The organism is Streptomyces sp. NPDC049541 (genome assembly GCF_044465725.1).
Classification (GTDB): domain Bacteria; phylum Actinomycetota; class Actinomycetes; order Streptomycetales; family Streptomycetaceae; genus Streptomyces.
The window spans coordinates 647,032-693,478 of sequence record NZ_JBITLY010000005.1 but is presented as its reverse complement, the minus strand read 5'-3'; the positions used below and the strand labels follow the sequence as shown (position 1 = coordinate 693,478).

Sequence of the window (46,447 nt, the reverse complement as noted above, 5' to 3'; positions counted from 1 at the left end):
GGCCGTGGCCGTCAGGCCGTGGCCGTCAGGCCGTGGCCGTCAGGCCGTGGCCGTCAGGCCGTGGCCGTCAGGCCGTGGCCGTCAGGCCGTGGCCGTCAGGCCGTGGCCGTGCGGTACCAGCGGCGGATCATCGGCCAGGTCGCGATGCCTATGGCCAGGGAGATCAGATGGCCCCAGTTGCTGAGCGGGTCGGTGAACTCGATCAGGTCTTCGACCAGCATGCCGCCGAACAGGACCAGCATCGGCCAGCGCAGCCAGGGCGTGAGCAGCCCGGCCAAGGCGCCCACGCTGGCGGCGACGCCGAAGCTGATGCCGTAGTCGAAGCGGTGCAGTGAGCTGTCGGGAAGGTGGCCGACGAGCACGGCCAGGCCGACGGGGACCTCGGTCGCGAGGGTGGCCAGGACATGGCCGAGCAGGAAGACGACGGCCGTGCGCGCGCCGCCTATCCGCCGCTCCAGTGCCGTCAGGACGAGCAGGAAGCAGACCACGTACGGCGACGCGACCCCGCCCGCGATCCACAGCCCGCTGGCGAGCAGCACCAGCACGGGCGTCTGCACGAGGTGCGCGACGTCTGTGCTGGAGGCCTGGAGCAGGGTGTCGACGAGGGACGGGGCGGCGTAGGTGGCGATCAGTGTGGTGATTGCCAGGACCGTCGCGTAGGCGAAGGTGAACGGCGTACCGGTGGGGGTCGGCAGCAGGCGCCAGGGGCGCAGGGCGCGGGCCGCGGGGTGCGGCGCCTGCCCGGTCGGTACGGCGACGGTGGCCGCGCCGCGCTGCCGCGGCATACCGTCGAGGAGTTCGGACACGTCGGGAAGGGGCACGACCGAGGGTTCGTTGTCGGCCGTCGCGATGGGTTCCACGTTGCGGCGCTCCTTCCGTTGCGCCCCACCCTTCGCAACCACAGGGGTCCCTGTCTGTGACCGACGCCACGCGAGAGGCGATTCACAGCAACCTCTCATGCTTTTCATGCGTCAGAGGGCAACCCTGCTTGCTGTTTTGGTCCTGCTACGGCCTCAGCAGGTCGACCTCCTTGGCGTGCGCCGCGCGTGTCGCGGGGTCCCAGTCGCCGGTGCAGTAGATGGACGCCTCGCTGATGGCGCCGTCGCGGAGGTCGGCGCGCATCAGCTCCCTGCAGTACCAGGTGCCGCCCTGCTCGTCCTGCCACTGCTCCTCGAACTCCAGGACGAGTCCGGTGGGCGTGGCGTCGACGCGGTGGCGCGGCACGGTACCGAGGAAGGGGTGACTGCGGCGGCGCGTGGCGACGAGCTCGTCGCGGCCGGCGGTCTGCAGCCGCCACTGGGGAACGGTCAGGTCGAGGAAGACGTCGTCCGTGAACAGCCCGTCCGGAGCGGTGTTGGTCTCCAGGAACCGGACGAAGAGACCGGCGAGTTCCTTCACGCGGGTGCTGGTGTCGGGGTCGGTGTCAGTGGTCATGACTGTGCTCCCGCGAGGTTGCGCCCGACGATCTCCATCGTGCGGTTCAGTTCCGCGGTGGGGCTGAACTCGACGATCTCGGTGCCGGCGAAGAGCAGGGGGAGGTGGCCGGGCGCGCCGTAATAGGCGTCTCCGGCGTGGAAGACCTCGTCGTGGTCGGCGTACCGGAACACGATCCGGCCGGAGACGACCTGGCCCCAGTGCGGGCACTGGCAGCGGTCGTCGGGCAGGCCCCGGAAGAGCGGGGCGGGGTCCATGTCCTGCTTCATCGACTCGTACGCGACGGTGTACGGGCCGAGCTGGGCGTAGCGCCCCTCGATGACGGGCTCGTCGACCTTGAGTTCGGCCTCGGCCTTGGCGGTGCGTGGCATGGTGTCCTGCCTTCCCTGGGTGTTCTGGCTCGGGTGCTTCATCCAGGGGGCGTGAGATCGGACATCACGGTGTGGGGCGGGGCCTCACAGCCGCCACTCGGGCGGGTGTTCCGGCTGGTAGACGCAGAGGGTGCCGGTGTGCAGGGAGCTTTCGAGGTGCCGGCCCAGTTCAGGGTGGGCGGCGGCGATCCGTCGTACGGCGGCCCGGATGCGGGCGGTGACGGTGGTGCGGGCGCGCTCGGCGTCCGATCCGGTACGGCGCACCCGGCCGCCGATGCCGTAGGCGGCCGCGAGCTGTCCGACCAGGGCGTCCCGCTCGACGGCGATCCGCTCCGAACGCCCGGCGTCCCCGGCCTCGTCGGCCTCCCGGGCCTCCTCCTCCAACTCCCGCAGCCTGCGCCGGTACGCGGTGCGCGCGGTGGCGTCGACGACCTCCCCGGTGTCGCCCTGCGGGTGCAGGCCCTCGACGGGCTCTCCCCTGCCGCCCGGTGCCGCCAGCTCGACCGCGGGCACGGGCGTGCCGGGACGCGCCAGCAGGACGGCGATGTCGTGCAGGCCCTTGCTGTCGGGGAGACGGGTGTCGTGACCGGCGTAGCGCAGGTGCCAGAGGGGGCCTTCCCGCCGGAAGAGCGGGGAGCCGGGGGTGTCGGCCTGCGCCCCGCTGTCCGGCCGCCTGCCGTTCGTCTCGCCCGCCATGCGTTCCGTCAGTGCGACCGCGCCCGCCGCAGCGGCCGCCCGCAGTGCCCTCTCGCGGTGCTCGCGGGTGCGGTCCGCATCGCCCATGGCCGCCGCCAGCAGCGCCAGATGGCGGTCGACCGGGCCGCGTACCGCCGCGCCGATGCCTTCCACGGCGAACAGGCCGGCGTACGGGGTGAGGAGGTCGTAGAGGGCGGGTGCGCAGGGGTGGGAGCCCACGGCGGCGACCGTCTCCGCGGCCTGTGCCAGCATCGGCAGCCACTCGCTGTCCCTGGGCGCACCGCCCAGCCGGGGTGCGACGGCCGACAGGCGGCGGGCGGCCTCGTCGAGCCGGCCGCGCTGCGCCGCAAGGAGGGCGAGGGTGACGCGGGGCCAGAGCATCGGGGAGCGCTCCAGCAGGGCCGCCTCCCCGTGCACCCGCCGCAGCCCGGCCGCGTCGCCCGTCTCGGCGTACAGGCACCAGCGCTGGGTGATTGCGAGGAGGGCGGCGTTGGCGCTGCCGGCCCTGCGGCCCAGGTCCTCGACCTCGTCGAGCGCGGCGGCGCAGTCCTCGTACCGGCCCTCCATCAGGGCCCGCGCGCCGCGCCACAGGGGCACGTACCAGGCGTACAGGGGCCGCCGCAGCGGTCGTACGGCCGTCTCGTACGCGAGCGCCTCCGCGTCGGCCCCGGTGAAGTCGCCGGTCTCCATCAGCGCGACCAACCGGAGCCGCCGGCCGAGCAGTTCGAGCACGGGGTCGCGCAGGTCGCGGGCGGTCGTCACGATCTGCGTGGACCAGTCGAGCCGGTCCCGGCAGTGGTCGGGTCCGGGCCGAGCGTCGCACAGCGCGGCCAGGGCCGGGCCGAGGGTCGCCGGATCGCCGGCCTCACGTGCGGTGCCGACAGCCTCCTCGGCGAGGGCGAGGCGGTACTTCTCCGGTTCTACCAGCCCGGCGGCGAGCGAGAGCCGTGCGGTGACGGCGGCGCGCAGGGCCGCGTGCCCGGGTTCGGCGGCGAGCGCGGTGCGGGCCTCGGTCAGCAGGTCGAGCTGCTCACGGTCCTCGAGGTCGACCTCGAACCCGACGGGCCCGGTCCCGAGCCCCAGCGCGGCCCGCGCCAGCAGATCCGCCCGCCCGGCCTCCCGCGCCAGCCCGGCGGCCCTGAGCAGCGCGGCCCGCGCACCCTCCCGCTCCCCGGCCCCGAGCCGAGCGGAGCCCAGCCCGAGAAGGGCTTCCACGAGCTCGACGCGATGGGGCAAGGAAGCCACCCCCGGGCCGGGGTCGCGTTCCTGGTCATCACCGCCGCCGCGGCCCGCGACCCCGACTCCCCCGTCATCGCCGCCAACCCTGCGACCACTCCCACCACCGCGCCCCGCGACCCCACCGGCCCCCACCACACCCCCACCCAAAGCCCCGCCCGACGCACCGCCAGCACCCGGAACCCCGGCCCCCCTGGCACCGCCGCCAGCCCTGCGACCACCCCCACCACCGCGCCCCGCGACCCCACCGGCCCCCACCACACCCCCACCCAAAGCCTCAGCCGTCGCACCGCCGGCACCCGAGGCCCCGACTCCCCCGTCATCGCCGCCAGCCCTGCGACCACTCCCACCACCGCGCCCCGCGACCCCACCGGCCCCCACCACACCCCCACCCAAAGCCTCAGCCGTCGCACCGCCGGCACCCGGAACCCCGGCCCCCCTGTCATCGCCGCCGGCCCCGACCGCGCCCCCGTCCCACACCTCCACCGCGCGCTCGTACCACCGGGCCGCGTCCTCGAACGCGAACAGTGCCTCCGCGCGGACCGCCGCCTCGTGGGCGTACCTCGCGGCCTCCCGTGCCTGCTCGGGGCCGGACAGGAGCAGGTGGTGGGCCACTTCCGCCGGGCCGGTGTCGCGGCCGCGGCGGGCGTAGCCGGCGAGGACCTCGGCGGCCGTCCGGTGGAGGTCGGCGCGTTCGGCGGGGGCGAGGGTGTCGTGGACCGCGTCCCGGAGCAGGTCGTGCCGGAAGGCGCCCCGGTCGGCCCCGGCCTCGGCCAGCAGCCCCGCCCCGGCGGCCTCCCCCAGCAGCGTGCGCAGCTCGGCCAGCGGCACCTCCGCGGCCTCGGCGAGCACGTCGAGCCGGAACCGGGTACCGAGGACGGCGGCCACCTCCAGCACACGCGCGGCCCTCGGGGTCAGGTCGTCCATCCGGTCCCGTACGGCGGCCCGGACGGCGACCGAAGGAACACCGGGGCCGCCCCCGTCCCCGGGCGGCGCCGCACCCCAACTCCCGGCCCGCAGCAGCTCGGTGACGAAGAACGCGTCACCGCCCGTACGCCGTACCAGCGCACGCAGCGCAGCCGCCTCCGGAGCGACCCCCGTCACCGCCTCGACCAACACCGCGACGTCCCGCTCCTGCAACGGCCCCAGCCCCAACGCCCGCCCCCTCCGCAGCAGTTGGGCCCGAGCCCACCCGTCGTCCCCCCAGGCCGCATCCTCGTCGCGAGCCGTCGCCAGCAGCAGGACGGGGCAGGTGCGGGCAGCGTCCGCGGTCTCCAGCAGCAGCCGCAGCGAGGAGGCGTCGGCGGCGTGCACGTCGTCCAGCACCAGGAGCAGCGGGCGGCGGCGCGCGGCCGTGGCCAGCAGCTCGGAGACATCGCCTGCGAGCCGCAGCCGAGCGGTCTCCGGGTCGGCACCCCGCAGGGCTCCGGCCGCCGCCCCCGAGACCAGCGCCCGAAGCGGCGGCGACGTGGTCACCAGCCGCCCGCAGGCCACATCCTCCGCGACCAGCTCCCGCAGCAGCCGCGACCAGGGCCGGAAGGCCCGCCCGGCGGTCTCCGGCGGACACCAGGCCCACAGGACGCGAAAGGCACCGGCGTGCGCCGTGACCTCCTCGGCGGTACGGGTCTTGCCCGCACCGGCGGGCCCGGTGAGGGTGACGAGCCCTCCCCGGCCGGACGCTGCGCGCTCCAAGGCCCCCCGAAGCTCACCGAGCACGTCCTCGCGTCCCACGAACGGGTACTTCGCGGCCATGCAGCCACCCCGCACTTCTCGCAGGCCCCGGCTTCACCAGCGCCGGCCACAACGAACCCGCGGACGATCCACGCCCCGTCGCGGAGCGCTCTGCTTCGAGCGTAGGCCCGCCCCGCGGCGGGCGCGAGGCGCGCGACGCCCCGCGGCGCCCCCGGTAATTCCCCTGGCCGCGCACCCGAGTTCGTGGAGGATGGGGCCATGACCGCCACCTACGACACCCCTGTGGTCCTGGACCGTCGCGAGGGCCCGTACGGCGAGGTCGTGCTCCGCCGGCACGGCGAGCTGCTGCAGATCATCGCCAACGGCTGCTTTCTGATGGACACCTCGGACGGCCGCTCGGAGCGGCTCCTGGTGGACGCCGCGCTCGCCGCCGTGGGCCCCCGCAAGGCGCCGGACGTGCTGATCGGAGGCCTCGGCGTGGGCTTCTCGCTCGCACACGCGGCGGCGGACCCGCGCTGGGGCGCGATCACGGTCGTGGAGCGCGAGCGCGCGATCATCGACTGGCACCTGAACGGCCCCCTCGCCGCCCTCTCCGCCCAGGCCGTCGCCGATCCCCGTACGCGGATCCTGGAGACCGATCTGATCGAGCACGTCCATGAGACATCCGCCACTTATGACGCCCTGTGCCTGGACATCGACAACGGCCCCGACTGGACCGTCACCGAGGGCAACGACGATCTCTACTCACCCACCGGACTGACAAGCTGCGCAAGGGTGTTGAAGCCGGGCGGGGTGCTGGTGGTGTGGTCCGCGCAGCCCTCTCCGGATTTCGAAGAAACCTTGCGGAATGCCGGGTTCCAACAGGTGCGTACCGAAGAGATCCCGGTTGCCCGTGGCGTTCCCGACGTCGTGCACATCGCCGTCCGACCTGGATAGCCGTGGGACGGCGACTCCCCGTACTCTGCTTCTCTGGCGCAGGTCATTCAAGCGTCAATCGCAAGCATGCGCAGGCATGAGCCAGGTAACGGATCACCCCACGGATTCCGGAAAGCAACTCAGGGGCGGGCGATGGAGCAGACCCACACATCCCACAACGGCACGACGGCGACCCCGGGCGCGCAGCGCAGGGTCCTGGTGGTCGAGGACGACGCGACCATCGTCGACGCCATCGCGGCCCGCCTGCGCGCAGAGGGTTTCCTCGTGCAGACCGCGGGTGACGGCCCGGCGGCCGTCGACACCGCCGAGGCCTGGCAGCCCGATCTGCTGATCCTCGACATCATGCTGCCGGGCTTCGACGGCCTGGAGGTCTGCCGCCGGGTGCAGGCCCAGCGCCCGGTGCCGGTGCTGATGCTGACCGCGCGCGACGACGAGACCGACATGCTGGTCGGGCTCGGCGTCGGCGCCGACGACTACATGACCAAGCCGTTCTCCATGCGGGAGCTGGCGGCCCGCGTGCATGTGCTGCTGCGCCGGGTGGAGCGGGCCGCGCTGGCCGCCACGACGCCCAGAAGCGGCATCCTGCGCCTGGGCGAGCTGGAGATCGACCACGCCCAGCGGCGGGTACGTGTGCACTCCGAGGACGTGCATCTGACGCCCACCGAGTTCGACCTGCTGGTGTGCCTGGCGAACACCCCGCGCGCGGTGCTCTCCCGTGAGCAGCTCCTCGCCGAGGTGTGGGACTGGGCGGACGCCTCCGGCACCCGTACGGTCGACAGCCACATCAAGGCGCTGCGCCGGAAGATCGGCGCCGAGCGGATCCGCACGGTGCACGGTGTGGGCTACGCGCTGGAGACCCCGACGCCATGAGCGGCGGTCCGGCCGGCCGGAGAAGCCCCGGGGAGCCCTGGGGCGGTGTGAGCCCGTTCTCGATCAAGACCAAGCTGGGCGCGCTCGTCGTCATCGCGGTCCTGATCACCACCGGGCTGATGATGATCGCCATGCGCACGGCGACGGAGCTGCGCTTCATCACGGTCTTCTCGATGATCGCCACCCTGCTGATCACGCAGTTCGTTGCCCATTCGCTGACCGCGCCGCTGGACGACATGAACGCGGTGGCCAGGGCCATCTCGCACGGCGACTACACCCGCAGGGTGCGCGAGAACCGCCGTGACGAGCTGGGCGACCTGGCGCAGACGATCAACCGCATGGCGGACGACCTGGAGGCCCAGGACCGCCAGCGCAAGGAGCTGGTGGCGAACGTCTCGCACGAGCTGCGCACGCCCATCGCGGGCCTGAGGGCGGTGCTGGAGAACATCGTCGACGGTGTCTCCCCGGCCGACCCGGAGACCATGCGTACGGCCCTGAAGCAGACCGAGCGGCTCGGCCGGCTGGTGGAGACGCTGCTGGACCTGTCCCGGCTGGACAACGGGGTCGTACCGCTGCGCCGGCGGCGCTTCGAGGTCTGGCCGTACCTCTCGGGCGTGCTGAAGGAGGCCAACATGGCCGTGCCCGCGCGCGCGGGCATCGCCTCCGGCTCCGGCAGCCACACCCGCACGGATGTGCATCTGCACCTCGACGTGTCCCCGCCGGAGCTGACGGCGCACGCGGACCCCGAGCGGATCCACCAGGTAGTGGCAAATCTCATCGACAACGCGGTCAAGCACAGCCCGCCGCACGGCCGTGTGACCGTGAAGGCGCGACGCGGCGCGCTGCCGGAGTCGCTGGAGCTGGAGGTGCTGGACGAGGGCCCCGGCATTCCACGCTCGGAGTGGCACCGGGTCTTCGAGCGGTTCAACCGGGGCGGCGCGGGCGCGTCCAACGGCCAGGGCGGCGACGGCGGTACGGGGCTGGGCCTCGCGATCGCCCGCTGGGCCGTCGACCTGCACGGTGGCGGGATCGGAGTGGCCGAATCCGAGCGGGGTTGCCGGATTCTCGTCACCCTCCCGGGAGAGACATCCGTTCAAAGTTGACGTAAAGTCCGAACCGGAGCCTCAAGATCCACCGGGGTCCGCACTGACGGACACGTGTGATCAGGCACACGCCCGCACGCTGAGCGTGCAGGGCCTGGTTCGGCGTTTCCCGTCACCCTCCTCCCGTACCGGAACCGCGTTTGTTTCCCGCCATTTCCAGGCCCGAAACGCGGTTTCCGATGTGACTTACACGACGATGAACCGGCCCGGCCTGACCTTCCGGGTCTTGGGGGCGTAGCCTTTATTCCCGCTGTCCATCACCTTGTGAAGCGGAAGAGGGCGGTTGCCGCCGTGTCGCCACAGTCCCCCAGTAACTCGAGCATCTCGACCGACGCAGACCAAGCGGGCAAGAACCCCGCTGCGGCGTTCGGCCCCAACGAGTGGCTCGTCGACGAGATCTATCAGCAGTACCTCCAGGACCCGAATTCGGTAGACCGAGCCTGGTGGGACTTCTTCGCCGACTACAAGCCCGGGGCCCCCGCCGCCCCGGCTCCGGCGGGTACTGCGGCCGCGGGGGCCGCAGAGACCACCACCCCGGCACCCGCGGCGCCCGCCGCCCCGGCTGCGCAGGCCCCGGCCGCCCCCGCGGCGCCCGTTCCCGCGCCGGCCCCCGAGGCCCAGAAGCCCGCGGCCGCCGCTCCGGCGCCCGCCCCCGCGAAGCCGGCCGCCGCGGCCCCCGCTCCGGCGAAGCCCGCTGCCAAGGCCGCCCCCGCGACCGAGGCCGCCGACGGCCCCGAGCTGGTGACCCTGCGCGGTCCCGCCGCCGCCGTCGCGAAGAACATGAACGCCTCCCTGGAGCTGCCCACGGCCACGTCCGTGCGCGCGGTCCCGGTGAAGCTGCTGTTCGACAACCGCATCGTCATCAACAACCACCTCAAGCGCGCCCGGGGCGGGAAGATCTCCTTCACGCACCTGATCGGCTACGCGATGGTGCAGGCCATCAAGACGATGCCGTCGATGAACTGGCACTACGCGGAGAAGGACGGGAAGCCCACCCTCGTCAAGCCGCCGCACGTCAACTTCGGCCTCGCCATCGACCTGGTGAAGCCCAACGGCGACCGCCAGCTGGTCGTCGCGGGCATCAAGAAGGCCGAGACGCTGAACTTCTTCGAGTTCTGGCAGGCCTACGAGGACATCGTCCGCCGCGCCCGTGACGGCAAGCTGACGATGGACGACTTCACCGGTGTCACGGTCTCCCTGACCAACCCCGGCGGCCTCGGCACCGTCCACTCGGTCCCGCGTCTGATGCCCGGTCAGTCGGTCATCATGGGCGTCGGCTCCATGGACTACCCGGCGGAGTTCCAGGGCACCAGCCAGGACACCCTGAACAAGCTCGGCATCTCGAAGGTCATGACGCTCACGTCGACCTACGACCACCGGGTCATCCAGGGCGCCGCCTCCGGCGAGTTCCTGCGGATCGTCGCCAACCTCCTGCTCGGCGAGAACGGCTTCTACGACGAGATCTTCGAGGCCCTGCGCATCCCCTACGAGCCGGTCCGCTGGCTCAAGGACATCGACGCCAGCCACGACGACGACGTCACCAAGGCCGCCCGCGTCTTCGAGCTGATCCACTCCTACCGGGTCCGCGGCCATGTCATGGCCGACACCGACCCGCTGGAGTACCGCCAGCGCAAGCACCCCGACCTGGACATCACCGAGCACGGGCTCACCCTGTGGGACCTGGAGCGCGAGTTCGCCGTCGGCGGCTTCGCCGGCAAGTCGATGATGAAGCTGCGCGACATCCTCGGCGTGCTGCGCGACTCGTACTGCCGCACCACCGGCATCGAGTTCATGCACATCCAGGACCCCAAGCAGCGCAAGTGGATCCAGGACCGGGTGGAGCGCCCGCACTCCAAGCCGGAGCGCGAGGAGCAGCTGCGCATCCTGCGCCGGCTGAACGCGGCGGAGGCCTTCGAGACCTTCCTGCAGACGAAGTACGTCGGCCAGAAGCGCTTCTCCCTGGAGGGCGGCGAGTCCGTCATCCCGCTGCTCGACGCGGTCATCGACTCCGCCGCCGAGTCCCGCCTGGACGAGGTCGTCATCGGCATGGCCCACCGCGGCCGCCTGAACGTGCTGGCCAACATCGTCGGCAAGTCGTACGCGCAGATCTTCCGCGAGTTCGAGGGCAACCTCGACCCGAAGTCGATGCACGGCTCCGGCGACGTGAAGTACCACCTGGGCGCCCAGGGCACCTTCACCGGCCTGGACGGCGAGCAGATCACGGTCTCGCTGGCCGCGAACCCCTCCCACCTGGAGACGGTCGACCCGGTCATCGAGGGCATCACCCGCGCCAAGCAGGACATCATCAACAAGGGCGGCACGGACTTCACCGTCCTGCCGGTGGCCCTGCACGGCGACGCGGCCTTCGCGGGCCAGGGCGTGGTGGCCGAGACCCTGAACATGTCGCAGCTGCGCGGCTACCGCACCGGCGGCACGGTCCACATCGTCATCAACAACCAGGTCGGCTTCACCGCCGCCCCGGAGTCCTCCCGCTCGTCGATGTACGCGACGGACGTGGCGAGGATGATCGAGGCCCCGATCTTCCACGTGAACGGCGACGACCCTGAGGCCGTGGTCCGCGTCGCGCGGCTCGCCTTCGAGTTCCGCCAGGCGTTCAACAAGGACGTGGTGATCGACCTCATCTGCTACCGCCGCCGCGGTCACAACGAGTCGGACAACCCGGCCTTCACCCAGCCGCTGATGTACGACCTGATCGACAAGAAGCGCTCGGTGCGGAAGCTCTACACCGAGTCCCTGATCGGTCGCGGTGACATCACCCTGGAAGAGGCCGAGCAGGCCCTGCAGGACTACCAGGGCCAGCTGGAGAAGGTCTTCACGGAGGTCCGCGAGGCCACCTCGCAGCCGGGCGCCGCCCCGGTCTCGGACCCGCAGGCCGAGTTCCCGGTCCCGGTGAACACCGCGATCACCACGGAGGTCGTGAAGCGGATCGCCGAGTCCCAGGTCAACATCCCCGACCACTTCCACGTCCACCCGCGTCTGCTGCCGCAGCTGCAGCGCCGGGCGACGATGGTCGAGGACGGCACGATCGACTGGGGCATGGGCGAGACGCTGGCCGTCGGCTCCCTGCTCCTGGAGGGCACCCCGGTGCGCCTCTCCGGCCAGGACTCCCAGCGCGGCACCTTCGGCCAGCGCCACGCGGTCCTCATCGACCGCGAGACGGGCGAGGAGCACACCCCGCTCCAGTACCTCGCCGAGGACCAGGCCCGCTACAACGTCTACAACTCGCTGCTCTCCGAGTACGCGGTCATGGGCTTCGAGTACGGCTACTCGCTGGCCCGCCCCGACGCGCTCGTGATGTGGGAGGCGCAGTTCGGCGACTTCGTCAACGGCGCGCAGACGGTCGTCGACGAGTACATCTCGGCGGCGGAGCAGAAGTGGGGCCAGACGAGCGGTGTCGTGCTGCTGCTCCCCCACGGCTACGAGGGCCAGGGCCCGGACCACTCCTCGGCCCGCGTCGAGCGCTTCCTCCAGCTGTGCGCGCAGAACAACATGACCGTCGCGATGCCGACCCTCCCGTCGAACTACTTCCACCTCCTGCGGTGGCAGGTGCACAACCCGCACCACAAGCCGCTGGTGGTCTTCACCCCGAAGTCGATGCTGCGCCTGAAGGCCGCCGCGTCGAAGACGGAGGAGTTCACCTCGGGTCAGTTCCGCCCGGTCATCGGCGACTCCACGGTCGACCCGGCCGCGGTCCGCAAGGTCGTGTTCGTCGCGGGCAAGCTGTACTACGACCTGGAGGCCGAGCGCACCAAGCGAGGCGCCACGGACATCGCGATCGTCCGTGTCGAGCGGCTGTACCCGCTGCCGGGTGCCGAGCTCCAGGCGGAGATCGCCAAGTACCCGAACGTCGAGAAGTACCTGTGGGCCCAGGAGGAGCCGGCGAACCAGGGCGCCTGGCCGTTCATCGCCCTCAACCTGATCGACCACCTCGACCTGGCGGTCGGCGCGGACGTGCCGCACGGCGAGCGCCTGCGGCGGATCTCCCGCCCGCACAGCTCGTCCCCGGCCGTCGGTTCCGCGAAGCGACACCAGGCGGAGCAGGAGCAGCTGGTGCGTGAGGTGTTCGAGGCGTAGGTCTCGACACAGCGGTGCGGAAGGGTCCGGTCCCCTCGGGGGCCGGACCCTTCGGCGTTGCGGCGCGGTCAGATCGGCTGGGGTTCGAAGTCCCAGTAGGGGTTGTGCCGTCTGAGGATGTCGTCGGCGTGCGGATGGTCGGCGCCGAGCAGGGCGGTGAGCCGGTTCTCCGCCTCCGTGCGCAGGTTCTCGGCCTCCTCGCGCTCCCCGAGCTGCGCGAGATCCAGCGCCAGCCCTGCCCTGAGGCTGATCGTCAGGATGTGCGAGTCGCCCAGGACGCGGGCGGACCGGTCGGCGGCCTCCCGCCCCAGGGCGGCCGCGGCATCGGTGTCGCCGACGGTGGCCAGCGCGGCGATCCCGTTCTTGGCGCAGCCTATGGCCCAGGGGTGGTCCTGGCCGACCGCCTGCTCCATCTGGTGCGTGGTGTGCCGGGAAAGTTCCAGTGCCGCCCGCTTCTCGCCCATGTCCCGCATGACGATGGCCACGTTGTCGCGGGCTCCGATCGCATACGGATGGCCGTCACCGAGCTGGGAGGCGTATTGCGCGGCGGTGGACTCGGCGAGCTCCCGGGCCTCCGTGCCCAGCCCCATCTGGCGCAGCAGCATGGCGTAGTCGCAGGAGACCATGAGCGTCTCCGGATGCAGCATGCCCCATCGGCGCAGCAGCTTCTCCCGGACCCCGCGCATCATGGCGTGGGCGAACTGCAGGTCCCCCACGCGCCGGGAGCACAGGGCCAGATTGTGCTCGGCGCGGACGGTCTGGCTGTGGTTGCGGTCGAGGATCTGGCTGTGGACACGGGAGTTGTGACCCTGGATCTGCAGTGCCTCGCGGTACTGGCCGAGCAGCCTCAGCATCCAGGCGGTGTGCAGGGCCGAGTTGAGCGTGGCCGCGTTCTTGCCGCCGAGGAGTTCGACCCGGGCCTCGAAGATCCTCCGGTGCAGGGCGAGCGACTCGGTGTAGCGGCCCTGCAGGCCGATGGCGACGGCGAGGTTGCTGCGGATCGTGAGGGTGCGCGGCACGTTCTCGCCGCCCAGCTCGGCGGCTGCGCTCGCGGCGGCCTCCTCGAACAGGGTGCGTGCCTCGGTGTACCGGCCGAGCGCCATGAGCGTTCCGCCGAGTCCGTCCTTGGCGCGGATCAGCTCGATGGGCCGGGTGTCACCGGCTTCGATCAGCCGCCTCAGGTTCTCCCGGCCGACCTCCTCCGCCTCTCTGTAGCGGCCGGTCCTGCGCAGCATGTTGGCGAGCTGGTGGACGGCGACGAGCACCGAGCGGTCGGTGTCGCCGAAGGCCTCGCGCCAGTTCTGCACGACCTGCCGGCTCAGCGACCAGCCCTCGTGGTACTCGCCGCGCATCCGCAGGTACTCGATGCAGTTGAGGACGAGTTCGCGGACGTCGTCGTCGGCCGAGCGCAGCGCCCCGGAGGGCTCCAGGTGCGGTATGAGCTCGGCATACCGGGACCAGTTGCCCGCCGAGGAGGAGTCGCGCGGGTCGGCGGAGACCAGGACCTTGCGGGCCGCGGCCGAGTAGTACGCGATGTCGTCGGGTGACTGGATGGAGCGTACGAAACGGTGGAAGAGCCGGTGCATACGGAGCGTGCTGACGGTCTGGGTGTCCAGGCGCGGGCTCTGCTCGTACTCGATCCGCATGGAGGTGATCTCGGACAGCTTGCGCAGCGCGCTGTTCCAGCTGCTGGGCTCCGCGACCAACTCGGCCAGGTCGGGCGGCAGATCGCCGTGGCGGGCGGTCTGCAGCAGCCGTACCGGCACCACGTCGGGCGAGAAGCACGCGAGCAGGTTGAGCAGCTTCCAGGCGGGCTCGAAACCCTCGCGCAGCGTGTTGACGAGCTTCGCCCAGGCCACCTCGAAGCGCGGGTATCCGCCGGAGTGCACCACTCCGAACCGGTCCGGCCTGCCCTCGCCGATGTCACGTATGTAGTCGCCCACGGAGGCGGTCGGGGTCTGGTCCAGCCAGGCGGCCATCTGGTCGAGCAGCAGCGGCATGTCCTCGACGGCCTCCGCGAGCCGTTCCGCCTCGTCGTCGGTGAGGCGATCGGCCCGGCGCCGGACGAACGCGACGCTCTCCCGGCGTTCGAAGGCCGGCACGGTGATCGTCTCGGTGTGGGCTCCCCACTCCGTGCGGTGGGTGGTGACGAGGACGTGCCCGTGCCCCTCCGGCACGATGTCGAGCAGTCGCTCGGGCTCGCCGGTCGCTCCGTCCAGGACGAGCAGCCAGGGGCGTGCGGTGCTGTCGAGTTCGCGCCGTACGGCCTTGATCGTCGCCGACAGGTCGCCGCCGTCCGGCACGCCGAGCCGCGGGGCGAGTTCGGCGAACTGCTGGCGGGCGGTGATGCGTTGGGCTGCGGTGACCCACCAGACGATGTCGTACTCGCCGGCGAAGCGGTGCACGTACTCCAGTGCCAGCTGGGTCTTGCCGAACCCCCCGGGGCCGAGCAGGGCCACGGCGGCGCCGTCCCGGCCGGCCGCGGAGAAGGTGCCGTAGACCTTCTCCAGGAGTTCGGCACGGCCGATGAAGCGGCGGTTGCGGCGCGGTGCCTGCCACACCTCGGGCGGGTCGTCGGGGAAGCGGGGGCCGCGGGAGAGGGCGACGAGGGTGCCGGGGGCCGGGATGCCCGCACACTCCAGGACGCGGCTGCGGGCCACCTCCGGCCTGAGGCCGCGCAGTTCGACGGGGGCCAGGGCGATGACGGCCTCCGGCATGGGCTGTGCGGTGATGCTCACCGCGGCGATCCGGTCCCGGTGCGCCGGCAGCACCTGCCGCAGGACGTCGGCCCAGGCCTCGAACCTGCCGTGCCCGAGCCGTTCGTACCAGTCGTCGATGACGAGGAGGATGCGGCCGGGCGCGCTCAGCAGGTCGGTCAGCGAATCGGGGGTCGGTGGACGGCGCAGCGGATTCCAGCGCACCAGCGTGGTGGCGCGCCCGGCGGCCCGGATCTGGTGGTCGATCCATTTGGCCCAGGACTCGCTCTGTCCGGCGAAGACCACCGTGACGTGGCCGAGCTCTGCCGCCATCTCTCAGTTCCCCTCGACCGACCCTGGCCACAACTGTGCACAGGCTATTCGATTGTGCGTCAAAAAGGTTCCGGGGATGAAGAGTTGAGGCCCGCCTTGTCTCATGCGGATCCTCGAGCGGTCCGGTTCAGCCGGTGCGCGACATGGCGGATGAGCCGTTCCAGGTCCGCGCAGTACACGCTGGGGTGCAGAAACCCGCTGCCGGGTGCGTAGCGGTGCACATAGTTGCCACCGCCGCACACCCTGCCCACCGGGCACCCACGGCACTCGTCCGCCAGTCCCCGCTCGCCCAGCTGCCGGGCGGCGACTCCGGGATGACGCAGCGCCTCGTCGAAGCTGTGCCGGAAGACGTCGAGGCCCGTCCGCGAAGCGCCCGCGTACGCCGACCGCAGCGAGTCCACCTGGTCGATGGAGCCGTCGGTCTCCACGACGACGGCGGCCAGCGGGGACAGCCCCACCGCCTCGGCCCCGCTCGGCGCCCCCAGCAGCAGGGCGGCGATCTCCTGGAAGAGCCGCACCCGCGTACGCAGCCGGTTCTCGTCCCACCAGGCGTCGAAGACGGCCGCGAGCCAGTCACCGTAGGGCGTGGCGCGCGGGCGGTGCCGGCCGGGCGAGACCGGGGCGAGGCCCGGTGGCGGGTGGGCCCAGTTGGCGTGCGGGAGCAGGAAGTCGACGCCGGGCGGCCCCAGTTCGAGCAGCGAGCGGTACACGTCGAGCGGGTCCGCCCCGAGGTCGATCGTGCAGAGGATTCCGGCGTACGTCTCCGGGCGCGCCGTCAGTCGCTGCGCCGCTGCTCTGGCAGCCGGCCAGGCGGGACGGCCGGCGCGGTCCACACGACGGGCGTTGTGACCGGCACGCCCGCCGTCGAGGCTGAGCCCGACCCGGATGCCCGCGGCGGCCAGCCGTTCCAGGGCGGCGGCGGTGAGGCGGGTGCCGTTGGACTGGACGGTGGCGGTGACGTCGCAGTCCGCGGGGACGGCCTGCCGTACCGCGCGGGCGTAGGCGAGGACGGGGTCCGGGCCGGTGAGCAGCGGTTCACCGCCGTGGAGTTCGATGCGGATGCGGTCAAGGCGGTGGGCGCGTACGTGTTCGGCGATGCGGTGCGCGGTGCGCAGCATCGTGGTGTCGGGGGTACGGGCCGGGCGGTCGCGCCAACTGTGGTCGGGGCCCTGGTACAGGTAGCAGTACGAGCAGTCGAGGTTGCAGCGGCCGTGGACCTTCAGCACGAACTGGTGGAAGGGGGTGGGCCGATGGGCCGCCGTGTCGAGTTCGTCGTAGGGCCAGCGCGGGTGTGTGGTCATGGGGCGTCTTCGTAACGGGCGACGACGACGGGTTCCGCTTCCCTGGCGCGGAGTTCGGCGAGGATGGCGGCGAGAACCGGGTGGTCGGTGTGGTCCGGGCGGGGGATGTCGGGCAGGGGTACGGGGGTGTCCTGGGGCGGTGCGGTCACTCGGGGGCCGTTTCGGGGTTCAGGCGGGCGAGGGCGGCCCTGACGTCCCTGGAGAGCTCGGGATCGGTGGTGTGCCGGAGGGCCTCGGCATAGTCGCTCACGGCCTCCCGGGGAGAGCCGAGCAACTCCCGTGCGCCGCCACGATTCATCAGCGCGCGGGCCATCAGCTCGCCCTCGCCGGCTTCCCGGGCCTCGTCGACGCCCTGTGCGTAGTGGTTGGCCGCCTTGTAGAGGTCACCGACCTCGCCCGTACGGTCGTGCAGGGCCGAGCACACGTTGCCCCGCTCCAGCCAGCACAGTGCGAGGAAGCCATGTGCCTCCGGATCGGCACCGCGCACGGCCTCACCCAGTATCCAGTCCGCTTCGTAGAGATCGGACAAGACCCCGTAACGCAGGTAACGCCTCCAGTGGGCGAGCGCCAACTGCCGCTGCCTCGACGGCAGCCGGGGATCGCCGGACGTCGTCTCCTCGACGGCGGTGCGCAGCAGGTGCACGGCCCGGTTCACGTCCTCGGCGGATCCCGTGGACTCGCCCCGTCTGAGCAGGTCCACGCCGAAGTCCGTCAGTACCTCGTGGCGCCGCGCATCGTCCTCGCCGAGCAGTAGCTCGGCCGCCGTCCACTCCTCGACGACACGGTCCAGATGGGCGGGGTCCCCGGTCCGCTCGAAGCGGTCCCGGTAGACCCGCGCGGCCCACAGATGGCAGTCGAGCAGCAGTTCCTCGTCGTCACCGGCGGCCTCCAGGGCCTGGTCCACGGCCGACTGGACCAGCCGGCGCTCCCGGTGGTCGTCGCGCGGCGGCTGGAGGATCTCGGCGGCCGACGCCACGGTCAGCCAGATGCGACAGCGTTCGGCGGAGGGCAGCACGGTCTGGTCACGGACCGCGACCAGCAGGTCCTCCACCGCGTGCTCGGCAGCGGCCGATGCGCGCTTGGGGCGGGGCCGTACGGTGATCGGGCCCGCCCCCGCGTGCTGCTGTGCCACTTCGAACCACAAGGCGCCCCGCAGTGCGTAGGCGCCCTCCGGCTGTGGGAACCGGATGCGGGTCCCGGCCGCCTCGATGGCCCGGTTCAGATGCGCGAGGTACCACTGCTGGGGATCCGGCACCGGGAGGGAGCCATCCTGGTCCTCCGTCCGCGGCACGGAGCCCGCGACGGCCCGCCGGACGTGCACCAGCGCCTCGGCGGCGATCCGCCTGCGGTCGAGCGCGGCCGGGGTGGGCTCCGCGTCGTCCAGGACCGCGGTGAGGTCCCGGTCGGCCAGGTAGAGCAGGACGGCCTGCGCCCGCTCCGTACCGTGCCGCGCACGTCCGGCCCACTCGCGCAGGCTGTCGGGGATCCCGGAGAACCCGAGACCCACCCGGGTCGTCTCGCGCCACTGCAACCAGCAGACCGTCCCCCGGATGAGATGCGCCCGCATGGTCACCGGCCCGTCACCGACCGCCTCCCACGCGTCCCGCAGGTCGTCCCCCACCCCTCGCACCCGCCACCGGGCCAGGAGCGCGTTGGCCAGCTCCTCGGCCGCCGATGTCCACTCCCTTTCCGTTCGTGCGGCCGCCAGCGCCTGCCGCAGGTACTCGACCGCGGCGTCGAGTTCCCGGGTGAACCCCTGTGTCTCGTACCGCCCGATCGCCTCCCTCCCCTTGCTGAGCAGTTCCCGGGCGTTCGGGGCGAGCGGCGTCGACACCGGCACCGGCACCGCCGGGATGCGCGCGCCGAGGTCGCGGAGCACGTCGGCCGACACCTCCGCGAACGCCCGCAGCCCGGCCGGCTCGTGCGCGTCCGTGCGGGGGTCCGCCACGGGTGCCAGGCCCGGTTCGACGGCCCCGCGCAGGAATGCGCCCGCCAGTGCGGGGAAGTTGCGCACGCTGCGGCCGAACTTCCGCTCCACATAGTCGGAGAGGTGCTTGAACAGCAGCTCGGCCTCGTCGACCGCCAGCCGTTCCCGCAGCCGGGGCGCCACCCCCGGCAGGAATTCGTAGCGCACCGCCTGCGGGTCGTCCGCGTCGTCACGGCGCCGTACCAGACCGCCGAGCAGCACCTCGGAGAGCACCTCGGGGCCGGTTCCGGCGAGCATCGCGTGCTGCACCAGCTGCATCACGGGCAGGTACAGCGGCACCGCGGACAGGTGCACGGCCAGCCTGCGGGCCTCCCGGGACGCGTTGCGCCAGAACGCCCGGACGCGTTCCTCGGCGCTCAGGTCCTGGGCCGCCCGCACCGGCGCGGTGGACGCCGCGTGATCGGCGCGCACCCAGCCCGCGGCGGCCGTCAGGGACTGCCCGCGGGCCCCCGCCAGCAGCCGGGCCCAGCCCTCCACGGAGCCGCGCCGCAGGGCCAGCACGGGGATCGGTGTCGCGGCCCGGTCGACATGCCCCTTGTCGGGCGTGAACTCCAGCGTCCCGGCGGGCCCTTCGCGCCGGTGCAGCACCCCGCGCCGGGCCGGCAGATGGGTGCGCAGCCACATGCGCTGCGGCAGCGGCTGTACGACGGCCACCGGCGCGGTCGCGGCCCAGCGGTGCAGCAGCCGCTGCATCCGCCCGCTGCGCCACATGGGGCCCGCGCAGTCGCTGAGCACCAGGGTCAACCGGCGACCGGTCGGGTCGCTGAGCTGCTCCGGGGCGTGCAGCGGACCGGTGCGCTCGGGGCCGACGGCGAGCCCGGGCAGGCCTGCGTCCGTCTCGTGGAGGTACTGCGTCTGGACCTCACGGAAGGCGCCGGCGCGCTCGCAGACCTGGCGCAGCTCGTCGAGCACCTGCTGCCACACCGCCATGGAGGTCGACACGTCCATCACGAGCAGCAGACGTGCCTCACGGCGGCGATCGGCCCGCAGCACGGGCAGCACGAGCCCGGACTCGGCGGCCCGTTCGGCGGTGGCCCGCTCGTCCAGCTCCCTCGGTACGGGGCGTACGGGTGCGCGGTACCGCTGCAGGGGGCGTAACGCCCGTTGCAGTGCGAGGGGTTCGGGCAGCGCGGGGGCGGCGGGCACCCGGACCGGCGTCATACGGACCGCCGCCCCCTCGTCTCCCGCTCCCGGCGCGAACAGCGCCGCCCTGTCCTGCTGCCCGCTCTCGGCGGGGGGCGCGACGGCCTCGGAAGGCGCTACCGAGATGCCGGTGGTGTCGGGCGGCCCCCCTTCGGGCGCGGTCGTCAAGTCCGGTGTTCCGCCGGTGGCTCGAGGGGCGGCTCCGCTCGGCCCGGGCAGCCAGCGGGCCAGCCACAGGGCGTCGGCGAGCTCCTCGACCCCGGGTGGGATGCCCGCCTCGCGCAGCCGCGCGACCAGCGCCGTGAGCTCGGGGCTCACCTCGCCGGGCGACGGATCCGGGGCTCGGGCCGGCATCGCTACCTGGGCCCCTGGTCCAGGGGCCGCATCAGCAACTGCGAGATCTCCTCGCGGCCGATCGCGTCCCGGGCCGCGTGCTGGGTGAGGAAGATGGCGTTGAGCAGCTGATCGGTGGGGCGCATCGCCCCGTCCGCCTCCGCCTCGGTGAACTGCTCGACGATGTCGCGGTTGTCGTCGTACGCGCTCTGCCCGAAGTGGGCCTGGACGAGCGCGGCGAGGCGCTGGTCGCGGGGTGCCCTCAGGTCGAGGGGAATGCACCGGCGCAGCAGCGGGGCGGGGAAGTCGCGCTCGCGGTTGCTGGTCATGACGACGAACGGGAAGGCCCGGCACCGCACCTGACCGCCCGTCACCTCGACCCGGCGCCCGTCGTCGGTGAGCACCTTCACCACCGGTGTCCGGTCGGAGATCCGCTCCAGCTCGGGGATGGGGAACTTCCCCTCCTCCAGGACGTTGAGGAGGTCGTTCGGCAGGTCGATGTCGCTCTTGTCCAGCTCGTCGATGAGCAGCACCCGGGGCCGTTCGGCGGCGAGCAGCGCGGTGCCGAGGGGACCGAGCCTGATGTAGCGGCCGATGTCCTCGGAGACCGGCGCACCCGTGTCGGAGGTGCGCTCGAGCTGTGCGTCCTGCAGCCGGCCGATGGCGTCGTACGTGTAGAGCCCGTCCCTCAGTTCACTGCGGCTGACGATCGGCCACTCCAGGACCCGGCCGAGGCCGAGTTCGTGCGCGACGGAGTGCGCGAGCGTGGACTTGCCGACGCCCGGCTCACCGGTGACGAGGAGGGGTCGCCTCAGGTACAGGGCCGCGTTGACGAGTTCCAGGGTCTCGGTGTCCTGGATGGGCAGCAGAACGGTGCGCTCGCCGAGCCTGCGGCGCGTCGAGGAGTCGAGGTCCGGGACCTCGTACGGGACGGGCGGGGCGTCGAACGCCCGCCACGGCGGTGGGACCGGCAGCCGGCCGATCTTGTCCGGATCCTGCTCCCCGGTGCCCTCGTAGACGAACCACTGGCTCATGGTGTGCTCCTCGCCGACGGTCGGTGGTGTTCCACGGCCTGGCCGGCGGGGGCATGGGGCGCCCACAACGGGCCCCTGGAAATGTACCCAGCCCAGCGCTGTGACACCGCCGGTTTCGGCCAGCCGTCGTATGTGCACCGGATGCCGTTCACAGCGGGGCGTCCAGTGGTCCGGAATCCTCGGCGGGCAGTGGCCGCCGGGGGTCGTCGTAGAGCAGCGCCAGCGGTTCCGCCCAGCGGCTCTCGGCGTGCTGCTCGCTGATCTCCTGCCGTAGCGACCTGAGCCGGTCGGGGAGTTCGGCGAGGGAGCGGAGGGTGCCGAGCAGGGCCCCGGCCCGGACGTGCAGCGTGTCGCACTCGTCCGAGCAGGTGTGGGCGGCCTGGCCGCCGACGCGCCACAGGGCGACGCCGTGGCCGTTCTCCAGAGCGAGCCTCATCGCGTTCCGCCCGGCGCCGCGCCCGGCAGGGCGGCACATGACGGGCACCAGGCCGTGAGCGGCGTTGTGGTAGTCGCGGGGGTTCTGGACGACGCCCCGCACGGGAATGCGCCAGCCTCGGAAACGGGGCTCGGCGGTCATGGCCTGCCAGCGGTCGGTCCAGAGTTTGTCCGGTTCTCCACGGCGCTCGAGGGAGCGCAGTACGACGCCCCGGCGTGCGCCCAGAGCTCCGGGATCGTCCAGTTCGGCGATGTCCTCCAGCCGCCAGCGATGCACCGCGGTGTCGAAGAGGCCCGCCGGCAGGGCGACTTCGAGCGGCACCGGCCGGCCCGCCCGGTCCTTGCGGCGCAGCAGGTCGTTCAGGGGGGCACGCAGTGCCTGCACGAGGTCACAGGGCAGGACCCCGTCCGCCGAGTCGTCCGCCTCGACCAGCTCGGGTTCGCTTCCGGGAGTGCCTTCGTCGAACCAGATCTGCCAGAAGAAGCGGCTGGGATCATCGATCACGGGATCGAGCAGGACGGCGACGGTGGGGCCCTCCCCGGGGCCGGGATAGGGGATCACGATGCGTTCCGGCGCCTTTGCGGGCGAGGGCAGCAGTGCCTGCGGGAGGCTGGCCTCCCGGACGAAGTCGTGCATGGGCCGGTACGGGTGCCTGCGCAGCCGCTTCTCGATCCACTTGCTCAGCTCTTCGCAGTCACCGCCTCGGGAGCGCGTGTACTCCGCCGCGAACCTCAGGTACCGCAGGAATGCGAGCGAGTCGAGCGGATGCGTTCCCTCGTAGAGCAGACCGTGTCCGTCGCGCCAGGTGAGCAGGGCCGGGGTCTCACCCGGCCACCGGTTGTTGCTGCGGGCGCGGGCCGCGAGGATCTCCACGGTGTGCGTGTCGGGCGGCGTGGGCAGGGAGGCGAGCAGGCGCAGCGCCGCACGCCGGTCGTCGGGCGTCCACCGCTCGCCGTCAGCGGCCCGCGGGTCGGCCTGCAGGTCGATCCAGTTGTCCCCGGCCTCGGAAACCGGTTCCTCGCCGTGCCACCGGTCATGGGCGGCCATGACGGTGCGGTACGTCTCCTCCCCGAAGCGGCGCAGGGCTGAGATCGACACCGCCATTCCGCCGTCCTTCTGCACCCGGCGCGACTTGACCACTCCGACGACGGCTCCGCTGCCGGGATCGACCAGCGGCCCGCCCGACATCCCGCCGGGAAACTCGATGTCCGGCTTGATGATCAGTCCGTACGTGTCCTCATGGCCGTTGATCTCGGCGATCACCGGCCGTTCGTGGATGTACGGCGGAGCGGGGTAGGAGCCGTAGACGTGGACGACACCGAAGTGCTGCACGGCCCGGTCCGGCAGCCACATGCACTCGTGGGGATGGTCCTCGGGGTCGCCGGTCAGCCGGACCAGGGCCAGATCCTCCTCCAGCGGGATGCGGGCCCGGCCCGGATCGGTGAGCAGCCACTGCTCCAGCCGGGCCGTGGCGTCGACGCCCACGCCGCGCACCCGGAACTCCCTCTGCCGATCGCCCTTGAGGTTCGCGCTCAGTACGTGCGCGGCGGTGAGGACCCAGCCCGGCGCGACGAAGAACCCGCTGCCCCACGTGGGCCCGTCACCGGCACCGGCGTCCAGGATCTGCACGGTGGCGGCTCTGGCGAGCGCGTCCAGGCGCTCGTTCCTGCCGTTCACTGCGCGGACGGGTCGACGGAGTCGCCTGTCGCGGGTGAGGCGGCGGGCGGGGCCGGTTCGGGCGGGCCGTCGAACTTCCAGGTCAGGGTGACCTCCAGGGACGCCTTGGCCTCCCCGCGGGCGAGTACGGCCACCGCCAGGCCCTCCTTGGCGGTCAGCTCGACCCCGAAGGTGATGGCGGCCTCGGAGGGCCTGGCCGCGCGCGCGGCATCGAGCACGGTGCCGCCGATCCCCTTGATCAGCTCTTCGAGCTGCTCGACCTTGGCGAGGGCGGCTTCGGTGAAGCCGACGTCCTCCTGTTCCCCGTAGGCATCCCCGGCACCGATCCTTGCGGTGACCACCGTGCCGTCAGGCAGTTCGATGTCCTGGATATGACTCATCCCGCTCCCCCGTCGAGCTCGCACCGCCCGGTCAACGGACCAGGGCCGACGTCCACTTGAACTGCGACGAGGCTAATGCGCCGCCCGGTTGCACGCGACCCCGCCTGCCGTACGGATCCGGGCGTGCACGGCACGGAATATCCTGGAGGGGCAGGCCCCAGGCTCGTCCGCATCAGGAGCAAGAGTTGTACTTCACCGACCGAGGCATCGAAGAGCTGGAGAAGCGGCGCGGCGAGGAGGAGGTCACCTTCGAGTGGCTTGCGGAACAACTGCGTACGTTCGTCGATCTCAACCCGGACTTCGAGGTGCCGGTGGAGCGGCTGGCGACATGGCTGGCGCGACTGGACGACGAGGACGACGAGTAGGAGCCGGGGAGTCCGACTGCCTGCCGACTGCCTGCCGGGGCGCCCGCGTGGCGCCCCTTTTCCATGCCCTCGATCTCAGCCAACTCGTGCGACCTGAGCCCCAGGGCCTTCGTGCGCCTGAGTCCCATGGCGCCCGTGTCCGGCGGTCCCAAGGCTTTCGCATCCCACAGAGGCATGGCTGCACGGCCCGCAGTCCCAGGGTTGCGCGGCCCGCGGTCCCGGGGCTCACGCGCGCCTCAGCCTCAGGGAATCCCTGCCCCTGAACCTCGATGCTTCCGGAGCGCGACGCCCCAGGGCTGCACCGCCCACACTCCCAAGGCGCCGCGGCCTGCAGTTCCAGGGGTTCACGTGCGCCTCGATGTCGGGCGTTCGGGTCCTGAGTCCCAGGGCATTCGTGCCCCTGACTCCCTGGGCTTTCGCGGCCCGCTGTTCCAGCTCTCACGTGTGCCTCAATCCCTGGGCCATCCACGTCCCTGAGTCCCAGGGCTTTCGCAGCCCTCGGTCCGAGGGCTGTACGGACCGGCGTCCCAGGGCTGCACGGCCCGCCGCCCCAAGGCGCCGCAATCCGCGGTCCCAGGGCGGGCCTCGCCCTCAGTCCCACGGCCACACCAGGTCGTACGCCAGTCCGACCGCCCCGTGCGCCAGCAGCAGTGCCCCCGCCGCTGTCCAGCCGCCGCTGCGGCGCCGTAGGCCCCAGGCCGTGAGGGGGAGCCCGGCCGCCACCTGGGCCAGGTCCAGGGCGCGTGCCCGGGGCGTTCCCGACCAGGGGGGCGACGGGCCCCGGTGGCGGCTCCCGACGGCGTCGAGTTCCGCGCGTACCGCCTCGCGCCGGCCCGGCCACTCGGCGGGGCGGGCGTCCGGCAGGGCGTGCGCGGCCTCGCGGAGGCGGTCGACGGGCTCGCCCGGGGTGATGCCCTCGGGGAGTGCGACTCCCGCGCGCGTGAGGACCGCGATCAGGGTGCGCAGGCGGGCGCGGGCGTCGGTGCCTGGGTCGGGTTTCGTGAGGGGGTCCAGGTCCCGCACGTCGAGCACCGGGTCCAGGCCCAGGCGGTCGGCGAACGTGCGCATGGCCTCGTCCTCGGCGGCCGGGGTGCCGTTCGCGAGCCAGACGTAGCCGACGGGGCGGCGGAAACCCGAGGCGAGGGTGAAACCGGCGCGGTCGGCGTCCCACCACAGGGCGAGTACGGGCCATGGGGCGCCGACGGCCAGAGCGGTGGCCCAGCCGGTCAGGACGCGGTCGACGGGTTCGCCGTCCAGCCAGGGCCGACCCTCGGGAAGGAGCACGCTCCAGACGTCGCCTGCCGGGGCGAGCAGCATGCGGTCGCGCAGCAGATGGGCGGCAGGGGCGACGGACTCGGGCCGCGCCCGGCACAGGAGCAGGGCACCGACGTTCGACATGCTCACACGCTAGGGCGATTCGACCGCTTTGGTCATTTCCGAGGCCGCGCAGATCACCGGATCGAGTGCCTTGACTTTCACCGGCCGCGATATATCGTGAATTACAGAAGACGCGATATGGCGCGTCGCGACGGGGAGGTCTGCACCATGTCCGAGTGGTCCGTCGGTGAGCCGCGGAAGCTCACCTTCGACAAGCCCGTCCGCGAACTCCACGTACGCATCGTCAACGGCACGGTGAACGTGGTGGGCACGGACGAAGGGCCCGCCCGACTGGAGGTCTCCGAGATCGAGGGACCACCGCTGCTGGTGAGCCAGCAGGACGGCACGCTCACGGTCGCCTACGACGACCTGCCGTGGAAGGGCTTCCTCAAGTGGCTCGACCGCAAGGGATGGCGACGCAGCGCCGTGGTCTCCCTCGCCGTCCCTGCCGACACGCGCGTGGAGGTGGGCGTGGTCGGCGCCGCGGCGGTCATCTCCGGGATCGACGGGCGTACGGAGGTGAAGGGGGTCACCGGGGACACCACCCTGGTGGGACTGACGGGCCCGGTGCGCGCCGACACCGTCTCCGGGAACCTGGAGGCGCAGGCCCTGCGCGGCGACCTCCGTTTCAACTCGGTCTCCGGGGACCTGACCGTGGTCGAGGCGGGCTCCTCGGTCAAGGCGGACTCGGTGAGCGGCTCGATGATCGTCGACCTCGATCCGGCGAGCCGCCCGACGAACATCGTCCTGGCGAACGTCTCCGGCGAGATCGCCATCCGGCTGCCCCACCCGGCGGATGCGGAGGTGGAGGCGAACACGGCGAGCGGAACGGTGTCCAACGCCTTCGAGGACCTGCGGGTCAGCGGCCAGTGGGGGGCCAAGAGGATCACCGGGCGGCTCGGCTCAGGCAGCGGAAGCCTGAAGGCGACGACCGTCTCGGGCTCGATCGCCCTGCTGCGGCGGCCCCCGGCGGAGGACGAGCCGTGGGACGTGGCGCCGGAGGACATCGGCCCCCTGGTCGAGGACGCACCTCCGGCGGGGGCGGAACCGGCCGCGGAGACCGACCCGGCGAGCACCCCGCCGGACGGACCACACAGCGACTCGGGGGACAATTCCGTTTCCGGCCAGGACGACGGCTCGACCGCTGACTCGACCGACGCCCCTGCCGACGGCACGACCGACAAGAAGGTGCTCTGACATGCCTCCCGTCTTCGCCCACGGCCGCCTCCGCCTCTATCTGCTGAAGCTCCTGGACGAGGCCCCGCGCCACGGCTACGAGGTGATCCGCCTCCTCGAGGAGCGCTTCCAGGGGCTGTACGCACCGTCGGCGGGCACCGTCTACCCCCGCCTGGCCAAGCTGGAGGCCGAGGGCCTGGTCACCCACACCACCGAGGGGGGCCGCAAGGTGTACGCGATCACGGACGCCGGCCGCGCGGAACTGGCCGACCGCAGCGGCGAGCTGGCCGACCTGGAGCTGGAGATCCGCGAGTCGGTCGCGGAACTGGCCGCCGAGATCCGGGCCGATGTGCGCGGCGCGGCGGGCGATCTGCGGCGCGAGATGCGGGCCGCCGCCACGGAGGCCCGGCGGGGCACCGGCGGCAAGGGGCGCGGCGAAGGGGACGGCTCCCTCGGCGACTTCGGGGAGTACGGCGACAAGGAGTCCTGGCGTGCCGCGAAGGAGGAGATGCGGCGCGTCAAGCAGGAGTGGAAGGAGCAGGCCCGGCGCGCCAAGGACGAGAGCCGCAGGGCCCGCGAGGAGGCCCAGCGGGCCCGGCGCCAGGCCAAGGAGGCGCAGGAGCAGGCACGGGCCCAGGCCCAGGAGGAGCTGCAGCGCATCGCCAAGCGGGTGCAGGAGCAGGTGCAGGACCACTTCGCGCGGGGCGACTGGCCGACGGGGGTGCGCGAGGGCCTGACCGAACTGGCCAAGGAGTTCGGGGACTTCGGGAAGGACTTCGGCAGGGAGTTCGGAAAGGACCTCGGGTTCGGACGGGCGGGCACCGGCACCTCGGCACCGCGGCCGGAGTACTCGCACACCAAGGAGGACTTCCCTGCGGAGTACGAACCGTCGTGGGCGCACGAGGCCAGCACCGGAGACCCGTCCCGCGACCTCGACCGCCTGCTGGACCGCTTCCGGGACGACATCCGTGACGCGGCCCGGGACCACGGCGTCACGGACGAACAGCTCCGCGACGCCCGCCGCCATCTGTCGACGGCGGCGGCCCACATCGGAGCGATACTGCGCGCGCCGAGGGTGTAGCGGCCGGCGGGCCGCTTGCCGCGAAGGCGGAGGCGAAGGCAGTCGTCAGGTGCACTGCCAGAGGAAGCGGCCCTCCTTGCCGTCCGGGGAGACGAAGGCGTAACCGACGCCCGCGTCGCCGAAGTTGACGTCGAAGGGCAGCCTCCCGGAGTCGAGCTGGACCACCAGTTGCCATCCGTCGCCGGGCGTCTCGTCGCCCTGGAGCCAGTGCGGTTCGACACCGGGCCCGCCGAGGAACTGCCAGGGCCTGCGGTCCTCGCCCTCGTCCTCGTCCTCGTTGGAATGCTCACCGGAGTGCTCGCCGGAGTCGACGTGCCGCGGCAGATGGTCGGCACCCGCGCTCGGCCCCTCCGCCCGTTGCTCGACGGTCACGAAGTCCGGGACGTGGCCGCCGGGTTGGATCACCAGGGCATTCTCCCCGCCCTCCGGCTCCCAGGTGCCGTCGACGTACTCGCCCTCGTCCCCGGTCATGAACAGACAGGCGAGCCGGCCGCCCTCCAGGGCGAACTGACCCAGGAACTGCATCGGCCGGCCCGTCTCGCGCGACAGCGGCCACTGCGGCTCCTCCAGCCACACGGGCTGCCCGCCCACCTTGGTCACCGCCTCACGCACGGCCCCGTCCGCGGGAACGAACTCGAGCGGCACGGGCTCGGACACGGTCATGAAAGCTCCTTCGAAGGACCAGGCCAACCTCGGCAGACCCCACCCTAGGACCCACCACGGACACCCCCGGCCCGGCACACCCGCCCTCCGACCCCGTCACATGCGCCCGGTCACCCGGCCTTCGCCTCACCGCCCCCGCCGAACAGCACCCGTGTGAGCGACTCGTATGTGACCCCGCGGTCGGCGAGGATCTCGGCGGGGACGCCGGGACGGACGGTCAGCGCCAGGAGGATGTGCTCGTCGCCGATGTGCCGGTCGCCGTGGGCGCCGGCGGTGCGCAGCGATGTCTCGAGGATCCGCTTGGCACCCCGGCCGAAGCCGCGGCGCCCCGACCACCAGCCCTTGCCCCTGCGGTCGGCGGACATCGCGCCGACGCCGTGCACCGCCTCGACCCGGGCGACGATCTCCGGCACGTCGATCCCCAGCCCGGCGAGAGCGTCGGCCTCGGACCGGGACAGCCCGGCCCGCCGACGGGCCTCGGCCACCGCCTCCCGTATCGACTCCCTGCCTTCAACGGCCACCCCGAGGGAGGTGAGCGCGAACGAGGCACGGCTGCCCTCGCGGTCGAGCAGCGCGAGCAGTATGTGCTCGGCCTCGACGGACGGCGCCCCCGCCCGCTCCGCGTGCTCGACCGCCGCCTGCACCACCCCGCGGGCGTCCTTGGTGAACCGCTCGAACATCAATGCCTCCCGTACTTCTTGTGCACGGCCTGCCTGCTGACTCCGAGTTCCGCGGCGATCTCCTGCCACGACCAGCCCTGATTGCGCGCACTGCGCACCTGCACCGCCTCCAGCTGCTCCAGCAGCCTGCGCAGTGCGGCGACGGCACGCAGTCCGACCCGTGGATCGCGGTCGCCCGCGCGCTCGGCGAGATCCGTTGCTTCGGTCATGATGTCAACTTACGTTGACACGCCCATCTCGTCAACCCTGGTTGACAAATGCCGACGGCCGGCCCGAAGCCGGGCCGGCCGTCCCACGCGCGGATACGAGACGTCAGTCGTTGGTGAGCACGATCTTCCCGAACTGCTCGCCGGAAGCCATCCGTTCGAAGCCCTCCCGCGCCCGGTCCATCGGCAGCATCTCGTCGATGACCGGACGTACCCCGGTGGCGGCGCAGAAGGAGAGCAGGTCCTCCAGCTCGTCCTTGGTGCCCATCGTGGAGCCGACGACCTTGAGTTCGAGGAAGAAGATGCGGGTCAGCTCGGCGTGCGAGGGCCGGTCACCGCTCGTCGCGCCCGAGATGACCAGCGTGCCGCCGGGCTTCAGCGACTTCACCGAGTGCGACCAGGTGGCGGCGCCGACGGTCTCGATGACGGCGTCGACCCGCTGCGGCAGCCGCGCCCCCGACTCCAGCGCCTCGACGGCACCCAGTTCCACGGCCCGCTTCCGCTTGGCCTCGTCCCGGCTGGTGGCGAAGACCCGCAGCCCCGCCGCCTTCCCGAGCACGATCGCGGCCGTCGCGACCCCGCCGCCGGCGCCCTGCACGAGGACCGAATCGCCGGGACGTACGCCCGCGTTGGTGAACAGCATGCGGTACGCCGTCAGCCAGGCCGTCGGCAGACAGGCGGCCTCCGCGAAGGAGAGCTCCTTGGGCTTGGGCAGGATGTTCCAGGTCGGAACGGCCACCTGCTCGGCGAACGTGCCCTGGTAGTGCTCGGTGAGGATGGAACGGGGCTCCCTGGGGCCGACCCCGTGACCGCTCTGTCCGATCACGGAGTGCAGGACGACCTCGTTGCCGTCCTCGTCGACACCGGCGGCGTCGCAGCCGAGGATCATCGGCAGTTTGTCCTCGGACAGGCCCACGCCCCTCAGGGACCAGAGGTCGTGGTGGTTGAGGGAGGCGGCCCTGACGTCGACGACACTCCAGCCGGGCCGGGCCTCAGGAGCGGGCCGGTCCCCCAACTCGAGGCCGTTCAGTGGCTGGTCACGGTCGATTCGGGCGGCGTAGACGGCGAACATGACCTTGACGATAGGCGGCGGCTCGGGCCGACGGAACCACGAGGACCTGTGACACACGCCCTCTTGTCACAGGCGACATGCTGATGCTGGTCAGCACGCCCAGCCAGTCCGGCGTTTGAGGACGAGGCCTTTCGGGCCGAAGGGAGTCCGGGGGCACAGCCCCCAGGGCCACAAGCCCCCACCGCCCCCACCCGCCGAGGGCGAACCCCACCCACGGCAGACGTCCACCGCTTCGCCCACCCGAACGGGTGCACGGGTGGGCGAAGAAATGGCCCCGCCCAACCGGGCGGGGCCATCAATGCCGACGGCACGTCAGCGCCGGGCCACACCCTCCGCACGGGCTGCCGCCGCAACAGCCGCCGTGACGGCCGGAGCAACCCGCTCATCGAACGGCGACGGAATCACATAGTCCGCGGCGAGGTCGTCCCCGACGACCCCCGCCAGCGCCTCGGCAGCCGCGATCTTCATCCCCTCGGTGATCCGAGAGGCACGAACCTGCAGCGCACCCGCGAAGATGCCCGGGAACGCCAGCACGTTGTTGATCTGGTTCGGGAAGTCCGACCGCCCGGTCGCCACGACGGCCGCGTACTTGTGCGCGACGTCGGGGTGCACCTCGGGGTTCGGGTTGGCCATGGCGAACACGAACGCGCCCTCGGCCATCGAGGCGATGGCCTCCTCCGCGACCGTACCGCCGGAGACGCCGATGAAGACGTCCGCACCCTCCAGGGCCGCCTCCAGCGACCCGGTGATGCCGGCCTTGTTGGTGAAGGAGGCGAGCTCCCGCTTGACGTCCGTCAGGTCGTCCCGGTCGGCCGACACGATGCCCTTGCGGTCGGCCACCGCGACATCCCCGATACCTGCCTCGACCAGCATCTTGGCGATGGCGACACCGGCCGCGCCGGCACCCGAGATCACGGCCCGCAGGTCCCCGACGGCCCGCCCGCTCAGCCGCGCGGCGTTCCTGAGGGCCGCCAGCGTCACGACCGCCGTACCGTGCTGGTCGTCGTGGAAGACCGGGATGTCCAGCCGCTCCTGCAGCTTCCGCTCGATCTCGAAGCACCGCGGCGCCGAGATGTCCTCCAGGTTGACGCCACCGAAGGACGGCGCGAGCCGCACCACGGTCTCGACGATCTCGTCGACACCGGTGCAGTCGAGCGCGATCGGCACGGCGTCGACGCCGCCGAACTGCTTGAACAGAATCGCCTTGCCTTCCATCACCGGAAGGGAGGCCTCGGGGCCGATGTCCCCGAGTCCGAGCACGGCCGTGCCGTCGGTGACCACGGCCACCACGGACGACTTCCACGTGTAGTCGTGGACGAGTTCCGGCTGCTCGGCGATGGCGCTGCACACCTTCGCAACGCCGGGCGTGTACGCCAGGGACAGGTCGTCCTTGTCACGGACCGGCACGGTGGCCTGCACGGCCATCTTGCCGCCGCGGTGCAGCGCGAACGCCGGATCGAAGGAATCGAGGGGCTCGGCCCCGCCGTCCTGATCCGTACTGCTGTCGCTGCGAGGATTGACGATCTCCGCTGCCACTTTGTTTTACCCCTTAAGTCTTCATTGGTTGAGGGTGGCCACTCCTGGTGAGGGGTGGGCGGGCACCGCGTCAGTCCCGGTCGGTGTTGCGTACGGGTCCTGCGCGACGGGCGCGCCGCACACGCGCCCTGAGCCCCGGATGAGGGGTGTAAAGAACCTTCTTACCGGACGCACCGGGCCGACGACGAGTCCAATAAGGGCAAGGTCACATCGCGGAACCCGAAGGTCACATCTCGGCCACAAGATTCGTCCCGAAATATAGGGACACGCCCTCGACGAATTCCTGACGGGTCCTGGACCGGCGTCCGAACAGTGATCAACGCCTCGGAGTGCAGGTCCGCATCCCGAGATGCGTCGAAGATCTTCCGGCCGGAGGGCCGGGTTTCCGCAGATGGTCCGGCCATGTTGTACCGGCCTGGTGCGGTTCGGGGGTCGCCCGTTATCCGATTTTGACATGACGGGTCCCCTGATCGGCTTAGTCCGAATGGCAAGATGCCGTAAACCCACGAGGTCGCGACACCCGAAGGTGTGTGTTCTCGTCGACCCATCGGCAACTCCACCCATCCGCCGGAGGAACCCAAGATGACCGCAAGCTCCACCCGTCGTACGACCGCCGCACGCACCCGTCTGGCAGCGGTCGGTGCGACCGCGGTCGCAGGCGCGCTGATCCTCACCGGCTGCGGTGACCACACGGACAAGGGCAGCAGCAACAGCTCGGGGACGTCCTCGTCCTCGGCCCCCCTCGCCTCCAAGCTGCCTGCCGACATCCGCAAGGCAGGCGTCATCAAGGTGGGCTCGGACATCGCCTACCCGCCGGTCGAGTTCGTCCAGAACGGCAACACCGTCGGCATCGACCCGGACATCGCGGACGCCCTCGGCAAGCAGCTCGGCGTGAAGTTCGAGTTCCAGAACGGCAAGTTCGACAACCTGATCGTGGGCCTGCAGGCCAACCGCTTCCAGGTGATCATGTCGGCGATGAGTGACACCAAGGACCGCCAGAACGGCATCAACTCCGACAACGGCCAGAAGGTCGGCAACGGTGTCGACTTCGTCGACTACTTCACCGCCGGTACCTCGATCCTGGTGCAGAAGGGCAACCCGAAGGGCATCAAGTCGCTCGACGACCTGTGTGGCAAGGTCGTGGCCCTGCAGAAGGGCACCACCTCCGAGGGCATCGCCAAGACGCAGAGCAAGAAGTGCACCAAGGACGGCAAGAAGGCCATCGACCTGCAGACCTTCGACACCGACCCCGAGGCGCTGCTCCGTCTGAAGCAGGGCGCCTCCGTCGCCGACCTGAACGACTTCCCGGTGGCGGCCTACAACGCGAAGACCTCCGGCGGCGGCAAGGACTTCGAGGTCACCGGCGACCAGATCGAGGCGGGTCCGTACGGCATCGCCGTCAGCAAGACCAACACGCAGCTGCGCGACGCCCTCGAGGCCGCGATGAGCGCGATCATCAAGAACGGCGACTACACCAAGATCCTGCAGAAGTGGAACGTCACGGACGGCGCGGTGACCGAAGCGAAGATCAACGGCGGCTCCTGAGCCACGCGCAGCACTGAAAGGCAGTCACCGTGACTGACACTCTCGACAAGGCTCCGGCGGCCGTGCCGCCGGAGCAGATCAAGGCCATCCCGGTGCGCCACTACGGGCGCTGGGTGGCCGGCGCCCTGGTCATCGCGGTCCTGGTGCTGATCGGCATCGCCTTCTCCAACGCGAAGATCAACTACAGCATCATCCCGGACTACCTGTTCGACAAGGGCATCGTGAGCGGTGCCTGGACGACGCTGTACATATCCGTGCTGGCCATGGTGCTGGGTGTCGCCCTCGGCATCGTCCTCGCCGTGATGCGGCTGTCCTCGAACCCGGTCACCAGCACCGTGGCCTGGTTCTACATCTGGTTCTTCCGCGGTACCCCGGTCCTGGTGCAGCTGCTGCTCTGGTACAACATCTCGCTCGTCTTCCCCGTCCTGAACCTGGGGTTCTACAAGGACGAGATGAACCAGGTGATGACACCGGTCCTGACGGCCCTGCTGGGGCTCGGCCTGAACGAGGCCGCGTACATGTCGGAGATCGTCCGGGCCGGCATCCAGTCGGTCGACGAGGGCCAGACGGAGGCCTCGCACGCCCTGGGCATGACCCACGGCCAGACGCTGCGGCGGGTGATCCTCCCGCAGGCCATGCGGGTCATCGTCCCGCCGACCGGCAACGAGTTCATCAACATGCTGAAGACCTCCTCGCTGGCGTACGCGGTCCAGCTGCCCGAGCTGATCAAGAAGGCCACGGACATCTCCAGCACCTCGCTGGCGGTCGTGGAGATGTACTTCGTGGCCTGCATCTGGTACCTCTTCCTGACCACGATCTTCAGCATCGTGCAGTACTACGTCGAACGCCGTTACGCCCGCGGTTCGACCCGCACCCTGCCGGCGACGCCGTTGCAGAAGGTCAGAGCGCACGTGACCAAGATGAACTTGTTCTCCCTCTCCAACTGGCGGCGATGACCCATGACCCCAATGGTGAAAGCAGAGGGCGTACACAAGTCCTTCGGTCTCGCGCACATCCTCAAGGGCATCGACCTGGAGGTGAACCCGCGCGAGGTGTTCTGCCTGATCGGCCCGTCCGGTTCCGGCAAGTCCACGTTCCTGCGGTGCATCAACCACCTGGAGAAGATCAGCGCCGGCCGACTGTACGTCGACGGTCAGCTGGTCGGCTACCGGCAGAGCGGCGACAAGCTCTACGAGCTGAAGGAGAAGGAGGTCGCCGCGCAGCGGCGGGACATCGGCATGGTGTTCCAGCGCTTCAACCTCTTCCCGCACATGACGGCGCTGGAGAACGTCATGGAGGCGCCGGTCCAGGTCAAGCGCGAGTCGAAGGCGGTCGCCCGGGAGCGCGCGCAGCGGCTGCTGGACCGTGTGGGCCTCGGCGACAAGACCGGCCACTACCCCTCCCAGCTCTCCGGCGGTCAGCAGCAGCGCGTCGCCATCGCCCGGGCACTGGCGATGGAGCCCAAGCTGATGCTCTTCGACGAGCCGACCTCGGCCCTCGACCCGGAGCTGGTCGGCGAGGTCCTGGACGTGATGCGGGACCTCGCGGAGGACGGCATGACCATGATCGTCGTCACCCACGAGATGGGCTTCGCCCGCGAGGTCGGTGACTCGCTCGTCTTCATGGACGACGGCGTGGTGGTCGAGTCCGGCCACCCGCGCGAGGTGCTGACGAACCCGCAGCACGAGCGCACGAAGTCGTTCCTGTCGAAGGTGCTCTAGCGGTACGACGGGAAAGGGGCGGTACGGGAATCCGGTACCGCCCCTTTTCAGTTCCGGCCCGCCGACGTCACTTCAGCGCCAGCAGCAGCGTGTCGGCCGGCGAACACCACACCGCCCGGGCCTCCCCGAACCCCTTCTCCTTGAGCACGCGCGCGTGCCACTGCGGCGAGGGCATGTCGCCGTCCGCGTGGTCGCCGTAGATCTCGAAGCGGCGGGCGGTCGGGCCGGCGAGGGCGGGGTCCTTGGCAGCGAGCTGCCACCACTGGACCCAGTCGAGGGCGCCGTCCCGCGTGGCCTGATCCATGCGGGCGTGGCGCAGGCCGCGCTCGGCCGCGTTGATCCGGGGCGTGGTCTCGTCGATCATGTGGTCGGCGTTCATGAAGACGCCGCCGTGGCGGACCAGCCCGGCGATCCGGCCGTACAGGGCCGCGAGGGGGGCGCTGTGCAGCCAGTGGAGGGCGGTGGCGGTGAGCACCGCGTCGTACGTCTCGTACGGCAGCCGCGCCGGCCAGTCGGGGTCCTTGAGGTCGGCCTCGACGAAGGTGACCCGGTCGGCGCCCTCGAAGGTGCCGCGGGCGATGGCGAGGAGCGCGGGGTCGAGGTCGATGCCGGTGCTGGTGGCGCCCGGGAAGCGGGCGAGCAGCCGGGCCGTGATGCTGCCGGTGCCACAGGCGAGATCGAGGACGCGCGGTTCGGTCCCGACGCAGGCCTCGACCATGTCGAGCATGATGCGGAACCGCTCCTCGCGGTCCGGCATGTACCACTCCTGCTGGCGGTCCCAGCTCTTCTGCCAGGCCTGCCAGTCGGTCCCCGTCGTTCCGGTTCCGGTTGCCGTGGTTCCCGTCATGGAATCCCTCTCCCCTCACCCGCGTAATACCCTGGAAGTACAGGCAGTCGTTACCTCTTCGCATCCACGACCATAGAGCCCCTCCGTAAGGACCACAAGTGGAACTGGCCTATTACTCGGACTATGCCGTACGACTCGTCAACAGCGAGGAACCGGCCCGGGGCAAGGACAACCTGACCTCCGTCGAGGCCGTGCGCGACCTGTTCGGCGGCAACGCCTCGGCGGCCCGCCGCGCCACCGACGCCGACGTCACCCGCTTCCGCTCGGTCAGGGCCCGGCTGCGCGCGGTCTTCGAGGCCGCCGACAAGGCCGACGAGACGCTCGCGGTGGACCTGCTGAACTCACTCCTGCTGGAGTTCCCGGTCAGCCCGCAGATCTCGGGCCACGACTTCCGGGACGAGGACGGCCGCCCGCTGTGGCACATGCATCTGGCCGACCACCCCTCGAACGCGACCGCCGGCTACGCGGCCATCGCGGCGATGGGCCTGGCCTTCCACCTGACCGAGCACGGCGTCGACCGGCTCGGCCTGTGCGAGGCGGCGCCGTGCCGCAACGCCTATCTGGACACCTCCACGAACCGCTCCCGGCGCTACTGCTCCGACCGCTGCGCGACCCGGGCCAACGTGGCCGCCTACCGCGCCCGCAAACGCCTGGAGGCCGACCGGTCCGACAGCACGGGCCTCGCGGCCGACAGCGCCCAGCGCGCCAGCGCGAACGGCGAGCGCTGATCCGCCCTCAGCGGCCGGTAGCGAAAGCGCACCTTGCCGAGGACCAGGTCCTCCGGGACGGTCCCGTAGTCCGTGCTGTCGCCGCCCGCGTAGGCGTTGTCGCCGAGCACCCACCAGCCGCCGTCGCGCCGCTCGGCGGCCCGCTTCACGACCAGCAGGTCCTGCTGGAACGGGTGCCGCAGCACGACCACGTCTCCTGGCCTGATCCGGGCGCCGTACTGCACCACGAGCCGGTCCCCGTGGTGGAGCGTGGGCACCATGGACGGACCGGTCACCTCTGCCGTCCCGAACGGCAGCAGCGCCCGCCCGCGCTCGATCTCCTGCGACAGCTCCGGCATGCCCGGCACCTCCCCGGTACGTTCCTCCACCAGTCTCAGTCTGACCCCGGACTTTTGTCCTAAGCCCATGGGGGCACCCGCGAAATCCCCTCCCCCAGGGAGTAATGTCCCACCTGAGAAGACGATCACGAGGAAGGAATGCTCCATGCTTTCCCGCCTGTTTGCCCCCAAGGTCAAGGTCAGCGCGCACTGCGACCTGCCCTGCGGTGTGTACGACCCGGCCCAGGCCCGCATCGAGGCGGAGTCCGTGAAGGCCGTCCAGGAAAAGATGGCCGCCAACGACGACCCGCACTTCCAGGCTCGCGCCACCGTCATCAAGGAGCAGCGCGCCGAGCTTGCGAAGCACCACGTCTCCGTGCTCTGGAGCGACTACTTCAAGCCCCCGCACTTCGAGAAGTACCCGGAGCTGCACCAGCTGGTCAACGACACCCTGAAGGCCCTCTCGGCCGCCAAGGGCTCGACCGACCCGGCCACGGGGCAGAAGGCTCTGGACTACATCGCCCAGATCGACAAGATCTTCTGGGAGACCAAGAAGGCCTGACGAAGGCCCCGTTCGCGTGACCCGCGATCGGTGCACCATCGCAGGTCCACGGGGTTTCCGAGGGGCCCGGCCGGGAACCGGCCGGGCCTCTTCGGCTTCTGCCGTGAGGCGGTCCAGCGACGGCAGAGCAGGAGGCCGGCTACCGGCCGCCCACCAGACCCCCGTCGTCGTCCTCCCCCACCTCCAGCAGGCCCGCCGCCGCCCCCACGATGCGCGGATCGGGGCTGCCGACGACCTCCTCGTCCTTGCCGGTGTAGTCGAAGCGGGCGAGCACGCTGCGCATGGCCTCGACGCGGGCCCGTTTCTTGTCGTTGCTCTTGACCACCGTCCAGGGCGCGTGCTCCGTGTCCGTCTCGCGGAACATGGCGACCTTCGCTGCGGTGTAGTCGTCCCAGCGGTCCAGGGAGGCCAGGTCCATGGGGCTGAGCTTCCACTGCCGTACGGGGTCGACCTGACGGATGGTGAAGCGGGTGCGCTGTTCGCCCTGGGAGACCGAGAACCAGAACTTGATCAGATCGACGCCGTCGTCCACGAGCATCCGCTCGAACGCGGGCGCCTGCCGCATGAAGCGCCGGTACTCGTCGTCCGAGCAGAAGCCCATGACCCGCTCGACGCCCGCCCGGTTGTACCAGGAGCGGTCGAACAGCACGATCTCGCCCGCGGTCGGCAGGTGTTCGACGTAGCGCTGGAAGTACCACTGACCGCGCTCGCGCTCGGTCGGCTTCTCCAGCGCCACCACCCGGGCACCGCGCGGGTTGAGGTGCTCGGTGAACCGTTTGATGGTGCCGCCCTTGCCGGCCGCGTCCCGTCCCTCGAAGACGATGACGAGCCGGCGCCCGGTCTCCTTGATCCAGCTCTGCAGCTTCAGCAGCTCGATCTGCTGGAGCCGTTTGTGCCAGTCGTACTCCTTGCGCTCCATGCGGTGCCCGTACGGGTAGTTCTCTCGCCAGGTGTCGATCGGGCTACCGTCCGGGCGGATGAGCACCGGGTCGTCGGGGTCGGTGTAGTCGACCTTCAGATCGGCCGGCAGGGGTGGCGTCGTCGTCATCCCGATGTCCTTCCGGAATCTCAGTGGAACTGCGGCACGATCAGATAGATCCCGTACGCCACCACGGCCGCGCAGGCGAGGAAGCACAGGCCCGCCTGGGCGAGGCCGAGGGAGGAGGTCCCGCCGCCGTCCTCGCGTGCCCCTTCGAAGCGGGCGAGGCCGAGTACGCCGAGGGCGAAGACGACGACCACGGCGACGGTGACGCCGACGCTCACCGCGGTGACCTGGCCGAGTGCGTTCCAGTCGAGGTTCATGAGAGGGAACTCCCGTGTTTCAGGCGGCCGTGCCGACGCGGGCCGGCGGTTCGGCGCGGAGGGTGACTTCGTGGGCGTCGTTGACGTTGCTCGCGTGCACCGGGTTGCGGCGCGAGACGAGGACGATGCCGGTGGCCACGGCGGCCCCGACCAGAGCGACGACGACGGTGCCGAGGTTGCCGCCGTGCTTGACCACGCTCGCCGAGACACCGCCGACCAGCGCGGCCGCGGGCAGCGTGATCAGCCAGGCGGCGACCATGCGGCCGGCGACGCCCCAGCGGACCTCCGCGAGGCGCCGGCCCAGGCCCGCACCGAGGATGGAGCCCGAGGCGACCTGGGTGGTGGACAGGGCGAAGCCGAGGTGGGCGGAGGTGAGGATGACGGTCGTGGAGGCCGTCTCGGCGGCGAAGCCCTGCGGGGACTGGATCTCGGTCAGGCCCTTGCCCATGGTGCGGATGATCCGCCAGCCGCCCAGGTAGGTGCCGAGGCCGATGGCGAGACCGGCGGAGGCGATCACCCAGACCGGCGGGCCCGCGTCGTGGCCGAGGGCACCGGCGGAGATCAGGGTCAGCGTGATGATGCCCATGGTCTTCTGTGCGTCGTTGGTGCCGTGGGCGAGCGAGACCAGCGAGGCCGAGGCGATCTGGCCGAGGCGGAAGCCCTTGGTGACGGAGTCCTTGCGGCCGCGGGCGGTGAGCTTGTAGGCGAGGTAGGTGGCGATCAGGGCCGCGACTCCCGCCACGACCGGCGAGGCCACGGCGGGGATCAGCACCTTGTCGACCACCTTGTCGAAGTGCACGCCGTGGGAGCCCGCGCCCACCCACACCGCGCCGATCAGCCCGCCGAACAGGGCGTGCGAGGAGCTGGAGGGCAGTCCGACCAGCCAGGTCAGCAGGTTCCACAGGATCGCCCCGACCAGCCCGGCGAAGATCATTCCCGGGCTGACGAGGGTGTCGTCGACGATTCCCCCGGAGATCGTCTTTGCGACCTCCGTCGACAGGAAGGCTCCGACGATGTTGAGGACTCCGCTGACGAGCACCGCTGTTCTCGGCTTGAGGGCGCCGGTGGCGATGGAGGTGGCCATCGCGTTGGCGGTGTCGTGGAATCCGTTGGTGAAGTCGAACGCCAGGGCCGTGACGATGACGACCGCCACGAGGAACGTGATGTGGTCCATTCCCTCAGGGGAACAAGCGCTTTCATACGACAGGCGAACTCAAGGCAAAGTGCATGCCATGACCCGGCGCCCGGCGCCCGGCGCGTGATGGTCGTGCGATGCTGACGTGGTGAACCGTGAGGATCTGGTACGCCTGCGACAGGCCCGCGACCGTATGGACCGGGAGTACGCCGAGCCCCTCGACGTGGCCGCCCTCGCGGGCACCGCCCTGATGTCTCCGGGTCACTTCCAGCGCAGCTTCCGCGAGGCGTACGGCGAGACCCCGTACGGCTATCTCATGACGCGCCGCATCGAACGCGCGAAGACCCTGCTGCGGCGCGGCGACCTCACCGTCACGGAGGTCTGCATGGCGGTGGGCTGTACCTCGCTGGGCTCCTTCAGCGCCCGTTTCACCGAACTGGTGGGCGAGACGCCGAGCTCCTACCGGGCCCGCTCGCACGAGGAGAGCGCGGAGATCCCGCCGTGTGTGGTGCGCGCGTACACGCGTCCCAGAAGGACGTGACGCCGGTATCGACCTTAGGTTGGCCCCATGGACCTGAAGCTGCACACCTGTTTCATCGCCGTCGACGACCACGACAAGGCGATCGCCTTCTACTGCGACGTCCTGGGCCTGGAGGTCCGCAACGACGTCAAGTACGAGGGAATGCGGTGGACGACCGTCGGGTCGCCGCTGCAGCCGGACGTGTCGATCGTCCTGGAGCCGCCCGCGGCCAACCCGGACCTCTCCGCCGCCGACCGTGACGCGATGGAGCAGCTGCTGGCCAAGGGCGTGCTGCGCGGGGTCAACTTCACCACCGAGGACTGCGACGCCCTCTTCGCCCGGGTCCAGGAGTCCGGCGCCGAGGTGCTCCAGGAGCCGACGGACATGCCGTACGGGGTCCGGGACTGCGCGTTCCGGGATCCGGCGGGGAATATGCTGCGGTTCATGGAGCGGAAGGGATGAGCCGACAGGTCCGGTGGACCTACGCCTTCATCGACCGGCCGGCCGAGTCCTTCACCGCCGCCTGCGAGTTCTGGACGGCCGTCACAGGTACCCGCCTCTCCGAACTCCGGGGGGAGAAGCAGGAGTTCACGACCCTCCTGCACGGCGGAGCCGACGCCTGCGTCAAGGTGCAGGGGGTCGTCTCTGGTCCCGGCGGTGCGCATCTGGACTTCCCGGTGGCCGACGAACGGAGGTTCATGCGGTCCGCGGAAGCCCTCGGGGCGGAGGTGGTCGCCGATCACGGGGCATGGGCCGTGCTGCGGTCGCCCGCGGGACAGCAGCTGTGCACCATGTCGTGGCGTGCGGAGGCGACACGGCCGCCCGTCGTGCGGGGCAGCCGCCTCGACCAGGTCTGCATCGACATCGCGCCTTCCCTGTACGACGCCGAAGTCGCGTTCTGGAGCGCCCTGTTGCCCGAGTGGCGGTCACGGCGGGGCTCGCTCCCCGAGTTCCATGTGCTCACGCCGCCGGCGGGCCTCCCGGTCCGCATCCTCCTCCAGCGCCTCGGCGAGGACCGCCCCGCCACCGCCCACCTGGACCTGGCCTGCGCCGACATCGAGGCGACCCGCGCCGCCCACGAACGCCTCGGCGCGCGGCTGGTCACCCGCGGCAGCCACTGGACGGTGATGCGGGATCCGACGGGCGGCACGTACTGCCTGACGGGGCGGGATCCGGAGACGGGCGGACTGCCCGCGCAGGGTGCTCGCGGTTCCTAGGGCCACGCCCGAACGCACGCAGCGACCGTGGCCCCGTCCTCGTGCGGGCACACGGTGGCCTTCAGCAGCGGTGCGGCCGGCTCCTCGGAGGGGTCTGCCTGTTCCCAGCCGACCGGTGGCGGCGGTTCCGCGGACTCCTGCAGCCACAGGGTGAGCCCTCCAGCGGCGGCCACAACGATCGCCCACACCACCACGGCCCACCGCCACGCCCGGCTGCGCGGTAACCCCAACTCACTTGTCATGGCGTCACGTTACGGCCTCAACCGTGCCGCCCGCCCCTGCAGATAGCGCTGTTCCGGCAGGGACAGGGTCCCCGCGGCAGCCGACTCGTAGGCGCGGCGAGCCTCCTTGTGGGCGCCCGCGCGTTCCAGGAGGTGGCCGCGGACCGCGTCGAGACGGTGGCCCAAGCCGGGTTCCAGGAGGTCGAGTTCGGCGAGCCCGGCCTGCGGTCCGTGCACCATGGCGACGGCCACGGCGCGGTTGAGGCGTTCGACGGGGCCCGGGACCAGGCGGACCAGCACCTCGTACAGGCCGAGGATCTCCTGCCAGTCGGTCGCCTCCGGGGACGGCGCCTCGTCGTGCACGGCGGCGATGGCCGCGCGCACCTGGTAGGGGCCGGCGCAGCCCCGGGACAGGGCCCGGGTGACCAGGGCGACGCCTTCCTCGATCGCGGCCCTGTCCCAGCGGGCGCGGTCCTGTTCGTCGAGGGAGACGAGCTCGCCGTGCGGCCCGGTGCGGGCGTCGCGGCGAGCGTCGGTGAGCAGCATCAGGGCCAGCAGGCCGGCCACCTCGCCGTCGTCGGGCAGCAGGCGGTGGACGGTACGGGCCAGCCGGATCGCCTCGCCGGCCAGTTCACGGCGCTGCAGGACCGCTCCGGACGTCGCTGTATAGCCCTCGTTGAAGACCAGGTAGAGCGTGTGCAGGACGGCGGGCAGCCGCTCCTCCCAGTGCTCCGGTCGTCCGAAGCGCACACCGCGCACCTTCTGCTTGGCCCTGCTGATGCGCTGGGCCATCGTCGCCTCGGGCACCAGATACGCGCGGGCGATCTCCGCCGTCGTCAGACCGCCGACGGCCCGCAGGGTGAGCGCGATCTGGGCGGGCGGGCTGAGGTCCGGGTGGCAGCACAGGAACAGCAGCGTGAGGGTGTCGTCCTCGCGGGGCGCCCGGTCGGGCCCGGTCGCGAGCCGCGAGGTCAGCGCCGCCGCCTTCTCCTCCCGCGCCCGTCGCGCCTGCTCCGAGCGGAGCGCGTCCGTGAGCCGCCGCGAGGCCACCTTGATCAGCCAGCCGCGCGGGTTGTCCGGCACGCCCGCCGAGGGCCACTGCCCGGCCGCGGCGAGCAGCGCCTCCTGTACGGCGTCCTCGGCGGCGTCGAAGTGCCCGTACCGCCTGACCAGCGCGCCGAGGACCTGCGGCGCGTGCAGGCGCAGCAGGTCCTCGACCTCGACGGTCGTGCCCATGGACGCTCAGACGTCCGCGGAGCCGTTGTCGATGGGCCGGATCACCACGGGGTAGTGGGCGGCCCCGGCGGGCTGGGGGCACTGGAGGATGCGCTCGGCGATCTCCGTGACGCGCTCCAGGCTCGCGCAGTCCAGGACCCAGTAGCCGGCCAGCAGCTCCTTGGTCTCGCTGTACGGGCCGTCGGTGATCACGCTCCTGCCGTCCTCGCCGAGGCTCACCAGCCGGGTCCGCGCAGGCTCGGCCAGGCCCTGTCCGTCGATCATCTCGCCGGTCTCCGCGAGGTCGTCGTTGAGGGCGCCCATGAAGGCGTACATGGCCTGGACGTCCTCCTGGCTCCAGGCCGGGGAGGTCGCACTGGCCTTGCCCTGCATGCCCTCGTAGTCCGCCTGGGTGCACTGCACCATGACCAGGTACTTCATGACTCTGCTCCTTCGGCTCGCGCCGCCCGTGGCGGGCGGCTCTCACGGGGGACGTCGGAGCCGGGCCGGGATTCTCGACACGGGGCTCAGGAATTCTTCGCGGCGGGTTTTCCGGGCTCCTGGTCCGGTGCGGCGCCTTCGGCGACGTACGCCTCGCACTCGGGGTTGCGACAGGGGCCCGGCACCCAGACCGGGACCCAGGCGCCCAGGGTCTTGTGGCGTTTGACGACCGTTTCCACGGGCTGTCCGCAGACCGGACAGACGTGTTCTGAGCTGTCCATGCCCTCAGCGTAGGCCGGTCAGCGGCGGCGCGCGTGCGTGCGGACGAGGACGCCGTTGCCGAAGGTGCGCACCGACTCAGCGTGAAGTCGGTGACGGAGAAGACGGCGCCGAACATCGGCATGCCCGAGCCGTAGACCTGCGGGCGTCCCGACGGTCAGGCCGGAGAGGTAGCGGTTGCCCCCGAGCGGCAGGTCAGCCGTGGGGCTCCCGCCACATCGGCCACATCTGCGGGCCGTTCGGCAGGTCGAGGGGGCGGCCGGTGAGCTCGAAGCCGAGGCGCTCGTACAGCACGCGGCTGCGGGCGCTGCTCGCCTCCAGATAGGCGGGAAGACCTTCTCGGTCGCAGCGGTCGAGGACGTGCTGGACGAGCGCGCTGCCGATCCCCTCGCCCTGGTGCTCCGGAGTCACGCCGATCATCCAGAGGTACTCGTGGGCGCGCCCGGCGGGGTGGATCTCCGCGGTCAGTCGGGCGATCAGCTCGATGCGTTCGTTCCCGGGGTCGACGGCGGCGCGCAGCCGGGCGGCTTCGTCGTCGACCGCCGCCTCTGCGGCTTCGTGCTCCCCGGCCGGCACGGACAGCCACAGCGCGCATGCGCTGCCGTCCTCCGTGACGTCGATCCGGCCCTCGTCGAGCACGATCCCGGTGAAGGCGGCCATCAGCCTGTGGTGGGTCGTACGGCGGTACTCGTCCCCGGGAAAGACCCAGCCGCTGACCGGATCGTCCTGGAAGGCCTCGTCCAGCAGCCGCACGACCAGCTCCCGGTCGCCCTCGTCCGCCGCCCGGATCGCCACACCCATGTGCCGCCCTCTCACCTCAAACGCCCTCTGTCCTATGGCTGTTGAGCCTATAGGGGCGGGTGCGGCGAGTGAGCCGAAGGGGCACGACACGGGCTGTGGCGCCCCGGAGGCGACCCGAGCCCCAAGAGGCGCGGGCCCCGCACACCGTGGGGATGTGCGGGACCCGCCGGGCCGGAGCCTCGACGGCTGTGCGGGGTCAGGAGCCGCGCGGCCGCCCCGGTGGGCTCCGGGGTCTGTGCGGGGCGCGGTCAGCCGGTGCGCCGCGTCACGAACTCCGCCAGCGCGAGCAGACCGCCCGCCGCCTCCGGGTCGGGGACCGCACGGGCCAGCTCCTGCATGGCGCGGGCCATCCGGTCGGCGGCCTGGACCTGAGCCCAGTCGCGCCCGCCGGCCCGCTCGACGGCGAGCGCCGTCCGCGCGAGTTCCTCCTCGTCCCCCTTCCCGTACGGCACTGCGTACAGCTCGGACAGTTCCGCGGCCGCCGGGGTGCCCGAGGTGAGCGCGGCGACCACCGGCAGGGACTTCTTGCGGGCCATCAGGTCGGCGCCGACCGGTTTCCCGGTGCGGTGCGGGTCGCCCCATATGCCGATGACGTCGTCGATGAGCTGGAAGGCGAGCCCGGCCTGACGGCCGAACGCGTCCAGCGCCTCGACGTCCTCGTCACAGGCCCCCGCATACAGCGCGCCCAGGGCGCAGGCGCAGCCGAGCAGCGCGCCCGTCTTGGCCTCGGCCATGGTCAGCGCCTCGTCGAGGGTGATCTCGCCGGGGTCGCGCCGCTCCATCTCCGTGTCCGCGTGCTGCCCCGCGCACAGTTCGACGACGCAGGCCGCGAGCCGGGCCGCGGCCGGGCCGGAGGCCGGGTGCGGGTCCTCGGCGAGCAGCCCGAGGGCCAGTGCCTGCAGGGCGTCCCCGGCGAGGATCGCGTCGGCGTCGCCGAACACGGTCCACGCGGTGGGCCGGTGCCGACGGGTGGTGTCCCGGTCCATCACGTCGTCGTGCAGCAACGTGAAGTTGTGCACCAGCTCCACCGCCGCGGCCGCCCGCCCGGCGGCCTCGCGCGCACCCGGACCGCCGAGCGCGGCAGCCGCGGTGAGGACGAGCGCGGGACGGATCGCCTTGCCCGCGTTGCCCACCGCCGGGGTGCCGTCCGCATGCTCCCAGCCGAAGTGGTAGAGCGCGATCCGGCGCATGGAGCCGGGCAACGAGTCGATGGCGGCGCGCAGTTCGGGGTCGACACGGGACCGGGTGCGCTCCAGGATCGCGGCCGCCTCGCACCCGTCGAGCGGCTGCGCCCCCGTGGGACGCTGCTTCGCCTCCGTCATGAACTCGGCCATGGGGTCTCCCTCGGTCAGTCCGCGGACGGCGGCGCTCCCGCTGTGGCTGGGCGCATACGACCGGGGTGTACCCGCCCCGGAGGGCGGGGACACGGCCCCCAGGTGCAGAAACGTCACCGCCACCGGCCGATCTCGACGTTCTCCAGCACGCCGAGCGCGTCCGGCACCAGGACCGCGGCCGAGTAGTAGGCCGTCACCAGGTACTTGATGATCGCCTGCTCGTTGATGCCCATGAAGCGCACGGACAGGCTCGGCTCGATCTCGTCCGGGATCCCGGCCTGCTGCAGTCCGATCACGCCCTGCTCGGCCTCGCCGGTACGCATGGCGATGATCGAGCTGGTACGGGCCTCGGT

The 46,447-nt window shown here is 71.5% G+C and carries 44 protein-coding genes (1 of these 44 cut by a window edge); 15 read left to right on the top strand and 29 right to left on the bottom strand.

The features are described 5' to 3' along the window. Positions 1 to 95: 95 nt before the first annotated feature. The 4 genes from ACIBW9_RS22520 to ACIBW9_RS22505 all read right to left on the bottom strand — a co-directional run bounded on the left by ACIBW9_RS22520 (position 96) and on the right by ACIBW9_RS22505 (position 5,489). A complete protein-coding gene (locus ACIBW9_RS22520) occupies positions 96 to 860 on the bottom strand; it encodes a rhomboid-like protein (RefSeq protein WP_398957600.1) in 765 nt (254 codons plus the stop codon). 145 nt (positions 861 to 1,005) lie between these two features. After that, a complete protein-coding gene (locus tag ACIBW9_RS22515; RefSeq protein ID WP_398957598.1) occupies positions 1,006 to 1,434 on the bottom strand; it encodes a hypothetical protein in 429 nt (142 codons plus the stop codon). Next, on the bottom strand, positions 1,431 to 1,847 hold the full coding sequence (locus ACIBW9_RS22510) for a hypothetical protein (protein WP_398957596.1): 417 nt from the start codon (positions 1,845 to 1,847) through the stop codon (positions 1,431 to 1,433). The genes ACIBW9_RS22515 and ACIBW9_RS22510 overlap by 4 nt, the downstream gene beginning before the upstream one ends. Positions 1,848 to 1,889: 42 nt before the next feature. Continuing rightward, positions 1,890 to 5,489 carry an ATP-binding protein gene (locus ACIBW9_RS22505; RefSeq protein WP_398957594.1) on the bottom strand — a complete coding sequence of 1,200 codons (3,600 nt, stop codon included), beginning with the start codon at positions 5,487 to 5,489 and terminating at the stop codon, positions 1,890 to 1,892. A 198-nt stretch (positions 5,490 to 5,687) separates the two neighbouring features. On the opposite strand from ACIBW9_RS22505, the gene ACIBW9_RS22500 reads away from it, so the two are divergent. From ACIBW9_RS22500 to ACIBW9_RS22485, 4 genes are all read left to right on the top strand, one after another. Continuing rightward, entirely contained in the window at positions 5,688 to 6,365 is a 678-nt protein-coding gene (locus tag ACIBW9_RS22500; protein WP_398957592.1) for a spermidine synthase, read from the top strand. Between the two features lie 132 nt (positions 6,366 to 6,497). Beyond that, positions 6,498 to 7,235, top strand: a complete 738-nt coding sequence (locus tag ACIBW9_RS22495) for a response regulator transcription factor (RefSeq protein WP_099931261.1) — start codon at positions 6,498 to 6,500, stop codon at positions 7,233 to 7,235. Next, positions 7,232 to 8,338, top strand: a complete 1,107-nt coding sequence (locus tag ACIBW9_RS22490) for an ATP-binding protein (protein WP_398957589.1) — start codon at positions 7,232 to 7,234, stop codon at positions 8,336 to 8,338. Before ACIBW9_RS22495 ends, ACIBW9_RS22490 begins: the two co-directional genes overlap by 4 nt. A gap of 291 nt (positions 8,339 to 8,629) precedes the next feature. Next, complete coding sequence (locus tag ACIBW9_RS22485; RefSeq protein WP_398957587.1) at positions 8,630 to 12,433, top strand: multifunctional oxoglutarate decarboxylase/oxoglutarate dehydrogenase thiamine pyrophosphate-binding subunit/dihydrolipoyllysine-residue succinyltransferase subunit; 3,804 nt, start codon at positions 8,630 to 8,632, stop codon at positions 12,431 to 12,433. 68 nt (positions 12,434 to 12,501) lie between these two features. Here the strand turns inward: ACIBW9_RS22485 and fxsT are convergent, their stop codons facing one another. The 7 genes from fxsT to ACIBW9_RS22450 all read right to left on the bottom strand — a co-directional run bounded on the left by fxsT (position 12,502) and on the right by ACIBW9_RS22450 (position 23,753). Continuing rightward, a complete protein-coding gene (fxsT, locus tag ACIBW9_RS22480; protein ID WP_398957585.1) occupies positions 12,502 to 15,462 on the bottom strand; it encodes an FxSxx-COOH system tetratricopeptide repeat protein in 2,961 nt (986 codons plus the stop codon). A 101-nt stretch (positions 15,463 to 15,563) separates the two neighbouring features. After that, on the bottom strand, positions 15,564 to 16,763 hold the full coding sequence (locus ACIBW9_RS22475; RefSeq protein WP_398957583.1) for an FxsB family cyclophane-forming radical SAM/SPASM peptide maturase: 1,200 nt from the start codon (positions 16,761 to 16,763) through the stop codon (positions 15,564 to 15,566). Further along, positions 16,760 to 16,912, bottom strand: a complete 153-nt coding sequence (locus tag ACIBW9_RS22470; RefSeq protein ID WP_398957581.1) for a hypothetical protein — start codon at positions 16,910 to 16,912, stop codon at positions 16,760 to 16,762. The genes ACIBW9_RS22475 and ACIBW9_RS22470 overlap by 4 nt, the downstream gene beginning before the upstream one ends. Continuing rightward, positions 16,909 to 20,247, bottom strand: a complete 3,339-nt coding sequence (locus ACIBW9_RS22465) for an SAV_2336 N-terminal domain-related protein (protein WP_398957579.1) — start codon at positions 20,245 to 20,247, stop codon at positions 16,909 to 16,911. Before ACIBW9_RS22465 ends, ACIBW9_RS22470 begins: the two co-directional genes overlap by 4 nt. A gap of 2 nt (positions 20,248 to 20,249) precedes the next feature. Then, positions 20,250 to 21,260, bottom strand: coding sequence for an AAA family ATPase (locus tag ACIBW9_RS22460; RefSeq protein WP_398957577.1), 1,011 nt, complete (start codon positions 21,258 to 21,260; stop codon positions 20,250 to 20,252). Between the two features lie 148 nt (positions 21,261 to 21,408). Then, positions 21,409 to 23,373, bottom strand: coding sequence for a trypsin-like peptidase domain-containing protein (locus ACIBW9_RS22455; RefSeq protein ID WP_398957575.1), 1,965 nt, complete (start codon positions 23,371 to 23,373; stop codon positions 21,409 to 21,411). Then, positions 23,370 to 23,753 (bottom strand): CU044_2847 family protein, encoded by a 384-nt coding sequence (locus tag ACIBW9_RS22450; RefSeq protein ID WP_398957573.1) that lies wholly within the window; start codon positions 23,751 to 23,753, stop codon positions 23,370 to 23,372. The genes ACIBW9_RS22455 and ACIBW9_RS22450 overlap by 4 nt, the downstream gene beginning before the upstream one ends. 185 nt (positions 23,754 to 23,938) lie before the next feature. Here ACIBW9_RS22450 and ACIBW9_RS22445 point away from each other — a divergent pair, with 185 nt between their 5' ends. Next, positions 23,939 to 24,118 (top strand): DUF6104 family protein, encoded by a 180-nt coding sequence (locus tag ACIBW9_RS22445; RefSeq protein WP_003992906.1) that lies wholly within the window; start codon positions 23,939 to 23,941, stop codon positions 24,116 to 24,118. Between the two features lie 591 nt (positions 24,119 to 24,709). On the opposite strand, the gene ACIBW9_RS22440 is transcribed toward ACIBW9_RS22445, so the two are convergent. After that, entirely contained in the window at positions 24,710 to 25,516 is an 807-nt protein-coding gene (locus ACIBW9_RS22440) for a hypothetical protein (RefSeq protein WP_398957571.1), read from the bottom strand. A gap of 147 nt (positions 25,517 to 25,663) precedes the next feature. Between ACIBW9_RS22440 and ACIBW9_RS22435 the strand changes: the two genes are divergently transcribed. Further along, positions 25,664 to 26,692: a DUF4097 family beta strand repeat-containing protein gene (locus ACIBW9_RS22435; protein ID WP_398957569.1), complete on the top strand. Its 1,029-nt coding sequence runs from the start codon at positions 25,664 to 25,666 to the stop codon at positions 26,690 to 26,692. 1 nt (position 26,693) lies between these two features. Next, positions 26,694 to 27,752: a PadR family transcriptional regulator gene (locus tag ACIBW9_RS22430; RefSeq protein ID WP_398957567.1), complete on the top strand. Its 1,059-nt coding sequence runs from the start codon at positions 26,694 to 26,696 to the stop codon at positions 27,750 to 27,752. A 45-nt stretch (positions 27,753 to 27,797) separates the two neighbouring features. Here the strand turns inward: ACIBW9_RS22430 and ACIBW9_RS22425 are convergent, their stop codons facing one another. From ACIBW9_RS22425 to ACIBW9_RS22405, 5 genes are all read right to left on the bottom strand, one after another. Next, positions 27,798 to 28,415 (bottom strand): hypothetical protein, encoded by a 618-nt coding sequence (locus tag ACIBW9_RS22425; protein ID WP_398957565.1) that lies wholly within the window; start codon positions 28,413 to 28,415, stop codon positions 27,798 to 27,800. Between the two features lie 110 nt (positions 28,416 to 28,525). After that, positions 28,526 to 29,095 (bottom strand): Clp protease N-terminal domain-containing protein, encoded by a 570-nt coding sequence (locus ACIBW9_RS22420; protein WP_398957563.1) that lies wholly within the window; start codon positions 29,093 to 29,095, stop codon positions 28,526 to 28,528. After that, entirely contained in the window at positions 29,095 to 29,304 is a 210-nt protein-coding gene (locus ACIBW9_RS22415) for a helix-turn-helix domain-containing protein (protein ID WP_016437953.1), read from the bottom strand. Before ACIBW9_RS22415 ends, ACIBW9_RS22420 begins: the two co-directional genes overlap by 1 nt. Before the next feature lie 103 nt (positions 29,305 to 29,407). Then, a complete protein-coding gene (locus ACIBW9_RS22410; protein ID WP_115905962.1) occupies positions 29,408 to 30,373 on the bottom strand; it encodes a zinc-binding dehydrogenase in 966 nt (321 codons plus the stop codon). Positions 30,374 to 30,685: 312 nt separating this feature from the next. Then, positions 30,686 to 31,909, bottom strand: a complete 1,224-nt coding sequence (locus tag ACIBW9_RS22405) for an NADP-dependent malic enzyme (RefSeq protein WP_398957560.1) — start codon at positions 31,907 to 31,909, stop codon at positions 30,686 to 30,688. Positions 31,910 to 32,491: 582 nt separating this feature from the next. Here ACIBW9_RS22405 and ACIBW9_RS22400 point away from each other — a divergent pair. The 3 genes from ACIBW9_RS22400 to ACIBW9_RS22390 are packed head-to-tail and all read left to right on the top strand — an operon-like array spanning position 32,492 to position 35,175. Beyond that, the gene (locus tag ACIBW9_RS22400; protein ID WP_398957558.1) at positions 32,492 to 33,454 is read left to right on the top strand and encodes an ABC transporter substrate-binding protein; all 963 of its coding nucleotides are present in this window, start codon (positions 32,492 to 32,494) and stop codon (positions 33,452 to 33,454) included. A gap of 29 nt (positions 33,455 to 33,483) precedes the next feature. Next, positions 33,484 to 34,410, top strand: coding sequence for an amino acid ABC transporter permease (locus tag ACIBW9_RS22395; RefSeq protein WP_398957556.1), 927 nt, complete (start codon positions 33,484 to 33,486; stop codon positions 34,408 to 34,410). A gap of 3 nt (positions 34,411 to 34,413) precedes the next feature. Beyond that, positions 34,414 to 35,175 carry an amino acid ABC transporter ATP-binding protein gene (locus ACIBW9_RS22390; RefSeq protein WP_398957553.1) on the top strand — a complete coding sequence of 254 codons (762 nt, stop codon included), beginning with the start codon at positions 34,414 to 34,416 and terminating at the stop codon, positions 35,173 to 35,175. A gap of 67 nt (positions 35,176 to 35,242) precedes the next feature. On the opposite strand, the gene ACIBW9_RS22385 is transcribed toward ACIBW9_RS22390, so the two are convergent. Next, positions 35,243 to 36,022, bottom strand: a complete 780-nt coding sequence (locus tag ACIBW9_RS22385) for a class I SAM-dependent methyltransferase (RefSeq protein WP_398957551.1) — start codon at positions 36,020 to 36,022, stop codon at positions 35,243 to 35,245. A 98-nt stretch (positions 36,023 to 36,120) separates the two neighbouring features. On the opposite strand from ACIBW9_RS22385, the gene ACIBW9_RS22380 reads away from it, so the two are divergent. Beyond that, complete coding sequence (locus ACIBW9_RS22380; protein WP_398957549.1) at positions 36,121 to 36,750, top strand: CGNR zinc finger domain-containing protein; 630 nt, start codon at positions 36,121 to 36,123, stop codon at positions 36,748 to 36,750. Here ACIBW9_RS22380 and sodX read toward each other — a convergent pair. Then, positions 36,654 to 37,088: a nickel-type superoxide dismutase maturation protease gene (gene sodX / locus ACIBW9_RS22375; RefSeq protein ID WP_398957663.1), complete on the bottom strand. Its 435-nt coding sequence runs from the start codon at positions 37,086 to 37,088 to the stop codon at positions 36,654 to 36,656. The two genes, ACIBW9_RS22380 and sodX, sit on opposite strands and share 97 nt — an antisense overlap. 145 nt (positions 37,089 to 37,233) lie before the next feature. Here sodX and sodN point away from each other — a divergent pair, with 145 nt between their 5' ends. Continuing rightward, the gene (sodN, locus tag ACIBW9_RS22370; RefSeq protein ID WP_031140564.1) at positions 37,234 to 37,629 is read left to right on the top strand and encodes a superoxide dismutase, Ni; all 396 of its coding nucleotides are present in this window, start codon (positions 37,234 to 37,236) and stop codon (positions 37,627 to 37,629) included. Between the two features lie 139 nt (positions 37,630 to 37,768). Here the strand turns inward: sodN and ppk2 are convergent, their stop codons facing one another. From ppk2 to ACIBW9_RS22355, 3 genes are read right to left on the bottom strand one after another with little or no spacing between them, the layout of a single operon-like run. Further along, a complete protein-coding gene (ppk2, locus tag ACIBW9_RS22365) occupies positions 37,769 to 38,677 on the bottom strand; it encodes a polyphosphate kinase 2 (RefSeq protein ID WP_398957546.1) in 909 nt (302 codons plus the stop codon). Between the two features lie 20 nt (positions 38,678 to 38,697). Continuing rightward, positions 38,698 to 38,931, bottom strand: a complete 234-nt coding sequence (locus ACIBW9_RS22360; RefSeq protein ID WP_344405333.1) for a hypothetical protein — start codon at positions 38,929 to 38,931, stop codon at positions 38,698 to 38,700. 19 nt (positions 38,932 to 38,950) lie between these two features. Then, positions 38,951 to 40,105 carry an anion permease gene (locus tag ACIBW9_RS22355; RefSeq protein WP_398957543.1) on the bottom strand — a complete coding sequence of 385 codons (1,155 nt, stop codon included), beginning with the start codon at positions 40,103 to 40,105 and terminating at the stop codon, positions 38,951 to 38,953. A 109-nt stretch (positions 40,106 to 40,214) separates the two neighbouring features. Here ACIBW9_RS22355 and ACIBW9_RS22350 point away from each other — a divergent pair, with 109 nt between their 5' ends. From ACIBW9_RS22350 to ACIBW9_RS22340, 3 genes are read left to right on the top strand one after another with little or no spacing between them, the layout of a single operon-like run. Then, on the top strand, positions 40,215 to 40,607 hold the full coding sequence (locus ACIBW9_RS22350; RefSeq protein ID WP_115913281.1) for a helix-turn-helix transcriptional regulator: 393 nt from the start codon (positions 40,215 to 40,217) through the stop codon (positions 40,605 to 40,607). 27 nt (positions 40,608 to 40,634) lie between these two features. Beyond that, the gene (locus tag ACIBW9_RS22345) at positions 40,635 to 41,048 is read left to right on the top strand and encodes a VOC family protein (RefSeq protein ID WP_398957542.1); all 414 of its coding nucleotides are present in this window, start codon (positions 40,635 to 40,637) and stop codon (positions 41,046 to 41,048) included. Beyond that, positions 41,045 to 41,803 carry a VOC family protein gene (locus ACIBW9_RS22340; RefSeq protein ID WP_398957540.1) on the top strand — a complete coding sequence of 253 codons (759 nt, stop codon included), beginning with the start codon at positions 41,045 to 41,047 and terminating at the stop codon, positions 41,801 to 41,803. The genes ACIBW9_RS22345 and ACIBW9_RS22340 overlap by 4 nt, the downstream gene beginning before the upstream one ends. On the opposite strand, the gene ACIBW9_RS22335 is transcribed toward ACIBW9_RS22340, so the two are convergent. From ACIBW9_RS22335 to ACIBW9_RS22305, 7 genes are all read right to left on the bottom strand, one after another. Beyond that, positions 41,800 to 42,045, bottom strand: a complete 246-nt coding sequence (locus ACIBW9_RS22335) for a hypothetical protein (RefSeq protein WP_398957538.1) — start codon at positions 42,043 to 42,045, stop codon at positions 41,800 to 41,802. The genes ACIBW9_RS22340 and ACIBW9_RS22335 overlap by 4 nt on opposite strands. A 9-nt stretch (positions 42,046 to 42,054) precedes the next feature. After that, a complete protein-coding gene (locus tag ACIBW9_RS22330) occupies positions 42,055 to 43,260 on the bottom strand; it encodes an RNA polymerase sigma factor (RefSeq protein WP_398957536.1) in 1,206 nt (401 codons plus the stop codon). Positions 43,261 to 43,266: 6 nt separating this feature from the next. Next, a complete protein-coding gene (locus ACIBW9_RS22325) occupies positions 43,267 to 43,680 on the bottom strand; it encodes a YciI family protein (protein WP_398957534.1) in 414 nt (137 codons plus the stop codon). Positions 43,681 to 43,766: 86 nt separating this feature from the next. After that, positions 43,767 to 43,961: a hypothetical protein gene (locus ACIBW9_RS22320; RefSeq protein WP_398957532.1), complete on the bottom strand. Its 195-nt coding sequence runs from the start codon at positions 43,959 to 43,961 to the stop codon at positions 43,767 to 43,769. A 193-nt stretch (positions 43,962 to 44,154) separates the two neighbouring features. Next, positions 44,155 to 44,760, bottom strand: coding sequence for a GNAT family N-acetyltransferase (locus tag ACIBW9_RS22315; RefSeq protein WP_398957530.1), 606 nt, complete (start codon positions 44,758 to 44,760; stop codon positions 44,155 to 44,157). A gap of 248 nt (positions 44,761 to 45,008) precedes the next feature. After that, positions 45,009 to 46,094, bottom strand: coding sequence for a family 2 encapsulin nanocompartment cargo protein polyprenyl transferase (locus ACIBW9_RS22310; protein ID WP_398957528.1), 1,086 nt, complete (start codon positions 46,092 to 46,094; stop codon positions 45,009 to 45,011). A gap of 113 nt (positions 46,095 to 46,207) precedes the next feature. After that, positions 46,208 to 46,447 carry the final stretch of a family 2B encapsulin nanocompartment shell protein gene (locus ACIBW9_RS22305; RefSeq protein ID WP_398957526.1) on the bottom strand. It continues 1,167 nt past the right edge of the window, so 240 of the gene's 1,407 nt are visible here — the last part of the coding sequence; its start codon lies off the right edge, out of view — the gene reads right to left on this strand; its stop codon occupies positions 46,208 to 46,210.

Coding starts and splice junctions, on each gene's coding strand:
- ACIBW9_RS22515 (WP_398957598.1), bottom strand. CDS start 1,434: ATGACCACTGACACCGACCCCGACACCAGCACCCGCGTGAAGGAACTC.
- ACIBW9_RS22510 (WP_398957596.1), bottom strand. CDS start 1,847: ATGAAGCACCCGAGCCAGAACACCCAGGGAAGGCAGGACACCATGCCA.
- ACIBW9_RS22505 (WP_398957594.1), bottom strand. CDS start 5,489: ATGGCCGCGAAGTACCCGTTCGTGGGACGCGAGGACGTGCTCGGTGAG.
- ACIBW9_RS22500 (WP_398957592.1), top strand. CDS start 5,688: ATGACCGCCACCTACGACACCCCTGTGGTCCTGGACCGTCGCGAGGGC.
- ACIBW9_RS22495 (WP_099931261.1), top strand. CDS start 6,498: ATGGAGCAGACCCACACATCCCACAACGGCACGACGGCGACCCCGGGC.
- ACIBW9_RS22490 (WP_398957589.1), top strand. CDS start 7,232: ATGAGCGGCGGTCCGGCCGGCCGGAGAAGCCCCGGGGAGCCCTGGGGC.
- fxsT (WP_398957585.1), bottom strand. CDS start 15,462: ATGGCGGCAGAGCTCGGCCACGTCACGGTGGTCTTCGCCGGACAGAGC.
- ACIBW9_RS22475 (WP_398957583.1), bottom strand. CDS start 16,763: ATGACCACACACCCGCGCTGGCCCTACGACGAACTCGACACGGCGGCC.
- ACIBW9_RS22465 (WP_398957579.1), bottom strand. CDS start 20,247: ATGCCGGCCCGAGCCCCGGATCCGTCGCCCGGCGAGGTGAGCCCCGAG.
- ACIBW9_RS22460 (WP_398957577.1), bottom strand. CDS start 21,260: ATGAGCCAGTGGTTCGTCTACGAGGGCACCGGGGAGCAGGATCCGGAC.
- ACIBW9_RS22450 (WP_398957573.1), bottom strand. CDS start 23,753: ATGAGTCATATCCAGGACATCGAACTGCCTGACGGCACGGTGGTCACC.
- ACIBW9_RS22440 (WP_398957571.1), bottom strand. CDS start 25,516: ATGTCGAACGTCGGTGCCCTGCTCCTGTGCCGGGCGCGGCCCGAGTCC.
- ACIBW9_RS22435 (WP_398957569.1), top strand. CDS start 25,664: ATGTCCGAGTGGTCCGTCGGTGAGCCGCGGAAGCTCACCTTCGACAAG.
- ACIBW9_RS22430 (WP_398957567.1), top strand. CDS start 26,694: ATGCCTCCCGTCTTCGCCCACGGCCGCCTCCGCCTCTATCTGCTGAAG.
- ACIBW9_RS22425 (WP_398957565.1), bottom strand. CDS start 28,415: ATGACCGTGTCCGAGCCCGTGCCGCTCGAGTTCGTTCCCGCGGACGGG.
- ACIBW9_RS22420 (WP_398957563.1), bottom strand. CDS start 29,095: ATGTTCGAGCGGTTCACCAAGGACGCCCGCGGGGTGGTGCAGGCGGCG.
- ACIBW9_RS22415 (WP_016437953.1), bottom strand. CDS start 29,304: ATGACCGAAGCAACGGATCTCGCCGAGCGCGCGGGCGACCGCGATCCA.
- ACIBW9_RS22410 (WP_115905962.1), bottom strand. CDS start 30,373: ATGTTCGCCGTCTACGCCGCCCGAATCGACCGTGACCAGCCACTGAAC.
- ACIBW9_RS22400 (WP_398957558.1), top strand. CDS start 32,492: ATGACCGCAAGCTCCACCCGTCGTACGACCGCCGCACGCACCCGTCTG.
- ACIBW9_RS22390 (WP_398957553.1), top strand. CDS start 34,414: ATGACCCCAATGGTGAAAGCAGAGGGCGTACACAAGTCCTTCGGTCTC.
- ACIBW9_RS22385 (WP_398957551.1), bottom strand. CDS start 36,022: ATGACGGGAACCACGGCAACCGGAACCGGAACGACGGGGACCGACTGG.
- sodX (WP_398957663.1), bottom strand. CDS start 37,088: ATGCCGGAGCTGTCGCAGGAGATCGAGCGCGGGCGGGCGCTGCTGCCG.
- sodN (WP_031140564.1), top strand. CDS start 37,234: ATGCTTTCCCGCCTGTTTGCCCCCAAGGTCAAGGTCAGCGCGCACTGC.
- ppk2 (WP_398957546.1), bottom strand. CDS start 38,677: ATGACGACGACGCCACCCCTGCCGGCCGATCTGAAGGTCGACTACACC.
- ACIBW9_RS22360 (WP_344405333.1), bottom strand. CDS start 38,931: ATGAACCTCGACTGGAACGCACTCGGCCAGGTCACCGCGGTGAGCGTC.
- ACIBW9_RS22355 (WP_398957543.1), bottom strand. CDS start 40,105: ATGGACCACATCACGTTCCTCGTGGCGGTCGTCATCGTCACGGCCCTG.
- ACIBW9_RS22345 (WP_398957542.1), top strand. CDS start 40,635: ATGGACCTGAAGCTGCACACCTGTTTCATCGCCGTCGACGACCACGAC.
- ACIBW9_RS22340 (WP_398957540.1), top strand. CDS start 41,045: ATGAGCCGACAGGTCCGGTGGACCTACGCCTTCATCGACCGGCCGGCC.
- ACIBW9_RS22335 (WP_398957538.1), bottom strand. CDS start 42,045: ATGACAAGTGAGTTGGGGTTACCGCGCAGCCGGGCGTGGCGGTGGGCC.
- ACIBW9_RS22330 (WP_398957536.1), bottom strand. CDS start 43,260: ATGGGCACGACCGTCGAGGTCGAGGACCTGCTGCGCCTGCACGCGCCG.
- ACIBW9_RS22325 (WP_398957534.1), bottom strand. CDS start 43,680: ATGAAGTACCTGGTCATGGTGCAGTGCACCCAGGCGGACTACGAGGGC.
- ACIBW9_RS22320 (WP_398957532.1), bottom strand. CDS start 43,961: ATGGACAGCTCAGAACACGTCTGTCCGGTCTGCGGACAGCCCGTGGAA.
- ACIBW9_RS22315 (WP_398957530.1), bottom strand. CDS start 44,760: ATGGGTGTGGCGATCCGGGCGGCGGACGAGGGCGACCGGGAGCTGGTC.
- ACIBW9_RS22310 (WP_398957528.1), bottom strand. CDS start 46,094: ATGGCCGAGTTCATGACGGAGGCGAAGCAGCGTCCCACGGGGGCGCAG.